Origin of the sequence: Candidatus Pelagibacter sp. HIMB1485, from assembly GCF_052048055.1 — a bacterium.
Taxonomy (GTDB): Bacteria; Pseudomonadota; Alphaproteobacteria; order Pelagibacterales; family Pelagibacteraceae; genus Pelagibacter.
Genome location: NZ_JBNAIN010000001.1, coordinates 228076 through 285252 on the forward strand (window position 1 = coordinate 228076; position 57177 = coordinate 285252).

Here is a 57177-nt window from a genome sequence, read left to right on the forward strand (position 1 = left end):
CCTTATTTTTTTTCTTTCCTAACTAAAAAAAATTTAAACAAACAAGTGTCATGTCGAATGACTTATACCAATGAGAAGGTTCATAAAATTATAGAAAAAAATTTATCTAAAAGTGCAATGTACTCAGGTAATATAAAAGGAGTAGGTCCAAGATATTGTCCATCTATAGAAGATAAGATAGTAAAATTTGCAGATAAAGTTCGTCATCAGATTTTTTTAGAGCCAGAAGGGCTTAATGATCACACAATTTACCCTAATGGGATCTCAACATCGCTCCCAGCTGATGTACAAGAAGAAATATGTAATAATATCAATGGTTTAGAAAATGTTAGAATTATAAGACCAGGATATGCTATAGAATATGACTATATAGATCCACGTGAACTATTCTTGACTCTTGAAACTAAGAAGATCAGCAATCTTTATCTTGCCGGGCAGATTAATGGAACAACAGGATATGAAGAAGCAGCTGCGCAAGGCCTCATAGCCGGTATAAATGCAGCTTTATCTGTTAAAAATTTTGAGCCTTTTATCCTTGATAGATCCGATGCCTATATTGGTGTAATGATAGATGATTTAGTTACCAAGGGAGTTGCGGAGCCATACCGTATGTTTACATCAAGAGCAGAATATCGATTAAGCTTGAGAGCAGATAATGCAGATCAAAGATTAACAGCTAAGGGAATAGAAATTGGGTTAATTGGAGAGGAAAGAAAAGCATTATATCTGGATAAATTTGATAAAATTGAAAAAATTAATTTAAAAATGAATAAATCTAGTATTTCACCATCTAAAGCAGAAAAATTTGGGATTAAAATAGCGAAAGATGGAATATTGAGGTCTTCAAATGAGGTTCTAACTCAAAAAGACGTAAATATGAGTAAAATTAGAGAAATATGGCCTGAAATACCCTATTTTAGTAAAGAAATTGATGAACAAGTAGAAATTAATGCTCATTACAGGGGGTATTTAAAGAAGCAAAAAGCAGATATTTTAGCATTTAAGAGGGATGAGAACTTAATTATTCCTGATAAAATTAATTATGATGGACTTTCAGGTTTGTCTAATGAGGTTAAAGCTAAATTTAAAGAAATAAAGCCTAAAACTATGGGTCAAGCTTTAAGAATTGATGGAATAACTCCAGCAGCTGTATATATTTTGTTGTCACACGTAAAAAGAAAGTCTATTAAGCATATAGCTTAATGGATCAAGAAATTTTAAATTCTTACTCTAGACTTAATGATCTAAATGTTTCACGTGAAACATTTTTAGACTTTGAAAACTATATATCTCTGATTTTGGAAAAAAATAAAAAAATTAACATAATTGGTCAAAATACAGCATCAAAAAATGCTATAATTGAGCGTCATATTATTGATTCAGCACAAATAATTGATTTTGTTGATTTAAATTGCAATACAACGACAGATTTAGGCTCTGGAGCTGGTTTACCAGGAATCATAGTAGCAATTATGCTAAAAAACATGAAAAATAAAATGAATGTGCATCTATATGAAAAAAGCTACCATAAAAGCCATTTTTTGAAAGAAGTTTCAGAAAAATTAAATTTAAATACTAAAGTTTTTCAAAAAAATATTTTTGAGATAAAAAATTTAGAGACAGGAACAATTATGTCAAGAGCGTTTAAACCTATGCCTGTAGTTTTAGATTTAGTTTATGAAAATTTTTCGAAATATAAAAATTTAATTTTTTTTATGGGTAAAAGTGGAAAAAAAGTTTTTGAAAAATCTAAAAAAAAATGGAATTTGGAATATATAGAAAAGAAAAGTTTAACAAGTGAAGATTCATTTTTGATAAATATAAAAACAATTAAAAAAAAAAATTAAAAAGAAATTGAAAAAAATAAAATGCAAATTATTTCAGTCATAAATCAAAAGGGTGGGGTAGGAAAAACCACAACAGTGATAAATCTTGCAGCTGGACTAGCACAACATAATAAAAAAATTTTAGTTTTAGACCTAGATCCTCAGGGAAATGCAACTACAGGTCTTGGATTATCTAATATGGAAAATTCAAGTGATACAATCTATGGGGTTTTGAATGGAACTAAAGAAATTTATCAAGTAATCAGGAAAACCCAGTTTGAAAATTTGGATTTGGTAACTTCCAATGTTGACTTATCAGGTCTAGAGGTTGAAACAGCTGATGATACAAATAGAGCCTTTATATTAAAGCGTAAATTAGCCGCTTATTTAAATGATTCTAGAGGATCCTATGATTATATACTGATAGACTGCCCGCCTTCACTCAGCCTATTGACTGTTATGGCCCTTGTATGTTCAGGGTCGCTTCTGGTTCCTTTACAGACAGAATTTTTTGCTCTTGAAGGTCTAACGCAGCTTATGAAGACAATTGAAAGAATAAAAGTAAGTTTAAACCCAGAATTAAAAATCAGAGGTATACTTTTAACGATGTATGACAAAAGAAATAAATTATCCTCACAAGTTGAAAAAGAAGCAAGAGATTATTTTAGTGAAAAAGTTTACTCAACAGTAATACCAAGGAACGTTAGATTATCTGAAGCACCCTCGCATGGAATGCCGGTTTTAATTTATGATAAATCATGTCCAGGTAGCAAGTCATATTTTAGTTTTACAGATGAATTTATAAATCAAGAGTCTACAATAGGAAGTGCTGCTTAATGGATAAAATTAAAAAGGGTCTAGGAAGAGGTTTATCATCATTGATAGGAGAAACAAAAGTAGAGCAAGAGAAAAACCAATTGCAAATTAGTGATCTTGTTCCAAACAAGTATCAGCCAAGGAAAATATTTGATGAAAATAATTTAATTGATCTAACAAATTCAATTAAAGAAAGGGGAATGATACAACCAATCATTGTTAGAAAGTCAAATGATAGTGAAGGAAAATTTGAAATAATAGCAGGAGAGAGAAGGTGGCTTGCAGCACAAAGGGCAGGTCTACATAATGTTCCTGTCGTTATTACCGAAGCTGACGATTTAAAGTCTTTAGAATTTGCAATTGTAGAAAATGTTCAAAGACATGATCTAAACCCCCTTGAGGAAGCCCAAGGTTATAAAAGATTAATTGATGAATTTTCTTATGATCAAGAAAAAGTATCAAAATTTATTGGTAAGAGTAGAAGTCACATTACTAATACTTTGAGACTTTTAAATTTGCCAGATGATGTAATAAAATTAATTGAAACTCAAAAATTGTCAGCTGGCCATGCTAAAATTTTAGTCGGGCTTGAAAATGCTGGTTTTGTTGCAAATAAAATTATTGAAAAAAAATTATCTGTAAGACAAGCAGAAAATTTTGTTAAGATTTTCAAAAATAGAAAAAAATCAAGTTTATCAAAAGATACAAATATTATCGCACTTGAATTATCAATATCCAACAAAATTGGATTAAATGTTGATATAAAAAATAATAAAAGAAACAAGGGAAAAATTTCTTTTGAGTATAAAGATCTAGATCAATTAAATAAAATAATAGACATTATAAAGTCTAATTATTAGTTTTAGAGTTTAATTGTTCTAATATAAAATCTCTTATTAAATTAATTGAATTCTGCATATTTTTCTTAATAAGAAGCTCAATTTTATGAATTTTATAGATCAATTTCTTTATATTTTCTGGTTTCCAATTTAATATTTGCTGTTTTACTATCTCTTTATCTTTCCAAAAAATTGGTGGTCTCGCACTTGATATTGTTAAATCAATATTATTATTATTTTTAAATTCACTAGAAAGTATAAGTATTTTTTTTAATTTAGTTAGAAAAATTCTTGTAATAAGTATGCAATCTTCGGTGACAAAGTTATTTTCATTTAAAATAGTCATTGTCTTTTTTTTATTTTTTGCAAGACAGTTGTCAATAAGTTCTGAAACATTATGATTCTCGGACAAATTTATTAGTTTAGAAATACTATGACTATCAAGTTTTTTGCCATTTAATGAGTAGTTTTCAATTTTATTTAATTCATTAAATAATTTTTCTCTGTCCCCGTTACATTTACTTACAATTAAATTGATATTTATTTGAGACATTTGTATTTTTCTACTACTTAAATAATTAGAAGTAATCTTTGAAAGTGTTTGATTATTGTCAGGATAAAAAGGTATGCAAAGATTTGTTTTACTTTTTTCAAAAAAAGTTCTCAGCTTTGATTTTTTTTCAAGATTACTTGCATTTATTAAAATTACATTTTCACCTATATTTTTTGCACATATTTCTTCAATTAATTTGTGCATTTTGTCTGTCGCTCTTTTAATTATAATAAATTTTTTTTCTCCGAACAAAGATTCATTATAAAGTGTTTCTAAAATTAAAGTTGAATTTTCAATTATTTCGTTTTGATCATAATTCAAAACATTTAAAAAATTTTTGCTTAAATTTTTTGTTTCTTGATATTTATGGCCCTCATTATTTCCATAGAAAAGAATGATATTATTTTTTTTTAAATCAATTTTATTTAATTCAAACGATTTAATAATCATTACAATAAGGATAATCTTGAAATCAATTCTTGAGTAATTATGTCAATTATGTTCGAAGTTAAATTTTCTTCATATTCCTGTTCTTCAATTTTGTCTGCTTTACTTTTCATAGTAAAACTTTCATTATACTCAAATGTATTTTTATAGTTTTCTGAATCCACTTTAAAAGCAACATCTATAATTATTTCAAATTCAGTAGCAGCTCCAGTCGCATCTTTTGCTATTATATTTTTTGTATATTTTGAATTAATTGAAATGTTAAAAACTTTTTCCGAAGCTTTGAATGTGTATCTATTTAAATTAGATTTAATTTTATTATTTAATTCTCTTACCCCATTTAAATTTGAAATATTTAATTTAAAATCTATTTTATTCAAATTTTCATAAACGGGAGTGTATCCACAGCTAATTAACAAAAATAAAAATAAAAATATTTTTAATTGTTTTAAATAAATCATCATTAGACAATTATATTTAAGATTCTATTTTTAACAAAAATTATTTTTTTAATTGTTTCTTGATTATTAATATATTTTTTAAAATTTTGATCTTCTTTTATGATGGATAATACTTCTTTTTCAGTTGTATCCTTTTGAAGTTTGAGTAGGCCTCTCTTTTTTCCATTAAACTGTACCACTATATTAACGTTGTCTTCTTTTAATATTTTTTCATCAAATTCAGGCCATATATCTTTAATATCAAAATTATTTTCTTTTAAACATTCCGATGCAAAATGTGGAATAATTGGAAGCATTGTAATTAGTATTTTATTATAATTTTCTTTTAATGTCTTACTAGAATAAATATTAATTAACTCTTTATTCAAATATGAATACATTTCATGGAGATTAGCGATAAGAACATTGTAACTAAAGTTATTTAAATTTTTGGTAATTTTTTTTAAATATTGATTAGTAAATTTAGATAAATTTAAACTCGAGTCCTCTTGATGATCTTTAGAAATTTCGTTCATAAATTTTTTGTTTAACATCCACAATTTATTTATGAATTTATAAGAAGAATTTATTCCCTCATCTGACCATTGAACATCTTTTTCTGGTGGACTGTCAGACAGGATAAATAGTCTTGCAGCATCTGCTCCATATTCATTTATAATTTTCTCAGGATCTATTGTATTTTTTTTAGATTTAGACATTGACTCAGATGGGCCCACTTTTACTTCTCTTGTTTTTTCTTTTTTTTCAAATTTTTTTCCATTTATTGTTACAATTTCATCTGGGCTTAGCCATTGATTTTCTTGATTTTTATAAGTCTCATGACAAACCATTCCTTGGGTGAATAGACCCTTAAAAGGTTCTTCTATATTTATTTTTTTATTTTCTTTTGAAATAGCCATCATAAAAAATCTAGAATACAGCAGATGTAAAATTGCATGTTCCACTCCACCTATATATTGGTCGACAGGCATCCAGTATTTAATTTCCTCCTCATCAAATCCATAATCAGTTTTTCTTGGAGAACAAAATCTCAAGAAGTACCAAGAAGAATCTACAAAAGTATCTAATGTATCTGTTTCTCTAATAAATTTTTTTCCATCTATTTCGATATTTTTCCATTCAATTATCGTATCCAATGGATTACCAGTCGAACTTAATTTAGTGATTTCTGGAAGTGTCACAGGCAACATCTCTTCTGGGATTTTATTGGCTTTACCATTTTCGTCATAAATTATTGGAATTGGGCAACCCCAATATCTTTGTCGTGATACACCCCAATCTTTAAGTCTAAAATTTATCTTTTTTTCTCCTATTTTTTTTTTTTCTAAATATTCGATAGTTTTAATAATAGATTCTTCTGGACATTTTAGATTATTTAAAAAAGATGAATTAAAAATGTATCCTGGACCTGTGTAGGCTTTATCTTTTACTTTAAAATCATCAATTTTAATTTCTGGTTTTACTACCGTTTTTACATTTAAGTTATATTTTAATGCAAAATCTAAATCTCTTTGATCATGAGCTGGACAACCAAACACTGCACCTAGTCCATAGTCCATCAAAACGAAGTTAGCAAAATAGACTGGCACTTTAATTTTATTATCTAACGGATTAACTGCTATGAGATCTGTTTTAAATCCAAGTTTATCAGCATTAGCTATGGCCTCTTCAGTTGTCCCAACAGCAGAACATTTATTTTTAAACTCTATAAATTCTTCATTACTTTCATAGTATTTTGAAATTGGGTGATCAACAGACAACGCAATAAAAGACATTCCAAATAGTGTATCAGGTCTTGTTGTAAAACATTTAATATTCTCTATTTTACTTGAATTTTCTATTTTAAAGTTAATTTCACATCCAAAGGATTTTCCAATCCAATTTTTTTGCATCACTTTAACTTTATTTGGCCATTCATTTAATAACTCTAAATTTTCTAAAAGGTTTTCAGAAAATTTATTAATATTAAAAAACCATTGATTTAATTTTTTTCTCTCTACTGTTGCTCCAGATCTCCAACCCTTGCCGTCAATGACTTGTTCGTTTGCTAAAACAGTTTGATCTATAGGGTCCCAATTTACATACTGTTCTTTTCGGTAAACCAATCCTTTGTCATATAATTCTAAAAAAAATTTTTGTTGATGTTTATAATATTCAGGAGAACAAGTTGATATCTCTCTTTCCCAATCTATTGATAAACCTAATTTTTTTAATTGAGTTTTCATATTTGAAATATTTTTTTCGGTCCATGATTTTGGATCTAAACCATTTTGTCTAGCAGCATTTTCTGCAGGCATCCCAAACGAATCCCACCCCATAGGATGTAAAACATTGAATCCTTGTAATGATTTAAATCTTGCTAGGACATCGCCTATTGTATAATTTCTAACATGGCCCATATGTATTTTACCTGAAGGGTATGGGAACATTTCAAGGCAATAAAATTTTTTTTTAGATTTATCTATTTTTGCAGAAAATGTTTTATCTTCTTCCCATTTTCTTTGCCATTTTTCTTCAATAATTTTAAAGTTATATCTATCCACAAATAAAATTATAAATTAGCTTTTAGAATCTCTGGTTCCACCAGAATTATAGGGTCTGAAATTTTTATCCTCAGTTTCTTTAGAGTAAACAGCGGCTTTTTTTAAAATTTCTTTTGTTAGTTCTGCTTTAAGTTTCCCTTTTTGCTCTGAAAGAGCGCAATTATTTACTGTTTCACATTTTCTATGAAATATTTTAATTGCTAAAGCATCTGATCTTACTTCATTAGATAAAAATCTTATTGTTATTTTTATAGCTTCGTTTTGATTTTGATCTTCGGAGTACCAGTCTGTTGATAAAATACCACCACTATAATTTGCAAGAGCAAGAGGCATAAAATCAATAGTATCTAATGATGCTCGCCAAAGGGGATTAGAACTTGCAAATTCAAAATTTCCACTTTTATTTCCTCCTCCAAAAGATTCATCTAGCCTAAAACCCTTTCCTTGTTCCAGATTTCTCTTAACTCTTTCTTTTGGGTCATATGGAATTTTACGCGCATCAGCACCAGGTAATTTTCCATTACATGAATACAAGAACATTGGAAAAATTAGTAAAATTAGTAAAATTTTGATTTTTTTCATAAATCTAATTCTGTATTAAAGAATAAATTAAAAATATAAATAAATTTTATTCAAAAAACTCCTAATTTGCTTGATAAATTATGGTGTTGTAAAAATATCACATAAAAAGAAAAATTAATTAAAAACTTTATTAAAGAACGTTTTTACATAGTGAAAATGTTAATAAATTTACGTTTATTATTAATAATAACATTAAAAATAAGGAGTAATTAATATGAACACATTTAAAAAAGTAGGTTTAACTGCTTTAGCTGGTTCTCTTATTGCTACATCAGCATTTGCTGGTTCAATGAGTGTTACTGGTTCTGCAGGTATAACTTTGAACAATCAATCAAACCATGATGCTGGTAACAGCTTCTCTTCTGGTGACTCTTTGAACTTCTCTGGTTCTGGAGAATTAGATAATGGTTTAGTTATTACCACAAAACAAGAAATTGATGGTGGTATTTTAGATGACAGAAGTGTTGTAATCGAAATACCAGATGCTGGAACTTTAACTTTCCATGCGCACGGCGGTGGAACTGCAATGTCATCTGTTGACGATGTAATGCCAACTGCGTACGGCGAGTCTTGGGATGTTATTGGTCACACTTCTACATCTAGTGCACTAGTTACAAACACTAGAACAGCTAAAGAAGGTGCAATCGGTGGATTTGGAACTGATAATTCATTCAAATACGCTGCACCAGAGATGGTTGATGGTTTAGGAGTTAATTTATCTTATGTACCATCAGGAACAGGTAGACCAGATGGAACTGTATCATATGCTTTAGAATATACAGGTGTTGAAGGTTTAACACTTGGTTATGCTGCAGACGACAATGGTAAATCAGGAACAAGTAAATTAGAAACTGAAACAATGTACGCTAAGTATGCTTTCGGTTCGTTTACAGTTGGTGCACAGGAATCTGAGCAAGATCAAAGTGGTGGAACTGCTTCTGATGATGAGTTCTCAGCAATTGGTATTACTTACCAAGTATCTGATGACTTAACAATTGGTTACCATGCATCTGAAAGACAATTCGGTGATAAGTCACAAGACCAAGAGTCTGCAAACTTATCTGCTTCATACACTTCTGGTGGTATGACGATTGCGGTTGCACATGTGTCTATGGATAACACAGGTGGTTCAACTTCAGCGCAAGATGATATCGACGGTTTTGAAATCGACGTATCATTCGCATTCTAATTTAGTTTAGAATAAGTTTTTAAAAGGCCCCTTTTTGAGGGGCCTTTTTTTTATTCAAAAAAAGATATACCAGCAAAACTAGAATGATTTAGAAGACCCAGTTTATTAATATTATTTTTAGAAATACCACCCAAAGTAACAACTTTTTTTTTAGTGAGTTTTGAAAGTAGTTTGAATTTATTTATCCCCAAATAATTTTTATTTTTTTTGAATAAAGAAGATAAAAAAATCTTATCAACTTTTTGTATTTCCTTCATTCTAATTTCTCGCAGGTTGTGAGCAGATCCAACTATCTTAAATTTTTTTTTTAATGAATATGATAAATGATTAAATTTTTTATTAAAAGATGGAATATATGCTCCATCTAGATTAAGTTTTAACGCAAGTTGAATATTGTTTGAAATATAAAATTTTACTCCCTTTTTCTTACAATAGTTTTTAATTCTTAAAATTAGTTTTTCATTTACTGTTTCTGACGAATAATTTCTATAAATTATAATTGTTTGTTTGTCTTGTTTATCAATATTGTTTGTTTCAAATTTATTTATGAAGTAATATTTTATTTTTTTATGCATAACTCTGTAAAAAATTTATTAAATATTGATACTAAAATTAAAGTTTATCTTAATAGATTAAACATTAATAGTAGACCTAAAATTATAGCAGTATCCAAAACTTTTAAAATTGATAAAATTTTACCGCTTATAGAATATGGACATACTGATTTTGGAGAAAATAAAGTTCAGGAAGCAGTTGAAAAATGGGCAGATATAAAAAATACAAATTTACAGATAAAGTTGCATATGATCGGTAAATTACAGACAAATAAAGTAAAGCACGCAGTTAGAATATTTGATTATATTCACTCAGTTGATAGCGCGAAACTTGCTAAAAAAATTGCTGATGAACAAAATAAAATAAATAAAAAAATTAAAGTTTTTTTACAGATAAATATAGGTGACGAAGATCAGAAATCAGGTATTAGTAAAACAGAGGTAAATCAGCTTGTTTCATATTGCAAAGAAATTGGATTAGATTTAATTGGTTTAATGTGTATTCCTCCAGCAAATGTTGATCCTAATAATTATTTTGATGATATGAACAAGCTCAATAAATCTTTTGGTTTTCAAGATTTAAGTATGGGCATGTCCTCAGATTACCTTGTTGCTACCAAACATTTTGCTACATTTGTTAGAGTTGGATCTAGTATTTTTGGACATAGAAACTAAGAAATTTTAATCTTAGAATTTTTTTTAATTAACTTAAGCATGATTAAAAAATCCTTTTTTTTTAAAGCAACACATCCATCAGTAGGTTTGAAATTTTTAGTTAAGTGAATAAAAATACAACTTCCTAGACCAGTAATAGGTTTTTCAAAATTATATCTAATTGGTATTAGAAAGTCATATTTATGATCTTTTCTTAATAATTTTTCATGGCCAACTTTTTTTTCAATTTTGATAAGCTTGTTATATTTTTTTGGAAAATGAATATCATCGCACCAACCCATATTTTTTTTTATTTCAATACATTTTAGTGAAGTTGATGGTTTTTTTAAACGGTCTTTCCTAAAATAAAGATTTTCAATTTTAAAGGTACCTATTGGAGTTTTTTTATCCCCCTCTTTTTTATTCTTCGTTGATCCCTTTTTTCCTATACAACACCTGAATGTAAATTCACCTACTTGAAGAGTATGTTTATTTTTTACCAAAATTGTCATATCTTACATTTGTGCTAACTCAGAATTTAATAATATATAAATTTTCAAAATTGTATCATATTCTTGAAGAAATTAAGTTAGATTTAAATTTTAACATTTTATTTGCAGATAATGAAAATATTTTAAATGATACAATTAAAAATTTTAATAACTATCTGATTATAACAGATAGAGAATATTTAAATATTAATCATCAATTTGTTTTAAATGAAACACCTGTGAACATTTCTAAACTTGTAGAAAAAATAAATATTGAATTTTTAAAAGTACAATTTAACAATCAATCCGAATTTAAAGTAAACAATTATATTATAGATTTAAATTCTAGAGAAATGTCAGCAAAAAATATCAAGCTCAAATTGACTGAAAAGGAAATTAATACAATTATTTTTTTATCTAAATCAAATAAACCAGTTAGCGTTGATGAGTTACAAGAAAAAGTATGGAGTTATCAATCTGGTATAGAAACTCATACTGTCGAGACTCACGTTTATAGATTAAGGAAAAAAATTTTAAAAACTTTTGACGATAATAAATTTATAATTAGTAAAAAAAATGGTTACCAAATTAACTAAAAAAAACCCTATTGCTAAAAATTTATTTTCTAAAAAGTATAAACCAAAAACTATCAAGCCTAAAAAAGGTAAGGGGAGTTTTAAAAGAAAGAAAAGTTAACTTAAAGTCTTGCTCCAATTTGTTGGATTATTTTTGATGACATTTCAGTACCTTTTTCTAGACATTCTTTTGTAGACAACCTGTTTATGTATCCATGTAAAAATCCAGCTGCAAAGAGATCTCCTGCGCCTGTAAGATCAACTATTTTTAGATTTTTTTGTATACCACTCTCAAAAACTTCATCTCCATCTATTGCAACCGCACCTTTTTCACCTCTAGTTACAACCACCAATCTATTAAGTTTTTTTGAAAAATTTACAACTTCCTCAAAATTTTTCGCATCAATTAATGAAGTAATTTCCTGTTCGTTAGCAAAAGTTATATCAAGTTTGTTTTTAACTAAGTTCAAAAAATGAGGTTTGTGCCTATCAACACAAAATACATCTGATAGTGACATAGCTACTTTGTTTGCAATATTTATAGCCTTATCAAATGCTTTTTTAGGTTCTCCTTCATCCCACAAATAACCTTCTAAAAATATTATTTCACTTTTTTTAATAGCATCAGAATCAACATCATTTTCATTAATTTTTCCCGCTGTACCTAAGAAGGTGCACATTGTTCTTTCTGAATCTGGAGTTACTAATATTAAGCAAGTCCCTGTTGGTAATTTTTCTTTCTTTTTTGAATAAAAATAGTCTACATTTTCTTTTTTTAATCCTTCTTCATAGTTACTACCAAATTCATCATCTGAAATTTTTCCTATAAAGCCAGCTTTATTACCAAGCTGAGATATACCAACGATTGAGTTTGCAACTGATCCCCCAGAAACTGTTTTTTCAATCTTTAGATTTGTTAATAGGTTTTTAAATTCATTTTCATCAAAAAATAATTTCATCGTGCTTTTAGTAAGGTTGTTTTGATCAATAAAACTGTCATTAACTTTACAAATGACATCCACAATAGCGTTTCCTATTCCTAAAATTTTCATATTAAGCTTTTTTGGTAATAACAGGTTTTCTTCTATTTGGGTAGCAAGTAGTGCATATTTTACAACTTAAACCATAACAATCTCTTGCTTTACAATACTCTCTACCATAAAAAATTATTTGTAAGTGAAGTTTAGACCAAATTTTTTTTGGAAAAATTCTTTTCAAGTCTTTTTCAGTTTGAACTACATTTTTCCCGTTTGTTAGACCCCAACGTTGTGCAAGTCTGTGAATATGAGTATCAACAGCAAAAGCTGGATACCCAAAACCTTGAGACATAACTACACTAGCTGTTTTATGGCCTACCCCAGGTAATTTTTCGAGTTCTTCAAATGTTTTTGGAACTTTACCTTTATGTTTTTCTAGCACCTGTTTTGACATCAAATAAATGCTTTTAGCTTTGACTCTAAAAATACCAATTTTTTTAATTAATTTTTCAATTTTTTTTCTTCCTAATTTTACAAAATGTTCTGGTCTATAGTATTTTGGATATATATCTTTAGTTACATTGTTGACATTTACATCAGTACATTGAGCAGACAGTAAAACTGAAATTAAAAGAGTGAAAGTATTTTTACTTTTCAAAGGAACTGGTGCTTTAGGATAAATTTTATTTAAAGTATTAATAATTACTTTTGCTTTTTGTTTTTCATTCATTATGAAAAGTTAAGCAAATCTCTCATCGAATATAATCCTGGTTTTTTTTTCATTAACCATTTAGAAGCGGTTAAGGCCCCATCTGAGTAAAGTGCTCTATCAAAAGCCTCATGGTTTAATGTAATTATTTCTTTTCCACTTGAGAATTTTACTTCATGTTCACCTATAATTTCACCTTTTCTAATTGAGTTAAAATTAATTTTTTTTCCATAAGGAAACGATTTTTTATTCAAGAATTTCCTACCAATCAAATTATATAAATTTTTATTTTTTCCATCAGCAATTCCTTTACCAAGCATTAAAGCAGTACCGGATGGATAGTCTTTTTTGTGTTTGTGATGTACTTCAAATATTTTACTTAAGTATTCATCATTAAGTGATTTTGAGGCAATTTCAGTTAAATACATTAGTAAATTTACACCTAAACTCATGTTACCAGCCTTTAAGATTGGTATTTTTTTTGAATATTTTTTAATTTGACTTTCTTGAGCTCTACTAAATCCAGTGGTACCAATTACTACTTTTTTTCTTAATTTTGATGCTATTTTTAATATTTCTAGGGTGCACTCAGGAACAGTAAAATCAATAATTACATCAGTTTTTTTAAAGGCTTTATTAGAATTTAATTCAGGTTTAATTCCATTAAATTTTTTATTTACTAATCTATTTTCTGTAAGTGTGACTAGTTTGAAATTTTTGTTTTTCTTAGAGGATTTGATGAGTTGTTGACCCATTCTTCCCATACATCCTGAAATAGCTAAATTAATTTTTTTCATTAAGTGATAAAATATAGAAGTATCATAAGAACAATTACAATAATACCCCAAATACTTAAATTTTTAACAAATACTTTTTTATTAAAGTTTGATTTTATAAAATTAGGTAAAATTAGAATTAGAATTAATATTAAAGCTATTGATGGAATTATTTCCTCTAATCCCATAATTTAATTTTTCCAAAAATCCTTTGCTTTTTGAAAAAACTTTTTAATACTTGGATTTGACTTATCGTTTTCTATTTCCCTAAATTGTTCAAGTAATTCTTTTTGTTTTTTGTTTAAATATACTGGCACTTCTGTTTTTACTTGAACATATAGATCACCAAAATCACCTCTTCTCATAAATGGCATTCCTTTGCCTTTCAATCTAAATTGTTTACCATTTTGGGTTCCATCTGGAATTTTTATTTTTGCTCTTCCACCATCAATTGTTGGTATTTCAATCGTAGTTCCAAGAGCCGCATCAGCAAGAGATAGCGGAAACTCAAAAAATAGGTTTTCATCCGATCTTTTAAATAGTTCATGAGAATGAACATTTATAAATAAATATAAATCACCTGTAGCACCACCTCTACTACCAGCTTCACCCTTTCCAGCAAGTCTTATTCTGGTACCATCATCTACTCCTTTAGGAATAGTTACAGATATTTTTTTGGATGTTTGTTTTTTACCCTGACCATTACAATCATTGCATGGATTAGTAATTTCTTCACCATTACCATTACATTGTGGACAAGTTTGTTGAACAGTAAAGAAACCCTGGTTAGATCTTATTCTTCCATTTCCTCCACAATAAGAACACCTATCTGGAGAATAACCTGGTTCTGAACCATTACCTTTGCAAGTTCCACACTGTTCAGTAGTTGCAAATTTTATATCTTGTTTTTTACCGTGATAAGCTTCTTCTAACGAAATTGATAAATCGTATCTTAAATCTGAACCTCTGTTATTTGATCTTCTGTTTCTTGATCTTCCCCCACCTCCAAAATCTCCGAAGAAATCTTCAAAAATATCTGAAAAATCAGCTCCACTAAAACCACCAAAACCACCACCCGGTCTACCACCACCATTTTCAAAAGCCGCATGTCCAAAGTTATCGTAGTTTTGTTTTTTTTCTTTGTCTGAAAGTATTCCGTAAGCCTCACTAGCTTCTTTAAATTTTTCTTCTGCTTTTGTGTCTCCAGGGTTTTTGTCTGGATGATATTTAACTGCTAGTTTTCTATACGCAGATTTTAGTTCATCAGGACTTGCGCTCTTGTTAACGCCTAGGACATCATAATAGTCTCTTTTAGCCATCAAATTACCCCAGACAATTAAATGTCAGTTTATGCGCTTTTTTCTTTATTCTCGTCTTTTACTTCTTCGAAATCAGCATCAACAACATTCTCGTCTTTTTTACCTGTATCATCTCCACCATCATCTTTTCCTGATTCTGGTTTAGCACTTTGTTGTGATTTATAGATTGCTTCTCCAAGTTTCATTGAAGCTTGAACTAAAGCTTCTGTTTTTTTCTTGATATCTTCAATATCTTCACCTTTTAGAGCTTCTTTTACAGCAGATGATGCATCTTCAATTGCTTTTTTCTCTGCATCTGAAATTTTTGATCCGTGCTCTTTTAAGTTCTTCTCTGTTGAATGAATTAAAGTGTCTGCTTGGTTTCTTACATCAACTGACTCTCTTTTCTTTTTGTCAGCTTCTTTGTTAGCTTCAGCATCTTTGACCATTTTTTCAATTTCTTCATCACTTAATCCACCAGAAGCTTGAATTTGTATCTTTTGTTCTTTACCAGTTCCTTTGTCTTTTGCTGAAACATTTACGATACCGTTAGCATCAATATCAAATGTAACTTCAATTTGAGGAACTCCTCTTGGAGCTGGAGCAATACCTACCAATTCAAAATTACCTAATAACTTGTTATCAGAAGCCATTTCTCTTTCACCTTGTAAAACTCTAATAGAAACAGCTGGCTGATTATCTTCAGCAGTTGAGAAGACTTGGCTTTTTTTAGTAGGAATTGTTGTATTTTTATCAATTAGTTTTGTTGAAACACCACCAAGTGTTTCAATACCTAATGATAACGGTGTAACGTCTAATAAAAGAACGTCTTTAACATCTCCTTGTAACACTCCTGCTTGAATAGCAGCACCCATTGCAACTACTTCATCAGGGTTTACACTTTTATTAGGGTCTTTTCCAAAAAAGTTTTTAACTTCTGCTATAACTTTTGGCATTCTAGTCATACCACCAACCATAACAACTTCATCTATCTCACTTGCGGTAATTCCTGCGTCTTTTAAAGCAGTCTGACATGGAGGCATTGTTCTAGCAATTAAGTCTTCAACTAAAGCCTCAAGTTTTGCTCTAGTCATCTTTAAATTAATGTGTTTTGGACCTGTTTTATCTGCAGTTATAAATGGCAAGTTTATATCTGTTTGTTCTGCAGATGATAATTCTATTTTTGCTTTTTCAGCAGCTTCTTTTAATCTTTGTAAAGCAAGTTTATCTGATTTAAGATCAATACCATTATCTTTCTTAAATTCAGAAATTAAATAATCAACGATAGCATTATCAAAATCTTCACCACCTAAAAAAGTATCGCCATTAGTTGATTTAACTTCAAATACACCATCACCTAACTCAAGTATTGAAACATCAAATGTTCCACCACCTAAATCGTATACAGCAATTTTTTTGTTTTGTTTTTTATCTAAACCATAAGCAAGCGATGCAGCAGTTGGTTCATTTATAATTCTTAAAACTTCAAGTCCTGCAATTTTACCTGCGTCTTTTGTAGCTTGTCTTTGTGCATCATTAAAATATGCTGGTACAGTAATTACAGCTTTTGTTACTTCTGATCCTAAATATTTTTCAGCTGTCTCTTTCATCTTTTGTAATATGAATGCAGAGATTTGTGAGGGAGAATACTTTTCTCCTTTAGCTTCAATCCAAGCGTCTCCTTTTTCAGAGTTAACTATCTTAAATGGTGCAGCTTCAACATCTTTTTTTACTGTAGGGTCATCAAAATTTCTTCCAATTAATCTTTTAACTGCAAAAATTGTGTTTTCAGGATTTGTTACTGCCTGTCTTTTAGCAGGTTGGCCTATTAATTTTTCATTTTCATCAGTAAATGCAACCACCGAAGGTGTTGTTCTTGCTCCTTCTGCATTTTCTAAAACCTTAGCTTGTGTTCCTTCCATTACCGCAACACAAGAGTTGGTTGTTCCTAAGTCTATTCCAATTATTTTGCTCATAATATTATTGTCTCTCTTTCGTCATATAGGGTTTAAATTTGAAACTACAAGTTGATCTCATTATTATTTATCTCCTGAATTTTCCTGATTTTGTTCAGTTTTTTCCTCTTTTTTAGTTACTTTTTTTGAGACCCCAACTAATGAAGGTCTTAAAAGTCTATCTTTAATTGTGAAGCCTTTTTGAATTTCTTGAACAATTGTCCCGGCTTCTTTAGTGTCATCTTCAATCTCCATCATTGCTTGATGAAAGTTAGGATCTAGTTTTTTGTTAATACAATCAATTGGTTTAATATTGTTTTTTTCAAAAATAGAAATTAAATCTTTTTTTATTATATCTAAATGCTCCAGTGTCTTCTTTAATGCGTCTGTTTCTTTTAAATTATCATCGCTTTCTAAAACATGTTTAGAACGATCTAAGTTATCAATTAAATTTAATGCTTCTTTAGCAAAGCTAGAGCCTCCATACTCAAAGGCATCCTCTTTTTCCTTTTCAAACCTTCTTCTTTGATTTTCCATTTCAGCAAAAGTTCGTGCCAGTTTATCTTCTAGTTCAGCAATTTTTTCTTCTGGAGTTTGTTCTTTAATCTCTTCTTTAGTTTCCTGAGGTGTTTCTTGTTCATTTTCACCTGCTGAGCTTTCCTCAGATTTTTCTGTTTCTTTTTCTAAATTCTGATTTTCGTCTTCTGGAGTATTTTTTTGGTTTTCTTCTTTTTCCATAGGCACATATATGGTAAGGAATTTAATTATTTCTAGATGTCTAAGCAAAAAATTAAACAATTACTCATAGGTACTAACAACAAGGGTAAATTGAGAGAAATTAGGAGTTTATTACCAAATTATATCAAAATTTACTCTACATCTAATTTTAAACTTAAAAGTCCTGCTGAAAATGGAAAAACTTTTGAGGAAAATTCCTTAATTAAATCAAAACATTTCTCTAAAAAGACCGGTCTGATATGTTTGGCTGATGACTCTGGTTTGGAGATAGATCATTTAGATAAAAGACCTGGAATTTATTCTGCACGATGGGGAGGAAAATCTGGGGATTTTAATAAAGCTATCAAAAAAGTATTTAGAGAGTTAGATAAAAAAGATAAGAATTGGAAAAATAAAAAAATTAAAGCAAGATTTGTTTGTGCTCTATCAATTTCATATTTAAATAAAAAAGTTGCCTGTGTAGTAGGCAAAGTTGAGGGTCGAATATCAAATGAGCCAAAGGGGAAAAAAGGATTTGGATATGATCCAATTTTTATCCCACTTAAAAAAACTAAAACATTTGGTGAAATGAAACCATCTCAAAAATACAAAATGGACCATCGCTATAAAGCTTTCAAAAAGCTTAAAACATTTCTGTAAATTTTTTATCTTCTATTTTATAAAAATTTAATCTGTGATTAATTTTGTTATCTTTAATATCAAAAATTCCTATTTTTCCTTTAAATGAATTTTTTTTCTTAAATAATTTATCCATTTTTGAAAGATCTGATTTCAATGAAAGGTAATATACTAAACCAACCAAATCATAACTTAATAGCGAGAGATGGGATGGGTTTTGATTAAAAGCATTAAAATATTTAATTTTATATTCATCAAAATTTTCTTTATTAATTGATGGATAATAAATTGGTTGAATATTTGTCTCTTCCATTAAACTTTCATCAAACCATTGGTTAAGTGTTATAAAGTATTTATTTTTTGGAGACACATCAGTGTAGAGTAAAGAGGTTGCAACACTTTTGAGACTTTCATCAAAGTCAGATATAACAACCGCATCAAAATTTACATTTCCAATCGTATATCTTTTTTCCAAGCTTTTTATTCTTCTTTCTTTATTTGGTTCATTTGATTCTTTAATTCTTTGAATTTCATCTGCTAGATTTTGTTTTCTGATTTTGTATTTAGTTATTTCCTCAATTTGTTTTGTAAGTTTTGTTGGTTCTGTATTATATTCAAAACTTTTAAAAACTTTTATTTTGGAATTTTTAACACCATCTTTGACTTCAAACTCGAAATTCTGAATTGGTGTTAAAAAAAGAGTTTTATTTATATTATTATTATCTAAAAATTTTTTTATAGTATTAAACTGTGAGGTGGAATTTATTCCAGCAGAAATTACATTTTCAGGTAAATCTAAAGTTTTATTTGTTAATGATAAAAAAGTTAAATCTTCCATCTCATCTAAATAAGTTAAACTTTCATGAAATATTGGTCCAATAACAATTTTTATTCCCATTTGTTTTAATTCAAAAGCAGACTTAAGAGTTTGGTTAGCTCTTGTTGCGGTATCTTTTGGATAAATTTCAATTAAATCATTATTAATATCTTTGACAGCCAAACTTACAGCTTTAATAATAGATGACCCTAGATCTTTATTTTCTCCAGTCATCGGAACTAACAGTCCAATTTTTATTTTTTCATTGGCATTAACTAAACTTAAGAAGTTTAAGGATAAGAGAGTTAAAGAAATAGAAATAATTTTGATAATCTTTTTCATTTTGATGTTATTATATAATTTTTTAAGCTGAATTATGATCACAAAACCACAATTTAAATCAAATGACTATAAATATGGGCTTTATTTAGTACCAACACCAATAGGTAATTTAAAAGATATATCATTTAGATCATTAGAGATTCTGGAAAAATCAGATTATATACTTTGTGAAGATACTCGTGTTTCTAAAAATTTATTAGATAAGTATGAAATTAAATCAAAATTGATTTCAAATCATAAATTTAATGAAAAAAAAAATACATTAAAGATAATTGAATATTTAAAATCAGGTAAATTAATTTCACTTATATCTGATGCAGGAACACCAGGTATCTCAGATCCAGGTTTAATTCTAGTTAATGAATGTATAAAAAATAATCTTAATATATTTTCAATTCCTGGACCATCAGCAGTTACAACTGCTGTTGCAGCAAGTGGATTTTCTGACAAATATTTTTTTTACGGTTTCTTACCAGAAAAAAAAAATCAAATAGAGGATGAATTTAAAAAACTATCAAACTTTAATCATAGTTTAGTTTTTTTTTCATCATCAAAAAAAGTAAATAAAATTATTCCAGGATTTAAAAGATTTTTTGCTGGGAGAAAAGTAGTGTTCTGTAGGGAGATATCCAAACTGTATGAAGAGTATATTAGAAAGAATATTGATGAATTAGAATTATTTAATAATGAATTAAAAGGCGAATTAACAATAGTAATTTCTGAAAAAAAAGAAGAAAATACTTCACAAAAGCTTAGTGAATCAGATATTAATTTGATTAAGAAAATGATCAACAAATTAAGTACGAAAGAAATTACAGATTTAATTACCAGTAATAAAAATATTTCAAAAAAAGAAGTTTATAATTTTTGCTTAAAATTAAAAAATGAGAATTAAAAATTTAATTATTATTCTTTTATCAATTGTTTTGACTGGTTGTGCTGCCGGAGTTGGTTCATCTGGTTTATTTGGAACTGGTGTATCAGTTGCGATGGATCCAAGAACAGTTGGAACTCAAATAGATGATTCTATTATGCAAAAAACTATTTCAACTAAAATACTTGCTTTGGACAAAAAACATTTCTTACAAGTTAAAACAAAAGTTTTAGATGGGAGAATTTTTATAACTGGAAAAGTAGATGAACCTGAAGATAAATTAAAAATTACAAAGATTGCTTGGGAAACTAAAGGAGCTAGATCTGTTAGAAATGACATTAAAATAAAAGAGAAATTTAATTTTAAGCAATCGGCAAAAGATCTACTTATCACTTCTCAATTAAGAACAGCCCTAATAGTAAACAAAAATATCAAAGCAACAAATTATCAAATAGATACATATAAAAAGAAAATTTATGTTTACGGAATAGCTTTAACTGATGAGGAAAAAGAGATGGTTGTTAGTGAGGCAAAAGAAATCTTAGATGTTGAAGATGTCGTTGCAAGTATTTTATTACTCGAAGATTTGAGAATTCAAAAAAATTAATCAATTTTATATTCTATAACTTCTGATGAATAAGCTGCGATCGAGGCTAAATTAATTATTTCAGATGTTGAAGATCTAAGCGGAGCAATCTCAATTGGTAATCCAAGACCAATTAGTAAAGGACCTATAACCTTTGTGTCACCTAAAGTTTTCATTAGTTTATAAGATATTGCTGCACTATGTTGTCCAGGCATAATTAAGATATTGGCTTTACCCACTATTTTTGCAAAAGGATAGAGTTCTTCGTAATCAGGATTTAGAGCAACATCAGGCTGCATATCACCGTCAAATTCAAAATTAACTTGTTTGTCTTTTAAAATATCTACTGCCGCACGAATATGTTTTGTTCTACTTGTCAAAGGTTGTCCGAATGTGGAGTGTGAAACAAATGCTATTTTTGGATCAATTCCAAAAAGTCTTACTACTCTTGCAGCTGAAATTGCAATCTCAGCCATTTCTTCTGATGTAGGGTATTCATGAACGCTTGTATCTGCAATGAAAATAGTTTTTCCCTTATTGACAACCATGTTTAGTCCAAACATTATTTCACCTTTTCTAACATCAACAACTTGTTTAATTTTTTCAAGAGATGCTCCAAAACGTCTAGTATTTCCTGTAACTGCACCATCCGCATCTCCACAAGCGACCATGCTAGTAGCCCAGACAACTCTGTCGTTTCTGACCATTCGATCACAATCTCTTTCTAATAAACCTTGTTCTCTTTGAAGTTTTTTAAATAGATGATTTACGTATTTTTTTCTTTTTTCTTCATCTTTTGAATTGGTAATTTCGATATCAAAATTTTCGCTGTAACCGATATTTTTAATTTGCTCTTTAATTTTACTTTCTTTACCAACTAAAATTGGAATACCAAGTTTTGAGTTTTTAAATGCTATTGCAGCTTTTAAAGTATTTTCATCTTCCCCATCTGCAAAAACAATTCTTTTTTGATTCTTTTTAATGAACGAGTTTATACCTTGCATAATTGTAACTGTTGGATCTAATCTTTGTTTAAGTTGCTCTTTATAGATTTCAAAATTATCAATTTTTTTTCTAGCAACCCCACTTTCAATAGCAGCCTTAGCTACAGCAGCTGGTATAACACTAATTAGTCTTGGATCAAAAGTTGATGGAATTATATAATCTTTCCCATAATGAGGTCTTTCTCCTCCCATAGCCGCCACAACTTCATCTGGGACATCTTCTCTAGCAAGTTTTGCTATAGCTTCAGCAGCAGCAACTTTCATTTCCTCATTAATTGTTTTCGATCTTACATCTAGTGCGCCTCTGAATATGTAAGGAAATCCAATTAAATTATTTACTTGATTGGGATAATCTGATCTTCCAGTCGCAATAATTGCATCATCTCTTACTTCATTTATTTCTTCTGGTGTAATTTCTGGATCAGGATTTGCACATGCAAATATTATAGGATTTTTAGACATGCTTTTAACCATTTCTTTTTTCAAAACACCTTTTGAGGATAATCCTAAGAAAACATCAGCCCCTTTAATTGCATCACTTAAAGTTCTTAAATCTGTATTAATTGCAAATCTTGATTTCCATTGATCTATACCTTCCGCTCTTCCTTTATAAATCACACCTTTTCGATCTAGCATTATTACATTTTCAGATTTAACACCCGAGTTAATAAATAACTCCGTACAAGCCTGAGCAGAAGCACCCGCACCATTAACCACAACTTTTATATCTTTGATTGATTTTCCACTTATGTCGAGTGCATTCAGTAAAGCTGCTGTTGTGATAATTGCTGTTCCATGTTGATCATCATGAAATACTGGAATATCTAATATTTCTTTAAGTTTTTGCTCTATGATAAAACAATCTGGTGCAGCTATATCCTCTAAATTTATTCCTCCAAAACTCGGAGCAAAGTTTTTAATTGAATTGATAATTTCATTAGCGTCTTTACAGTCTATTTCTAAATCTATCGAATCTATATCTGCAAACCTTTTAAATAGTACTGCCTTTCCTTCCATAACTGGTTTAGAGGCTAATGCACCTAAGTTGCCCAATCCTAAAATTGCAGAACCATTACTAATTACGGCTACTAAATTTCCTTTACTCGTATAATCATAAGCTGCTTCTGGATCCTCACTTATTTTTTTAACTGGGGCAGCAACCCCTGGAGAATAAGCAAGAGCAAGGTCTCTTTTAGTAGTCATGTTCTTTGAAGAAATTATTTCGATCTTGCCAGGTTTCTTATCTTTATGAAAATCTAAAGCTTCTTTATCTGTGTAATGATCAATCTTTGTTTTTTTCATTTTTATTAAACTGAATACAAACTTTATCTATTTTATATTTTTTATTATTTGGAATATTTGATCTATATATTCTGATAATAAGTATACAATTAGGGTAAAATTAAGACTAATATGATTTATGAACTTAATTAAGTCAACAGGCACATTTGGCTTTTATACCATCATTAGCAGATTGCTTGGATATATTAGAGATATATTAATTGCAATATTTCTTGGAACAGGTTTGTTGGCAGATGCTTTTTTTGTAGCATTTCGAATTCCAAATACATTTAGAAGATTATTCTCAGAAGGAACTTTCAATGCAGCCTTTGTACCTAGTTATACCTCTGAAATAAACAAAGGAAAAAAATTTGCGAACGATTTTGCAAATAATATTTTTAATCTTTTGTTTTTAGGCCTCTTAATTTTAACAATAGTTGCTCAGATTTTTATGCCTGGATTTGTATCAATTATTGCCCCAGGTTTTGTAGATGATTTAGAAAAAATGGATTTAGCTATCAGTTTAACAAGGATTACTTTTCCTTTTTTATTATTTATTAGTTTGGCATCTTTTTTTTCTGCAATATTAAATTCTCATAATAAATTTGCTGCAGCTTCAGCAGCACCAATTCTATTAAATATTATTTTAATTATTGTTTTATTATTTTCTAAAGCTTTAGGAGATGAGCTTGTTTACTATTTATCTTATGGTGTATCTTTGGCAGGATTTTTACAGTTAATTTTTTTATATTATTTTGTTAAAAGATTTTTTTCATTTAAATTTAATTTAAAGTTAGCAAGTGATAAAAAGGTAAAGTTTTTTTTTAGAAAACTACTACCGAGCATTTTTTCATCTGGCGTAACGCAAATTAATATTTTGGTTGGAACCATTATTGCTTCTTTTCAAGCTAGCGCAGTTTCTTATCTTTATTACGCAGACAGAATTTATCAGATCAATCTAGCGATAGCTGGTATTGCCATTGGAGTTGTGATTCTGCCACAACTTTCAAGGTTTATAGACTCTAAAAATGAAGAAAAAATTTCTCTTATTCAAAACAAAGCTTTAGAGCTTAGTTTATTTTTAAGTATTCCAGCAACGATAGCTTTAGTGATTGCTTCAGAGGAAATAATTTCAGCGTTGTTTGGTTATGGTAACTTTAATAAAGAATCTGTTGTTAACTCAAGTCTTGCTTTATTTTATTTTGCTTTAGGTTTACCTGCTTTTGCTTTGATAAAAGTTTTTTCAAGTTTTTTATTTGCTAATCATAATACAAAAATACCATTTTATATTTCGTTAATTTCGGTCCTTTTAAATATTTTGATTAGTATTTATTATTTTAACAAAATAGGTTTTATTATAATTCCAATCGCAACTTCAATTTCATCGTGGTTTAATGCAGCAATATTATTTATATACTTAAAAAATAATAATTTATTCTATTTTCAAAATAACTTTTTTTTAAATTTCTTTAAAATAATTTTTGCATCAATTTTAATGGGATTATTCTTTAATTTTCTATTAAACTTTTTTGAAAATCAACTTTCATTTTATTATAGCTTTAAATCAATTTATTTAATCTTAAGCGTATTATTTGCACTGTTCTTTTACATATTTATTTGTTATTTCATCAAAGCTTTTAAAATTAGTGATATTAAAATAAACTATTAAAAATATGGGTAAAAAAATATTTTCTGGTGTTCAGCCAACAGGTAATCTTCACCTCGGTAATTATTTGGGTGCAATCAAAAACTTTGTAGACCTTAATAATGACGTTGATAATGATTGTATATTTTGTGTGGTTGATCTGCACGCAATCACAGTTAAACAAGATCCAAAAGAGTTAAAAAACAATATTCGAGAGACCGTAGCTACTTTTATAGCAAGTGGAATTGATCCTAAAAAAAGTATTATTTTTAATCAATCTGGTGTAGCAGCTCATTCAGAGGGAGCTTGGATTTTGAGCTGTGTTGCTCGAATGGGTTGGTTAAATAGAATGACGCAATTCAAGGAAAAAGCAGGTAAAGATAAAGAAAAAGCAAGCGTTGGACTGTACTCATATCCTGTTTTAATGGCAGCAGATATTCTTTTGTACGATGCGACTCATGTCCCTGTTGGTGATGATCAAAAACAACATCTTGAGCTATGTAGAGATATTGCTCAAAAGTTTAATAACGATTTTGATCAAGATAACTTTTTGCAAGTACCAGAACCTTTAATTCAAAAAGAATTTTCTAGAATTATGAGTTTAAAAGATGGATCAAAAAAGATGAGTAAATCTGAATTATCAGATTTAAGCAGAATTAATTTAACAGATGACAGAGATGCAATTGTAAATAAAATAAAAAAAGCAAAAACTGATCCGTTACCAATGCCAAGTAGTGTCGAAGAATTAAATGAGAGGTTAGAGGCAAAAAACCTTCTTGGCATATATTCTAGTTTAAATAATTCAACTTTAGAAAATACAGTCGAAAATTTTTCAGGTAAAAATTTTTCTGAATTTAAAAATCAACTTTCTGATTTATTGGTTAAAAAGATTGAACCTATATCTTTAGAAATAAAAAAACTTTTAAATGATCAACCTTATTTAGATAAAATCCTTCTAGAAGGAGTTGAAAAAGCAAACTTAATTGCATCAAAAAAGATAGATAGAATTAAAGAAATACTTGGATTTTAATATAATTTAAATATCAAGTTTAAATTTTAGAAATAAGCTCTATATATATTTACAACATGTTCGTACAAACAGAAATAACGCCAAATCCTAATTCTTTGAAATTTCTTCCTGGGAAGAAAGTATCAAATAGTGGTCCTTACGAAATCACAAATAAAGATCAAATAAATAATGACTTGGTCAGAAATATCTTATCAGTCAATGGGGTTGAGGGTATTTTTTTAGGACAGGATTTTATTTCAGTAAATAAAAATGACCGAATTAAATGGGACGAAATTAAACATATTGTTATTTCATTAATAAATGACTTTTATTTAGATGGTAAAGAATATGTCATTGATGAAAATGAGGAAGAAAAAAATAACAATCTAAGTGAAATTGAGGAAAAAATTGTAAAAATTTTAGATCAAAAGATTAGACCTGCAGTTGCAAGAGATGGTGGTGATATAAAATTTAAAGAATTTAAAGACGGAATAGTAAAAGTGCAACTACAAGGAAGTTGTTCAGGCTGTCCAAGTTCAACAATGACTTTAAAGCAAGGGGTACAAAATCTTCTATGTCACTATCTTCCAGAGGTAAAAGAAGTTGTTGCGATATAAAAGTTTATGAAAAAAAATTTAATCAAATTTCAATTTAGTAAAAATAAAAGCATTAATTCTATTTCTAGATTTATGTTAAGTGGAATTTTTTTAATTTCATTTTTTTATGTAACACCGATGTTTATTAACTTTGCTGAAAAAAATTTTAATCATAAGGAATTTACCAATAACTCTAAAAATCTTTTATTAAAAAAACTTAATACAAATGGCTTAATTGAAGAAGATGTCTCAGGTGAAGTAGATGAGATGGATTTACTTTATGATATTTTAGAGGAAAATAATTCAGAAATTAATTTAGTTAGGTATACAACCTCAGAAATTAATTCATTATTTAAAGAAGTAAACTACAGCTTAAAAGATGTGAGGGAAAATAAACTTGTAAAACCTATCGATATAGGACTTCTTCCAAACGAAATAAATGACATCTCTAGTTCAAAGAAAAAAAAGGAGATGTTTATTAAAATAATCCTTCCATTGATTGTTAAAGAAAACACTAAAATTAGAATAGATAGAAAAAGACTCTTTACGATTTTAAATAAAAGTAGCAATACTGATATCGAAAAAAAATGGCTTGAGAAAAAATTTAAGCAATATGGTGTTAGGCAAAATGATTTTTCATCATTAAAGGTAAGAATGGATGAAATTCCAGTGTCTTTAGCAATTGCACAAGCAGCAAAAGAAACAGGTTGGGGAACTTCAAGATTTGCAAGAAAAGGAAATGCTTTATTTGGTCAATGGACGTGGTCTGGCGAAGGTTTAAAACCTAAAGAAGCTGAGAAAGGTGAGACTCATAAAGTCATGAAGTTTAATAGTTTACAACTATCTGTGAGAGCATATTTAAGAAATTTAAATACTCATAAATCTTACATAAATTTAAGAAAAGCTAGGAGTGAGTTGAGAAGCAATGATAAACCACTTGATAGTATAATTTTATCTAAACATTTAGATAAATATGCTGAAACAGGAAGTCAGTACATTGAAGTTCTCCAAAAAATAATTAATCAAAATAAATTGAAAGATTTTGATGAGGCAAGATTATTGCCATCTAGTAAGGATTTAGAAAGCCTAATTTAATTTTTTTTGATTGGAAATTGAACTCCAAACCATCTCCATTTGCCATTATCGTTTAAAGAACAATTGATCCTGCCTCTTCTAGGTTTAAAAGGTTCTCTAAATTCAATAGTTAAGATTTGATTAGATAAATTAGTTTTGGATTTATCCCACTTGTCTCCTTCGTTGGAATAACATGTAATGTTGCTTAAATTTTTTTGTTCTTTAAAAAATTCAACTTTAAAATTCGGTGGATTGTCATTTATTGTAAGCTGTTTTTCACTTGGAGATAAACTTTTATATTCTAAAGGATAATAATTAATTATAGATTTAAATCTTTTAAGCTCTCCATACTTTTCATTTATTGGAAATCTTGGCAATTCAAATTTATTTTTATTAAGATCTATAACCCCTGAATGTTGACCAAATGCGTATTTAAAGTTTTGAGAAATATAATCTCTCATAAATTTAGAATATTCACCAAATGGATAAGAGAATAGACCAGGAATATAATTAAGTTCCTGTTTAAAAATTTTGTTTGCAGTTTCAATATCTAAAATAAAATTTTCCTCAGTTTCTTCAATTAAGTATTCGTGGCTATGTGAATGATGTCCAATTAAAGAAAAATCCACTGCATCAATTTCTCTAATTTGATCCCAGGTCATATAACCCTTGTTTCCAACTGGTTCTGTTGAAACAAAAAGTATAAATGGAATTTTGTTATCCCTTAAATGTGGCCAAGCTTCATTGTAAAATGATTCAAATGCATCATCAATTGTTATCAAAACTTCTTTTTTTGATTTTGAAGTTTTAAATTTTGAATCAAATTCATTAGGATTAAGAAAATGGTATTTAGAATTTTTAACAATTTCTAAGTGCATCTTAAATACCTCCATATTAATATTAGTTGATGGGTATTTATGTTCATTAAAACGATGATACATTATAGATAAAATCCCATTATCTTCTGAATAAAATTTGATATTATTTTCATCTGATTTAGAACTAAAACTAAAAAACAAAGAAAAAATGAATAAACTTATAATTGATGTAGCTGGAGATAAAATTTTTTTAATGATCATAGCTAATTATCATATTTACAATATTACTCATGAGAATACTAAAATAAATTATGAAAAATTAACTTTGATAATAAAAGAATTTTTAGAATTAAATAAATTTGAATTGAAGGATATTAACAAAATATACATTAACAGAGGCCCAGGAAGTTTTGCAGGGATTAGAAATTCTATCTCTGTTGTAAAGGCTCTTAAATTAGCAAAAAATATTGATTATTATTGCTATAGTTTAGAAGATTTTAAAGGTGAAAAAGATGTAAAATATGAAAATGTCCCTTATTTGTGCGATAAATTTAAAATTAAAAAAAATTTGATTAACCCTATTTATATAAGTTAAAATTAAATTATGTCTGAAACAATTGAACAAAAATGTTTAGCAAAAGGTGTGAAATTGACAGATCAAAGAAAAATAATTGCTCAGGTCATGTCAGAGTCTACCGATCATCCTGATGTTGATGAACTTTACAATAGAGTTTCAAAGATTGATAATAAAATAAGTATTGCTACCGTCTACAGAACAGTAAAATTATTTGAAGAATCTGGAATACTTACCAAGCATGAGTTTAAAGGTGGAAAAGCAAGGTATGAAGAGCTTAATGAAGGACATCATGATCATCTAATAGACGTTAAGTCAGGTGAAATAATAGAATTTGTTGATGAAGAAATCGAAAAACTTCAAAAAAAGGTAGCAGATAAATACGGTTACACTTTAGTTGATCATAAGCTTGAACTTTATGGGATAAAAAAAAAATCCTAAATTAAAATGCAAAAAATTTTCATTAAAACATTTGGTTGTCAAATGAATGAATATGATTCAAATAGAATTTTTGATTCAGTAAAGAAAATTGGTTATCAAAAAAGTGAAAACCTAGAAGAAGCTGACTGTTATTTATTGAACACTTGTCACATTAGAGATAAAGCAAAAGAAAAAGTTTATTCTGAAATAGGAAGAGTTAAAAAAAGTTTTAGAGCCAAAAAAAAACCATTAGTAATAATTGCAGGGTGTGTTGCTCAAGCAGAAAACCAAGAGATGCTTAAACGTGAGCCTTATATAGATTTAGTAATTGGCCCTCAAGCCTATCATAAGATTAACGAAACAATTCTGGATCATATTGAAAAAAGAAAAAAAATTGAACAAACAGATTTTGATGCTGTTTCAAAATTTAAATATTTTAGTAAAATAAAGAATGAGGCAGGTAAGGTTTCGTCTTTTTTAACTATTCAAGAAGGATGTGATAAGTTTTGTCATTTTTGTGTGGTTCCATATACTCGTGGACCAGAATATTCTAGACCATTCAATCAAATAATTGAGGAGGCAAATTATTTGTCAGATAATGGAGCAAAAGAAATCATACTTTTGGGACAAAATGTAAATGCTTACAATGATAATAGTAAAAGACTATCTGATTTGATTTTAGAAATTGAAAAGATTAAAGATGTAAAAAGAATTAGATACACAACTTCGCATCCAAAAGATATGACTGATGATTTAATTGAAGTATATAAAGTCTCTAAAAAGTTAATGACTTTAGTCCATCTTCCAGTTCAGAGTGGATCCGATAGGATTTTAAAGTTGATGAATAGAAAACATAAAATAGATCATTATTTAAAAGTTTATGAAGAATTAAAAAAAATTAATCAATCAATTGAATTTTCTAGTGATTTTATTATTGGTTATCCTGGTGAAACTGAAGAAGATTTCCAAAGTACAGTCGATTTAGTTAAAAAAGTTAATTTTATAAATTCTTACTCATTTATTTTTAGTCCAAGGCCTGGGACAAAAGCAGAAGGTTTAGATTTAATTGATAAAAAAATTTTAATGAAAAGGTTAGAATTTATTCAAAATTTATTATCTGAAAATCAAACTCAAATGAACAAAAAATTAGAAAATAGAACAATCGATGTTTTGGTTGAAAATTTAACTGAAGATAAATCTAAAGCTTTTGGCAGAACTGAATATATGACATCAGTAATTTTTAATGGTAAAAGAGAACATATTGGAAAAATTGTGAAAGTAAAAATTACAAATAGTAATAGAACTACATTGTTTGGAGAATTGTTAAGCAACCCAGATCAAAAGGTGGCATAATCTTTGAATAATACAATTAAAAAAAAAATCGATACCACTCTAAAATTTGTTTACTCAGAAAATAATTCATTAAGTGTAATATTTCAAAACAATGAATTACTTATGGGTGTTGCTGGAGAATTTAATAAAAATTTAAAAGAATTAGAAAAGATGACTAACTCTAGTTTATATTCTAGGGGAAATTCAATAATGATAAAATCAGATCCACAAAAAAATGAATTAATAAAAAATGCAATTCAATTTTTAACTAATCAATTTATAAATAATGGTTCAATCGAAAATAAAGATCTTATATCATCAGTTGATCAATTTATGATTAAAGAGAAGGTTAAAAATAATAATGTAACTGACATTATAAAAACACCAAAAAAATCAATTATTCCTAGATCCGAAAAACAAAAAAGCTATGTCAGAGCTCTAAGACAAAGTGATATTGTAATCTCAGCAGGTCCAGCTGGAACAGGAAAAACTTTTTTAGCTGTAGCAGTTGGTTTGACTATGTTGTTAGAAAAAAAAATAGAAAGAATTATTCTATCTAGACCCGCTGTTGAAGCAGGAGAGAGACTTGGCTTTTTACCCGGAGATATGAAAGAAAAAGTAGATCCGTATTTAAGACCTTTATATGACTCGTTGTACGACTTATTCGATTTTGAAAAAATACAAAGAATGATCGAAATTGGTGATATCGAAATCGCTCCTTTGGCATTTATGAGAGGTAGAACACTAAAAAATTCTTTTGCTATATTAGATGAAGCGCAAAATGCAACAGATACACAAATAAAAATGTTTCTAACAAGGATTGGTGAAAATTCAAAAATTGTAGTCAATGGAGATCCTACTCAGATAGATCTTCCTAACAAAAGTATGTCAGGATTAGTTAGATCAAAAGAATTATTGGGGCATCTAAATGAAATTTCAGTTGTAGACTTTGATCATTCAGATGTAGTTAGACATCCATTGGTTTCTAAAATTGTAAAAGCCTACTCTAAAAATGATTAACTTAAACGTCTTCTCAGAAGAGAAGGCTTGGTCTAAAAAACTTAAAAAAAAAGATTTTTTTTTTAAAAGTATTTGTGATGCTTTTCCAAAAAAGTATAAATTTTTAAATAAAAAAATAAGTTTATCTTTACTACTTTCAAATAATAAAAAAATTAAAATTTTAAATAAAAAATTTAGAAATAAAAATAAATCTACTGATATTTTATCATTCCCTTCTAGTAAAAAATTAAAAATATTAAAGCAAACTTACCTAGGAGATATAATTATTAGTTTTAATTTTATGAATAAACCAAAATCACAAACTAATAGAGAATTTAAAGAAAAAATAATTAAAACATTTATTCATGGTTTTTTACACTTGCTAGGATTTGATCATGTAAAAAATCAAGATTATTTAAAAATGTTAAATGAAGAAGAAAAAATCTATAAATCAGTTATCTCAAAAATTAAGTAAATTGAAAAAAAATTTATATATTGATGTAGTTTATTTATTGTTTCTTGGAGCGATAACTTCCCTAAGTTTACCGCCTTTCAATCTATTAATAATTAATTTTCTGTCATTTAGCTTATTCTTTATTTTTTTGATTAAAAAAAAAGAGAATAAACATAAATTATTTTTTTTCTATGGCTGGTTATTTGGATTTGGATATTTTTTAACAAATTTATATTGGATCTCTGTTTCATTAACATTTGATGAAAATTTTAAATTTTTAATTCCATTTTCTCTAATTTTAGTTCCTTCTTTTATTGCGTTATTTTACGGTTTTGTTTGTTATTTGTTTATTTTCTTTAAACCAAATAAAACTTTGAGTTCAATTTTATTATTTTCTGTAATCTTTAGTTTTCTAGAATTCATTAGAGGTTCAATTTTATCAGGTTTTCCTTGGAACTTAATTGCATATAGTTTTTCAAATCATTTAGAAATTCTAAGCATAATATCTTTAATAGGCACATATTCTTTCAACTTATTTTGTATAACTTTATTTTTAAGTCCTGCACTCTTCATTTTACGGAATGACAAAAAAGATTTAATTTTTTGTTTAATTTTACCTTTAATATTTTTATTATTTTATTTCTTTGGATATGCAAATAAGCAGGATTTTTACAATAGTGATGTTGAAAAACTTGATTATAAAATAAGATTAGTTGGTACTGATATTTCTTTAGATAGGTTTTATTCAGGAGAAGGGCCTTTATCAACTATAGAAGATCTTATAAATATTAGTTCACCAAATAAGAAAGAGAAAACAATTTTCATTTGGCCAGAGGGTATATTGCCTGGAATTTCTCAGAATCAAATACAAAGTTATGATTCTTTATTTAATGAAAGTTTTAACGAAAATCACTTACTCATTTTAGGCATCAACAACAAATCAAAAGTTAATGATCAAGTTAAGTATTATAATTCTTTATCTGTTTATGATCATGATCTTAATTTATTAAATTATTATAATAAAATAAATCTTGTACCGTTTGGCGAATTTTTACCCATAGAAAATTTATTAAAAAAAGTAGGTCTCAAATCTTTAACTAACAATTATCAATCCTACTCAAAAGGTCAAAAAAGAGAAGTTATAGAGTTAAATCAAAAAAATTTTTCTATAAAATTTTTACCATTAATTTGTTATGAGATAATTTATTCTGGAAAATTATATAAAAATCATGACTTTGATATAATAGTAAATATTTCAGAGGATGGATGGTTTGGTCAATCAATAGGACCAGAACAACACTTTGTTCACAGTATATTTCGAGCTATCGAAAGTGGAAAATATGTAATTAGATCAGCTAATAACGGAATAGCTGCTATAGTAAATCCTCTCGGTATTGTTGAGGAAAAAATTAAATTTAATGAAGTTGGATATATTGATTTTACGAAAATGAGAAAAATTCAACCAACAGTCTTTTCTAAATATGGGAATAAAATTTTTGGTTTAATAATTTTATTGTATATTTTTTTAATATTTTCATTTAATAGAATAAAAAATGAGTAATTTAAAAAATTTCCTATTTACAAGCGAGTCAGTTTCAGAGGGACATCCAGATAAAGTATCAGATAGAATTTCTGATATGGTTGTTGATAGTTATATTTCTGGAGATCCTTATTCAAGAGTTGCCTGTGAAACTTTAACGACAACAAATAAAGTTGTGCTTGCAGGTGAAGTAAGAGGACCTGAGATTAAAAAAGATGATTTAATCGAAAAAGTAAGGAATTGCATAAAAGATATTGGATACGATCAGGAAGGATTTACCTGGAAAGAAGCAACAAAAATAGAGAGTCATTTGCATTCTCAATCTGCTGATATTGCAATGGGTGTAGACTCATCTGGAAATAAAGATGAGGGTGCTGGAGACCAAGGTATAATGTTTGGTTATGCATGTAATGAAACAGATGTATTTATGCCTGCACCAATTCATTATTCGCATAAAATTTTAAGACTTATGGCCGAGGATAGAAAATCTGGTAAATTAAAAAATATTGAACCTGACTCAAAAAGCCAAGTTACATTCGAATATGTTGATGGTAAACCGACTAAAGTAAAATCTGTTGTTATATCATCTCAACATTCTTCTGATGTTAATCAAGCCCAGGTAAGAGAATTATTAAGACCGTATATGTTAAAATCAATTCCAGAAAAATTTCTTAAAGACTTTAATGAGGAAGAGTTTTATGTAAACCCAACTGGTAATTTTGTAATAGGTGGTCCAGATGGCGATTGTGGTTTAACAGGAAGAAAAATTATTGTGGATACCTATGGTGGAGCAGCACCCCATGGAGGAGGAGCATTTTCAGGAAAGGATCCTACAAAAGTAGATAGATCTGCTGCTTATGCGGCAAGATATATTGCTAAAAATGTTGTTGCTTCAAAAATAGCAGATAAATGTTTAATACAGTTAGCTTATGCAATAGGAGTTTCAAAACCTTTATCAATTTATGTTGATTTATTTGATAATGATTTAGATAAAAACAAATTTGTTGTTGAAAAGATTAATGAAAATTTTGATCTCAGTCCTAGAGGAATTAGAGAGATGTTAAACCTTAATAGACCTATATATGAAAAAACAGCAGCGTATGGTCACTTTGGTAGAACACCAGGAGATGATGGATCATTTTCGTGGGAAAAAACTGATAAAATCAACGTTTTTTCTAAATAGTTTCAGTTGAATTAAAAAAAAACTTTACTATATTGCCTTTACATTGTTGAATTATCAAAATGGGCTCTGGCCCATTTTTTTTTGGAGCAGATAAAAAATGTTAAATAAAAGAGCAGATAAATTAGAATTATTAAGAATTGCTGAAGCAGTAGCTTTGGAAAAATCGATAGATAAAGAACTTATAATTAGTTCTATGGAAACAGGAATAGCTAAAGCAGCCAAATCTAAGTTTGGTCAAGAAAATGAAATTAAAGTTTCAATCAATAGAGATAATGGAGACATAGAATTGTTCAGAAAACTTGTTATTTCTGAAAATCCTGAAAATGCAAATACAGAAATAAAATTAGAAGACGCGATAAGTCTTAATGAAAATAATAAAAATAAATCAATTGGTGATGAAGTTCTTCAGCCATTACCATCTTTTGATTTTGGTAGAATAGCTGCTCAAACTGCAAAACAGGTAATAAGCTTTAATGTTAGAGAAGCAGAGAGAGAAAGACAATTTAACGACTTTATTGATAAAAAAGATACAATTTTAAGTGGTATTGTTAAGAGATTAGAATTTGGAAGTGTTATTGTCGATCTAGGAAGAACAGAAGCAATCATTCAAAAAAATGAATTAATTCCTAGAGAAAATATTAAAGCTGGTGATAGAGTAAAAGCTTATTGCTATGATGTAAGAAGAGAGCCAAGAGGTCAACAAATCTTCTTGTCTAGAGCTCATCCAAAATTTATGGAGAAACTTTTTGTTCAAGAAGTGCCAGAAATATATGATGGATTAATCGAAATTAAATCTTCTTCAAGAGACCCTGGAAGTAGAGCAAAGATTTGTGTTAAAGCAGTTGATACATCATTAGATCCTGTTGGAGCTTGTGTTGGTATGAGAGGTTCTAGAGTTCAGGCAGTTGTAAATGAACTTCAAGGAGAAAAAATTGATATTGTGAATTGGTCAGAAGATGCTGCAATATTAGTATCAAATGCTTTGTCGCCTGCAGAAGTTCAAAGAGTTAATGTTGATGCAGAAAGAAAAAAACTTGATGTGATTTTAACCGAAGAAAATTTGAGTAAAGCGATTGGGCGAAGGGGTCAAAATGTAAGATTGGCAACTAAATTGTTAAATTATGAAATTAACATTATGACTGATGCAGAAGACTCCGAGAGAAGACAATTAGAATTTAAAGAAAAGACAGATAACTTTGTTAAAAACTTAGAATTAGATGAAACTTTAGGTCAGTTATTAGTTGCCGAAGGTTTTTCAACAATAGATGATATTAAAGATAGCTTGCCAGAAAACTTAACTAAAATAGAGGGAATTGAGGAAGAAACAGCTATTGCGTTAATTGATAGAGCAAAAGAGTTCCACCAAAAAGATCAAGAAGATATATCGGAAAGGATTAAAGAGCTTGGTCTACAAGATGCTCTTATCAACCTTAAAGGTCTAACTCCAGGAATGTTAGTTACACTGGGTGAACAAAAAATATTAACATTAGAAGATTTTGCAGATCTAGCATCTGATGAACTTACTGGTGGATACGATGTAGTTAAAGGAGAGAGAGTTAAAATTCAGGGGTATCTAGAGGATTTTGCTTTATCTAAAGAAGAGGCAGATGAATTAATTATGTCTGCTAGAAATATAATTTACAAAGATTGAGAGATGAGCAATGGAGAAAAAAACAAAATTAACAATATCCGGCTCTGCGAAGAAATCTATAAGAAATATTGAGATAGCTAAAACTCAAGGAAAAAACTCTAGAGTAATTGAAAAGCAAGGCGGAAAATTCACTAATAGAGGTGGATCGTTTAGACCTGGTGCAGGAAAACCAAAATCTACCACTTCATTTAATAGAGGTGCACCATTAAAACCGTCTTTTGCACCAAAATCTCCTCCAATTACAAGCGATTTTGAAAGAAGAAAACTGGCAGAGCAAAGAGCCACCAAAAGACTTAAGGGAGATAGTGAAAAAGATAAAAAAACATTAAAAGCTGGAACAAAAAAAAGAGAATTAAAATTAACTGTTTCAAGAGCATTAAGTGACGAAATAGAAGCAAGAGAAAGAAGTTTAGCATCAGTTAAAAGAGCTCGACAAAAAGAGATGAAAAACTCTTCCAAAGAAGAGGCACAAGAAAATTCAAAACCAGTAAAAAGAGACATCAATATTCCAGAAGCAATAACTGTTAGAGAGTTAGCAAATAGAATGGCGGAACAGTCTAGCAATGTAATTAAATATTTATTTGGAATGGGTGTGACTGTAACAATTAATCAAACTTTAGCCGCTGATACAGCTGAATTTCTAGTTAAGGAATTTGGACATAATCCAATAAGAGAAGAAAAAGCAGAAGAAATTATTCAAAAAATAAAAGCTACTAGAGTAGAAAATTTAAAAAATAGACCACCTATTGTTACTGTTATGGGCCATGTTGATCATGGTAAAACTTCTGTTTTAGATGTTTTAAGAAGCGCTAATGTTGTTTCAGGAGAGTTTGGTGGAATTACTCAACATATCGGAGCATATCAAATTGAAAGCCAAAATAATAAATTAACTTTTATAGATACCCCAGGTCATGCAGCTTTTACAGAAATGAGAGCTAGAGGCTCTAAATTAACAGATGTAGTTGTTTTGGTTGTTGCAGCTGATGATGGAGTGAAGCCACAAACAGTTGAGTCTATTAAACACGCAAAAGCAGCAAATGTTCCAATAGTAGTTGCAATAAATAAGTGTGATCTTCCAGAAGCTGATCCGCAGAAAATTAAAAACCAACTACTTGAACACGAGTTAATCGCAGAAGATTTATCTGGAGACACTTTAATGGTTGAGGTTTCTACAAAAACCAAACAAAATTTAGATAAGTTAGTTGAGTCTATAATTTTACAAGCTGAAATTTTAGATCTTAAAACAGATTATGAATCTAAAGCTACAGGAATCGTATTAGAGTCAAAAATAGATATTGGAAGAGGACCGGTTGCAAATATTATTGTAACGACAGGCACTCTTAAAAAAGGTGATTTTTTTGTAAGCGGTTTAAAATGGGGAAAGGTTAGAGCAATTATTAATGATAAAGGTCAAAATATTAGCGAGGCTCCACCTTCAACACCTGTAGAAGTTTTGGGTATAAATGGTGCTGCTAAAGCTGGAGATGATTTTATTGTTTTAGATACTGAAAAAGAAGCTAAAACTTTGAGTGAAAATAGAGCCCAAGAGAGCAAAGATGGAAAAAACCCATTAACGTTTGCGACACAAGATTCTGCTTTTTCAGATAAATCTTCAGAGGAATTAAATTTAATAATTAAATCTGATGTACAAGGATCATCAGAAGCTATCAAAAATGCAATTGCTCAAATTAAACATGAAGAAGTTAAGCCAAAAATAATATTAGCAGATATAGGAATGGTAACAGAAACTGATGTTACATTGGCCAAAGCATCTAATGCTGTTCTTATAGCCTTTAATGTAAAACCGAGCAAAGAGGCTAAAAAACTTGCTGAAAATGAAAAAATAAAAATCTCTTCATACAATATCATTTATGAGGTCCTGGATTATGTTAAACAAAAAATGTCTGGGCTATTGTCTCCTGATGTTCAAGAAACAATTACCGGAACAGCACAAATTCTTGAGATATTCAAAGTTTCAGGTGCTGGAAAAGTAGCAGGTTCAAAAATTACTGAAGGTGAAATAAATAGTAATTCTGATGTAAGAATTATAAGAGACGGCGCAATAATTTACACAGGAAAAGTTTCAACAATTTTCAGAGAAAAAAACCAAGTAAAACAGGTTAGTGATGGTCAAGAATGTGGAATTACTGTTAAAGATTATATGGATTTCCAAAAAAACGACACAATAGAGGCATTTAGTGTTACATCTACAGAGAGATCGATTTAATGGCTGATAGAATAGGAAAACCAGTATCGCAAAGACAGCTTAGAGTTGGAGAGATGATTAAGCAGTCTTTAAGCATGATTTTTATAAGAAATGAGGCTAAGGTGCCCAACTTAGAAACAAATACTATAACAGTTACAGAGGTTAGAATGAGTCCTGATTTAAAAATTGCTAAAGCATATGTTCTTCCATTGGGAGGAAAAGATGCAGAGGAAACAATTAATGTTTTGAAAGAATACTCATTTTTAATAAGAAAAATTTTATCACAAAAAGTGGTTATGAAATTTTTACCAAAATTACTTTTTAGAAAAGATGAGTCTTTTGAGTATGCGGAAAAAATAGAAAACTTAATAAAACAAACAAATAAATAGGAAGAAAGAGGCATGAATAAAAAGGCACAAGAATTAGCAATGCATGATAAAGATACCGGATCTTCAGAAATCCAAATCGCTTTGCTAACAGAGAAAATTGAAACTCTCTCTAAGCATATTAAGCAATTCAAGAAGGATAAACATTCATCTGTTGGATTGTTGAGAGCGGTAAATAGAAGAAAGAAATTGTTAGAATACCTAAAGAAAAACAAAATAGATTCTTACAAAAATGTACTGTCGAAATTGAATTTAAGAAAATAGAAATCAAGATAGATAGAACGGAATGGAACGAAACGAACGAAACGAACGAAACGATTGGAAATGAAATGTTTAAAGTATACAAGAAGGAAATTGAAGTAGCAGGAAAGAAGATAAGTTTAGAAACAGGCAAGGTAGCAAGACAGGCAGACGGTGCAATAATTGCAACATGTGGAGAGACAGTCGTACTAGCGACAGTAGTGGGAGCAAAAAAAGTAAATCCTGATATGGATTACTTTCCATTATCTGTAAATTACCAAGAGAAATATTATGCAGCTGGAAAAATTCCAGGAGGATATTTTAAAAGAGAAGCAAGACCAACTGAGAGTGAAACATTAATCTCTAGATTAATTGATAGACCAATCAGACCTTTGTTTCCTGATGAATTTAAAAATGAAGTACAATTATTACCAACTGTAATTTCATACGACAAAGAAAACGAACCAGATATTTTATCAATCACTGCTTCATCAGCAGCATTAGCTATATCAGGAATGCCATTTATGGGACCTGTGGGAGCCTCAAGGGTTGGATTTATTGATGGAAAATATGTTTTAAACCCATCTAAAGCAGAGTTAGAAAAATCGAAATTAGATTTAGTTGTAGCTGGTACAAAAGATGCTGTGCTTATGGTTGAGTCAGAAGCAAGCGGTTTAACTGAAGAAGAAATGTTAAACGCAGTTAAATTTGGTCATGAAGGCTTTGTTCCAGTGATTGAAATGATTGAGGAGCTTGCAAAAGAATGTAGAAAACCTGAATGGAGAGTTGAGAAAAAAGATTTATCTGAGGTTAAGAAAAAACTTGAGGAAACTTTTACTGAAGATCTTAAAAAAGCTTTTGCTACAAGAGATAAACAAGATAGATCAAATCAAATTTCCGAAATTACTGATAAAGCTAAAAAACTTTATGAGGAAGATGAAAACTATACAGACCTTGATGTTAACAGTCAGCTAAAAAGCCTAGAAAAATCAATTGTTAGAACTGATATTCTAAAAAATAAAAATAGAATTGATGGAAGAGGTTTATCTGATGTAAGACCTATCGAGTGTGAAGTGGGTATTTTACCTAGAGCTCATGGTTCTGCATTATTTACTAGAGGAGAAACCCAAGCAATTGTTGTAGCAACTTTAGGAACATCTGATGACGAACAAAGAATCGAGAGTTTAGACGGATTGCAAAGAGAGCGATTTATGCTTCACTATAACTTTCCACCTTTTTCAGTTGGAGAAACTGGAAGAATTGGAACTGGTAGAAGAGAAATCGGACATGGTAAATTAGCTTGGAGAGCGATTAACTCTTCATTACCAACGAAAGAGGCATTTCCATATACTTTTAGAGTAGTTTCAGAAATAACCGAGTCTAATGGCTCTTCTTCAATGGCTACTGTTTGCGGAACATCTTTAGCATTAATGGATGCTGGAGTGCCAATTAAAGAGCCAGTTGCAGGTATTGCAATGGGATTAATTAAAGAAGGTGATGATTTTAGTGTCTTATCAGACATTTTAGGTGATGAAGATCACCTAGGTGATATGGACTTTAAAGTTGCTGGAACCAAAGATGGAATTACTTCTCTTCAAATGGATATCAAAATTACAGGTATTACTTTTGAAATAATGGAGCAAGCGTTAAGTCAAGCTAAAGATGGAAGAGTTCATATCTTAGGAGAAATGAATAAAGCATTATCAGCTTCGAGATCTGATGTTGGAAAACATACACCAAAAATGGAACAAGTTAATGTTGATAAAAAAGACATTGCGGCTGTGATTGGAAAAGGTGGTGCAACGATCAGAGAGATTGTTGAAAAATCAGGTGCAAAAGTTGATGTAAATGATGAAGGTGTAGTAACAGTTGCTGCCCCAGATGAAGAGTCTAGAAACATCGCGATGCAAATGATCAAAGACATCACTGCAAAAGCTGAACTGAATAAAATTTATTCAGGCAAAGTGATGAAGATTATGGAGTTTGGTGCATTTGTTAATTTTTTAGGAAAACAAGATGGACTTGTTCATATCTCAGAACTTGCAGATAAGAGAGTTGCTAAAGTTACTGATGTTGTCAAAGAAGGCGATGAGGTAAAAGTTAAAGTAATTGGTTTCGATAGAGGTAAAGTTAAACTTTCTATGAAACAAGCTACTGAATAATTAATAGCTTAAATTTAAATTTTAAACCCCCTGAATGAGAGTTCTGGGGGTTTTTTTTAACTAAAATTAACTAAATTTAGCTAATATTCTTTGGGTCAGGCATTCCAACTTTGTTATATCCTGCATCTACATAGTGGATTTCACCTGTAACTCCGTTTGCAAGATCACTTAATAGATATAATGCTGAATTTCCAACATCATGGATATCTACGTTTCTTTTGAGAAAAGAATGGTCTTCATTCCATTTATATAGGAATTTTGCATCTCCAATCGCAGAAGCTGCTAATGTTTTAATAGGGCCTGCACTTATTGCATTTACTCTCATGCCCTTAGCACCCAAATCTCGAGCTAGATACTTAACACTCGCTTCTAAAGCTGATTTACAAACACCCATTACGTTATAATTTGGAATTGCTTTAGTGGACTCGTAAGTTAAAGTTAATAAACTTCCGCCTTGTTTCATTACCTTTGAGGCTTCTTTTGCTACTTCAGTAAATGAAAAGCATGAGATTAACATACTTCTTAAAAAGTTTTCTCTGGTGGTATTTAAATATTCACCTGATAACTCTGATTTATCAGAGAAAGCAACTGCATGAACTACAAAGTCAATTTCACCCCATTGGGATTTGATATCTTCAAATAATTTTACAACCTCTTCTTTTTTTTCAACATCACAACTAAATGTAACGTTTGAATTTAATTTTTCTGCTAAAGGAACTACTCTTTTTTTCAAAGCATCGCCTAAATATGTAAATGCTAGTTCTGCTCCTGCTTCAGCAAGTTTTTGAGATATACCCCAGGCAATAGATCTTTCATTTGCAACACCCATGATTAATCCCTTTTTGCCTTTCATTAAACTCATAAATTAAACCTTTTCAAAAATTAAAGCTGCATTAGTTCCACCAAAACCAAAGCTATTTGACATTACTGTATTTAAAGTTGTTCCCGTTTCAGTTTTTGAAACTATAGGAAATTTCTTAGCTTCTTCATCCATCTCACTTATGTTTGCAGAGCCAGCTATGAAATTATTCTTCATCATTATCAAACAGTAAATTGCTTCATGAACTGAAGCCGCACCAAGTGGATGTCCCGATAAAGATTTTGTCGAACTAATCTTTGGGATATTGTCTCCAAAAGTATTTTTAACTGCATTTAGCTCCGTGATATCTCCAACTGGAGTAGAAGTTCCATGAGTATTGATATAATCAATTTTATTTTTAGCAGTAGACATTGCCATTTGCATACATCTGACAGCACCTTCTCCTGATGGAGCTACCATATCGTATCCATCTGAAGTTGCTCCATAACCAGTTAATTCTGCGTATATTTTAGCACCTCTTGCTTTAGCGTGTTCATATTCCTCTAGCACTAACACACCTGCACCACCTGCAATTACAAAACCATCTCTTGTTTTGTCATATGCTCTTGATGCTGTTTCGGGAGCATCATTATATTTTGATGATAAAGCAGTCATCGCATCAAACATTGCCGTCATAGCCCAATGTACTTCTTCACTTCCACCTGCAAAAACAACATCTTGTTTGCCCATTTGAATTAATTCCATTGAATTACCAATACAGTGGCCACTTGTTGCGCAAGCAGAACTCATTGTGTAGTTGGTTCCTTTAATTTTAAATGGAACAGCAAGTGTTGCAGAAGCTGTACTTGCCATTGTTCTTGGAACAATGAACGGTCCCATTAATTTTGGAGTTTTAGCCCTCGTTTTATCTGCAGCCAAAATAACATTTTCAATTGATGGACCACCAGAACCCATAACTATTCCAGTTTTAAAATTGCTAACTTCAGTTTCTTCCAATCCAGAATCCTCAATAGCTTCTTTCATTGCAATATAATTATAAGCTGAACCTGAACCCATAAATCTAATTGTTTTTCGATCGATATGATCTTCTAATTTTATATTTGGTTTGCCATGAACATGACTTTTAAGATTATGTTCTTTATATTCCTCAGCATAAGAAATTCCTGATTTTGAATTAATTAATGATTGATGAACTTCCTCTTGGTTGTTTCCCAAACAAGAGACAATTCCTAATCCTGTAATTACTACTCTTCTCATTATTTAAATAATCCTACTTTCAAACTTTCTGCTGAATATATTTTTTTGTCATCAGCAAGTACAATTCCATTGGCAAGACCAACAGTTGTTCCACCTGGCGACATAATTTTTTTCATATCTATTTCGTACCTTACATTTTTAACATTTTGTAAAACTTCACCAGTAAATTTTACAGTACCAACTCCTAGAGCTCTACCTTTGCCAGGATTTCCTAACCAGCCCAGAAAAAATCCAACTAGTTGCCACATAGCATCTAAACCTAGACACCCAGGCATGACTGGATCCTCTTTAAAATGACAGTCAAAAAACCATAGATCGTTTTTTATATCTAATTCAGCCTTTAAAGAGCCTTTATTGAAAGCTCCATTATTCTCGTTGATTTCAGTTATTCTATCAAACATCAACATTGGAGGAAGTGGTAATTTTGCATTACCTGGTCCAAAAAGATCACCATTTCCACAACTTATTAGATCGTCATATGAGTAGGAATTTTTTTTCATATTTTTTGAGAAACCTTATTACTTGATTTAATGCCAATATAATATAATAAAACTGTATATTTTTATTCATACATTAGAATAATTATAAAATACAATGGTAAAAAACTGTAATTTTGTTGAAAAATTAAGAGATTTAGGACTTAGACCCACTAAACAAAGGGTTAAAATGTGTGAAGTTCTATTTAATAGAGAAAAAACTTTTCATTTTACAATCAATGATCTCGTAAAGATGATTTCTGAGGAGATGAATGAAAAAATTTCTTTAGCAACAGTTTACAACACTGTTCATGCATTTCAGAAAAAAGGTTATTTAAAAGAAATTTCGATTAACAGCGATAAAAGTTATTTTGATACAAACACATCTGTTCATCATCATTTTTATGATGAAGATACTCATCAGCTAATAGATTGTGATGAAAATGATATAGACCCAGTAAATATTAAAAAAAATATTACAGGAAAAAAAATAAATTCAGTTGAAGTTTTGGTTAAAGTTGCGAGTGATAATCAAACTCAAAAATAATTCAATTAAATCAATTATATAAAATCTAGATTATAATAATTCTAAACTATTGACATTAAAGTTTTAGACACTATATGGTCTATAAAGTTAAATTAAGGAGAAAAAAATGTCTTTAAAAGGAAGTAAAACAGAGGAGAACTTAAAAGCAGCATTCGCTGGTGAGAGTCAAGCAAATAGAAGGTATCTTTATTTTGCACAAAAAGCTGACATTGAAGGTTATAATGATGTAGCTACAGTATTTAGATCAACAGCAGAAGGTGAAACTGGTCACGCACATGGTCACTTAGAATACCTTGAACAAGTTGGAGATCCAGCTACTGGGAAACCAATTGGTGAAACTAAAGCAAATTTAGCTTCAGCAATTGAGGGAGAAACGCATGAATATACTGACATGTACCCAGGTATGGCTAAAACTGCAAGAGAAGAAGGTTTTGAGGAAATTGCAGATTGGTTTGAGACTTTAGCAAAAGCTGAAAAATCTCATGCTGGTAAATTTCAAAAAACTTTAGAGTCAATTGCCTAAATAATTTTCATTAGTGGGCGTTTACCGCCCACTAAATTTAACAAAATTTCTAAAATCAAAAAAAATGAAAGAGCAACTTTTACAATTAATAAAAGATTGGTTTAATGAACCAGTGGTATTAGTTTCTTTATCATTAATTATAATTTCTAATATAATCGTATGAGCAAAGAAGGAAGTCTAGACGCCCCAATTCGTCACCCTATTGATTTTGAGCATCCAGATTTTTTAAATACTGAAAAATTAGATGCAGAAATGCGAAGAGTGTTTGATATTTGCCATGGATGTCGAAGATGTTTTAATCTTTGTGATTCCTTTCCAAAATTGTTCGATATGATTGATGAGTCTGAAAATGAAGACGTAGAAAGTTTAAAAAGTGAGCAATTTGCTCCGGTTGTTGATGCCTGTACTCTTTGCGACATGTGTTTTATGACCAAATGTCCTTATGTACCTCCTCATGATTTTGATCTTGATTTCCCTCATTTAATGTTGAGGTACAGAACGGCACAGAAAAAATTAGGTAAATTACCAAGTGTTCCAATGCAATTAGCCCAAATAGATAGAAACGCAAAAATTGGGGTTTTATTTTCCAAAATAATTAATTGGGCATCAGATATAAAAAATAAGTTGTTCAGAAAAATATTAGAGGTAGTTGCTGGTATCGATAAAAGGGTTCAACTTCCAAAATACAATTCAGAAACTTTTTCTAACTTTTTTAATAAAAATAATGACAAAATAAACTACGAGACAAAAACTAATGATAGAAAAGTTGTAATTTATTCTACCTGTTTTGTTAACTTTAATAAAAAAAATACGGGTGTTGCAGCTTTAAAAGTTCTAAAGAAAAATGGTGTAGAAGTTCAAGAAGCCTATCCTGGATGTTGTGGAATGCCATTCTTAGAGCAAGCTGATCTTCCTAAAGTTGTGGAACAGGCTAAAAAAGTTTCTAAAGATTTAGTTGAATGGATTAACAAAGGTTACAAAGTTGTTACATTAACCGCTAGTTGTGGTTTAATGTTAAAATTTGAATGGCCATTGCTTTTACCTAATGATGATAAAATAAAAAAATTATCTGCAAACGTTATGGATATTGATGAGTATGTTGTTGATATTGCAAACAATGAGGGATTAGCAGATGGTTTACAAGAAATAGATGGTGGAGTGACAGTGCACCATGCGTGTCACGCAAGAGCACAAAACATGGGTATCAAAGCCAGAGATATGCTTAAACTTATCCCGAATGTTAAAATTGATGTTGTAGAGAAATGTGCTGGGCATGGTGGAACTTTTGGTGTGATGAAAGAAACACATGATCTGGCCAATAAAGTAGGAAGACCGACTGCAAGACAAATTAAAACAAAAAATAACAAGTACATGGCTTCTGATTGTCCTTTAGCAGGTAAGCACTTGAAGCAGCTTGAAGTGGATACTAACATCTCCAATGATGAGGCACTACATCCTATCGAATTGATAGCTAAAAGTTATAAATTATGATTATGCCAAGAGAAAAAAGGGAGATACAAAAAGAAGACATCATGCCATTGGATGTCTACACAAAAAATAGAAGAGAACTGAGAAAAAATATTGTTGATTTTAAAAAAAATAGAAGAATTGCATTAGGTCCTTATGCAACTTTTTATTTTGAAAGTTACGAGACAATGTTAGCTCAAGTTCAAGAAATGTTATATATTGAAAAAGGCGGAGATGAACAACTTAAAGATGAGTTGTCAGCATACAATCCTCTAATACCAAATGGTAAAGAATTAACAGCTACTTTGATGTTTGAAATAGACAATCCTATATCACGTGCAGCTTTCCTAGGAAAAGTGGGTGGAATAGAAGAAACAGTGTTTATGAAAATTAATGGAGAAAAAATAAAAGCTATACCAGAGGAAGATGTTGATAGAACATCAGCTGAAGGAAAAGCTTCTTCAGTTCAATTTATTCATTTTAATTTTTCAGATGACCAAATAGCTAAATTTAAATCTGAAGAAATTGAAGTTGAAATAGGAATAGACCATAAAGAATATTCCCATACTACCAAGCTGTCTTTAGAGAACAAAAAGTCACTTGCTGCTGATTTTAGTTAATTAAATCCCCAGATATTATCTGTTTTAACCCAACCTTGAAATTTTCCAGATGTTATCTGACACCATTCTTGTTCACACTTTTCTAATATTAATAACCTACCTTCCTTAATAAGAGCAATTGGTTTTGCAAAAGATGTAGGGTTTTTAAACAAAATTTTATCTTTTGTTGCTATTGCAGAATTATTTTTTTTTAATTGAGATATATGTATCCACCCACCATTATTTTTAAGGTCTATAATTCTTCTAAAGTTTTCTTTTTTATCTATTTGTTTTAAAGGAAGGTTAATTTTTTTGTAAACATATTTTACATCTGAATCAAAACTTGGACCGTACCTAACGTTTACTTTATTTTTTTTTAAAGAAACAAATATTTCATCAGCTGAACTTATTGAAATTGATAAGATAAAAATTAAAATTATTCTTATAATTAATTGCATAGACAGTTTTTTCTTTTTTTAATTTTTGCTTTTCTAAAATTTAAATTTAATAAATCAATAATTAAAATATAATTATTTAAACTTTGGCCTATATTTAAAATATTTTTTAAAATTTCATTAGCTTGCATCGTGCCAACTATTCCCGCTACAGTTCCCAGGATTCCTTCATATTCACAATTGAGTATTTCATCTGATATTTTTTCCTCTTGATAAAAACATCGAAGGCATGGTTCTTTTTTATTTTTGAAATTAAATGTAAAGATATGACCATCAAATTTACTTATAGCACCAGTTACCAAAAACTTTTTATACTTTAAACTTAAATCATTAATTAGAAATTTACTTTCAAAATTATCAGTTCCATCAACAATATAATCGTAATCCTTAATAATTTTTTGAAAATTAGATTTATTTAATTTGTAATTAAAAATTTTTATATTTGTTAAAGAATTAATGTTGTTTAATTTTTTTTTAGCTATTTTGACTTTTAGTTGATTTAAATCTTTCTGATTGAATAAACTCTGCCTATGAATATTTGAAAGGTTTATTCGATCATGATCCACAATTCCTAATGAGCCAACCCCTGACCTAGTCAAGAATTCTGCTACTGGGCACCCGAGACCACCCATGCCTATTATTAATACTTTTGCATTTGTAATTTTATTTTGACCTAAAATACCAATATTTTTTAATATGATCTGTCTTGAAAAACGTTCGATTTGTTTTTTGTTTAGTTTTTTGCTCATTTTCCTGTTGAGCCAAATCCGCCTTCGCCTCTAATTGTTTCTGGAAGCTCATCTGTTTCTTCAAAATTCATTTTTATCACAGGTGCAAGAACCATTTGAGCTATTCTGTCTTTATTGTTTATTAAAAAATCTTCTTTTCCGTGATTGTAAAGTATTACTTTTATCTCGCCCCTGTAATCACTATCTATTGTTCCTGGTGTATTTAAAACACTAATACTGTTTTTTGCTGCTAAACCTGATCTAGGTCGTATTTGAATTTCAAATTCATTTGAAAAAGCAACGGCAATTCCAGTTGGAACTAAACAAGAATTTTGGGATTTAAGTATAATAGGTTCTTTTATAAATGCCATAAGATCCATTCCCGAAGCCCCTTCTGTTTTGTAGGCAGGTAGCTCTATTGAAGGATCTAATTTTTTAACAAGGATTTTTGCCATTAATTTAATTGATCAATTATTCTATCAACTATTTCTTTAGAAATTTCAGATTTTCTTTTGTATGGTAGGACTTCACTTTTTAAAGATTTATTTTTGTAGTGGATTACAACTTCATTATAATCAGAGTTAAATCCAATATTTTTTTTAGAAACATCATTAGCAATTATCCAATCACAATTCTTTTTATTTAATTTTTCTTCTGCATTTTTTAAAACTTCGTTTGTTTCTGCTGCAAAACCAATCACAATTTCAGGCCTCATAGAATTATGATTTGATATGTAATTTAAAATATCAATATTTTTTTCTAAATTTAAATTTAATGCTTCCTCTTTTTTTATTTTTGTTTGAGATTTATTTTTTACTTTAAAGTCTGATACTGCTGCTGAAAAAATTGCTACATCTACAGGTAAATTCTCTTGCGTAGCAGCAAACATTTCATCCGCTGTTTCAACTTTAATGAGTTTAATATCTTTTTCTATTTCTAGATTAGTTGGTCCTGAAATCAGTGTTGTATCAAAACCTTTTTTCGATAGACATTTAGCTAGTTCATATCCTTGTTTGCCACTTGATTTATTTGTTATAAAACGCACAGGGTCGATATACTCATTTGTTGGACCCGCAGTAACTAAAGCTTTAAATTTTTTATTTTGACTTTGGTTTAAAAAAAATTGGTTTAACTCATCCGCAATTTTTAATGGTTCTGACATCTTACCTTCTCCGTATTCCCCGCATGCCATATCTCCCATTTCTGGACCAATAAACTTATAACCAAAATCTTTTAATTTTTTTAAATTAGTTTTTGTAGATTTATGTTCCCACATTCTAACATTCATCGCTGGTGCTAAATAAATTTGTTTATTTGAAGCAAGTATTACAGTAGAAGCCAAATCATCTGTAGTACCTTGTGCTAATTTTGAAATTGTATTTGCTGTAGTTGGTGCAACGATAACTACGTCTGCCCATCTAGAAAGTGAAATGTGATCCATTTCAGTTTCGTTTTCTAAGCTAAACAAATCACTATAAACTTTACCTTGAGATAATGATGCTACTGATAATGGAGTTACAAATTCTTTAGCACTAGAAGTAAGTATAGTTTTTATTTCTGCACCATTTTTTTTTAATAATCTAATCGTTTCAAGACTTTTATAAGCTGAAATACCACCACAAATAATAAAAAGAATTTTTTTGTTATTAAGATTTTTCATTTGCAGAATTAAAATACTATAAGACCAAAAATTACAAGAAGTAATAAACCAATAATAGATTGGTTTCTAAATGCTATCATTTCAGATTTTTTATCCTTTAAAGCTGTATAAGAATTGGAGTTTTGAGGAATTTGTCCGCTAGCTAAAAATGTTAGAGCTTGATTTGCTTTGTCCATGATTTCAGGTAACTCAGGTAATCTTTTAATTACTTCAGTACTATTTTTAAGTGTTTCGTTAAAATTATTTATAGGATCTTTTGTTTCTCTTAACCAATTTTCAAGAACTGGTTTAGAGGTTGTCCAAATATTAGTGTTAGGATTTAATTTTCTTGCAACACCCTCAACTACAACCATTGTTTTTTGTAACATCAACAATTGAGGTTGAGTTTGCATATTGAATTTTTCTGTAACATCAAAAAGCTGTTTTAATAATTTTCCACCTGAAATATCTTTAACCTCTTGACCAAATATTGGCTCTCCTATTGACCTTAATGCTTGTGCAAGATCATCTATTGGCACATTTTTAGGGACTAATCCTGCTACCAAGTGAACCTCAGCAACTTTTTTATAATCTCTTTGTATAAATCCAAATAAAATTTCAGCTAAAAAACGTTTACTCATTTTGTCTAATCTACCCATTATGCCAAAATCTATTGGAGCTATTTGACCATTCTCATCAATAAATATATTTCCTTGGTGCATATCAGCATGAAAAAAACCATCCCTTACTGCATGTCTTAAAAAATGTTGGATAATATCTTCAGCAATTTTATTAGTATTTAAATTTCTTTTTTTCAGCTCCTCTGTTTCACGAATAGATACTCCATCTATCCAATCTAATGTCATTACATTCTCACTAGTAAAGTTCCAATATATTTCAGGAACTTTGAATCCAGCATCATTTTTTGTATTTTCTGCATATTCATTTGCGGCTGCTGCCTCAAACCTTAAATCCATTTCTAGGTTAGTTATTTCTTTCAACAAAAAAACAACTTCCACAAGTTTTAATCTTTTAGTTTTTTTTAAAAATGACTCAATGATAAATGCAAATAGCATCATCGCATCAATTTCTTCATTAAATATTTTTTTTATGTCTGGTCTTATAATTTTTATTGCTACATCTTTAATAGTACCATTGTCATTTATTTTAGCTTTATGAACTTGTGCTATTGATGCAGCAGCAACTGGCTCACTTAAATCAATAATAGAATTGTAAGCATCATTGCCTAAATCATTTTTAATTATTTCTTTTGCTTGATTAATAGAAAATGGTGGTACACGATCTTGTAATTTTTCCAGCTTTGTAGAAAGTTCTTCTCCTATAATATCAGGTCTAGTAGCTAAAAATTGACCTAATTTTATAAAAGTCGTACCCATCGACTCTAATGATTTTGAAAGTCTATCACCATCATCTAGCGCATGATGACTCAATTCTTTTTTTTCAAAAGATATTGCTAATAGCTGAAATAAAATTGTGATTGCGACCGGCGGTTTTTTAAATTTAGAGGCAATATCTAAAATATCAGATTTTGCAATCTTTCTTCCTAATTTAAATAAAGTAATTAATTTTCTTAGCATTATATTTTCCAACCACTATGGATAGAAACTATACCACCTGAAAAGTTCCTATAATTACATTTCGTAAAATTATACTTTTTCATTAAGTCAATTAATTCTTCCTGATTAATAAATTCTTCAATACTTTTTACTAAATATTCATATGGTTTTTTATCGCCAACAATAAATTGACCAATATGAGGAATTATTTTTGAATAGTTTTTATAAACAAAATCTAAGTTAGAGTTTTGAATTTTTGAAAATTCTAAACATAAAAATCTTCCACCTGGTTTTAATACCCTATAAGCTTCGGATAGAGCCTTATCTAAATTCTTTGTATTTCTAAGACCAAAACTTATTGTGTAATAATCAAATTCGTTATCTTGAAGTGGAAGCTTCTCAGCAGCTGCATTGATCCATTTTATATTTTTATAATTAGATAATTTTTGTTTGCCTTGATTAATCATACCTTTATTTGGATCTATACAAGTGACTTCTGACATTTGATTTGTACTATTCAAAAATAATTTACCAATATCTCCAGTTCCACAAGCAACATCTATTAACTTTCTATTTGGAGATGGTTTCATTATATTAATGAGACTTTTTTTCCAAAATCTATGAATGCCCAGTGACATGAAATCATTCATCAAGTCGTATTTACTATAAACTTGATCAAAAACTCCTTCCACAAGGCCTTTTTTATTTTGAAGATATTGTTGCATAAAAAAATATATATTGAATATAGTGAGAAATGCCAGAATTACCAGAAGTAGAAATTGTTAGACAATCTTTAGACAAAAAAATTAAACAAAAAAGTATTAAAAAAGTAATTATTAGAAATAAAAATCTTAGGTTTCCACTTCCAAAAAATTTTAGTTCTTTTTTAATGAATAAAAAAATTATTAAAGTAGATAGATTTTCCAAGTATTTAATATTGAATTTTAAAAGTGGAGAGTTTTGTTTGATACATTTGGGTATGTCTGGAACCATACACATCATTGATAGTAAAAAAAAATTAAAATTTACTAATGCTAGTTTTTATCATTCTCCTATATTACCAAAAAAACATAATCATATTGAATTAATATTTAATTCTTTGAAAGTAATTTATAATGACCCAAGAAGATTTGGTTTTTTTGAGTTAGTAGAAAATAGTGAAAAATTAAAAAGTAGATTTAAAAATTTGGGACCAGAACCATTCAATTTAAATTTTAATATGAATTACGTTTTTAATTACTTCAAAGGAAAGAATAAAAATATTAAAACATTTTTATTAGATCAAAAATTTGTTTCTGGAATTGGGAATATTTATGCAAGTGAAATTTTATTTCTAAGTAAGATTTATCCATTTAAAAAAGCAAGTTTGTTAACTAGAGAAGATTGCAAAAAAATTATTTACTATTCAAAAAAAATTTTATTAAGAGCAATTAAAAAAGGTGGTTCAAGTATTAGAGATTTTAAGGATACGTTGGGATCTTTTGGAAACTATCAAAAAGAGTTTAAAGTATATCAGCAAGAAGGATTAAGATGTAAAACTATAGGATGTACCGATACTATACAGAAAAAAATTGTATCAAATAGATCTACTTTTTTTTGTAATTCCTGCCAAAATTAGCCAAATATTTAGTTGACCGTTTTCAGTTCTCAAGCTATACCCCTGCGCATGGCAAATACAAAATCAGCTATTAAACGTATAAGACGTATTTCTAAACAAACAGCAGTTAATAAAGCTAGAAAAAGTAGATTTAGAAATGCATTAAAGAAAATGAACGCTTTAATTGATACCAAAAAGAAAGATGAAGCGTTAAAATTCTTACCTAAATTAAACTCTGAGTTGATGAAAATTGCAAAGACTGGTGTAATTAAAAAACAAAATGCATCAAGAAACGTTTCAAGAATAACTAAAAAGATTGCAGCAATTTAAAAACCTTAAGTTGTTTCGAAGATAAATTTTACACACACATTATATAAGATCTAAATATTTTCAAATTACTATATTTAGATTTAGTAAATCTTTGACCTTACACAATACAATCAATGTTTGATTCAATCTGTATTTGATTCAATCAAAAATTTTATTTTTAAGAAAATTTAAAACTAATTTAAAAATTTGTGTCCATAAAAAAAAATGATTGTGACAATAAATTCTACAATTGCAGATTTAATTTTTTTTTAATTTTAAATTTAATACTTGTTGCAAAATTTTTTAAATCGTTCTAACTGAGATCTTCCCTTAAGTTATGAATAAATCTTTTACAAATAAAAATATTAATAATTTTGCTTCAGAAGAGATCGATTGGCAACAAATTCAATCTGAAATGAAGAATAAATTAGGTTTGGAAATTTATGAAAGTTGGTTAAAAAAAATATCATTTCTTGAGGAGCATAATAATTATTTACTTTTATCTGTTCCAACTAGATTTATCAGAGACTGGATTACTTCGAGGTATTTAGACCAAATTCTGAAAATAATTAAATTGTATAAAAAAGATATAATTAGAATTGAATTTAAAATTATTGATCAAAAAGTTGATAAGGATTTAAAAGAAACAACAAATATTGAAAATACCCAAAATGAAAATGTTTCATTTATAAAAGACTCGTACCTTCAGTACAACCGAATAGATCCAAACAAACGATTTGATAACTTTATAACTGGATCAAGCAATAAACTTGCATATGAAGCTTCTATAAAGGTTACAGAAACTATCTCTCATTATAATCCACTCTATATTTATGGTGGTGTAGGAATGGGGAAAACTCACTTATTAAATTCTATTGGTTTTGAGATGAAGAAAAAAAATAAAGTGATGTTCATTTCAGCTGAACGTTTCATGTATCAGTTTGTAAAATCAATTAAATCAAATGATATGGTTAAGTTTAAAGAATATTTTAGAAACACTGATATTTTATTAATAGATGACATCCAGTTTATTAGCGGCAAAGAAGCAATGCAGGAAGAATTTTTTCATACATTCAATGCTTTGTTAGATAAAGGATCGCAAATTATAGTATCTGCTGATAGAGCACCTAATAAATTAATGCGTATTCAAGAGAGAATTAAATCTAGATTTTCAGGTGGATTGGTTGTTGACATTCAAAAACCTGATTTAGAATTACGAAAAAAAATAGTTCAAAAAAAAACAGAAGAATTAAACAATTTATATTCAGATCAGCTTCAAGTATCAAAAGATATACAAGATTTTATCAGTAATGAGATCTCAGGAAGTGTTAGAGAATTAGTTGGAGCAGTTAATCGAATAGTATCCTTTTCAAGAATTTATAACAAAGTTCCAAATTTACCTGAAACTAAAGTGGTATTAAAAGATCTTTTAAATATCTCAGAAAACAAAGTAACAATTGACTTAATACAGACTATTGTGTGTAAGTTTTTTAAGATAAGCAAAAATGAAATGCTTTCTTCAAGAAGATCAAGATATCTTGTAAGACCTCGACAGACAGCAATTTATTTAACTAAAATTTTAACTTCAAAATCATTACCAGAAATAGGTAGAGAATTCTCGAATAGAGATCACACAACAATTATCCATTCTGTTAAAACAATTGAGAAAATCAAAGAAAAAGATCCAGAAATGGTAGATAATATCAATAAACTTAAAAATCAGATATTATACAATAACAAAGAAAATGAAATTTAACGTCAACCAACAAGACCTTCAGCAAGCACTAAATTATTGTCAGGGTGTAATCGAAAAGAGAAGCACGTTACCAATTTTATCTAATATTTTATTAGATGCTAGTAATTCTAAATTAACAATTACTGCTACAGATCTTGATTTAATTTTTATACACCAGCTAAATAATGTTGAAATTCTTGAAGAAGGAAAAACAACAACAACCTCGTCAATTATGTATGACATAATCAGAAAATTAACATCAGGAAAAAAAATTAACCTTACTCTTACCGATGTAAGTAAATTACAAGTAGAATCGGAAAAATCTATTTTTAATTTGAATTGTATTAGTGCTACCGAGTTTCCATTGACTGATGAAAATTTTAATGAAAATGAATTTATTATAAAATCAAAACAATTATTGAAGCTTCTAAATAAATGTAAGTTTTCTGTTTCAAATGATGAAACTCGACATTATTTAAGTGGTATTTATTTTCACCAAACCGAAGTTGAAGATAAAAATTATTTAACAGCTGTAGCTACTGACAGTCATAGAATGTCGATTTCAAAAATCAGGCTAGATGAAAAAATTGAATTTGACCCTATTATACTACCCAAAAAAACAATTTTTCAACTTTGTTCACTGTTAGATAGTTATGATGGTGATGTAAAAGTATCAAATCTAAAGTCAAAAATTAAGTTTGAACTGGATAATAGTATTTTAATTTCAAAACTTATCGATGGAAAATTCCCGAATTACATTCAGGTAATACCTAAAAATAATCAAAAAAAATTAGAAATTGATTTAAAACTTTTCTTAAACTCAGTTGATAGAGTGGCCTCTGTATCTCTGGATAAAAAAGATGGTGTAAAATTTAATTTATCAAATGATACTCTTAACCTTTCGGTAAATAATACTAATAGCGGAGACGGAAAAGAAACATTAAATGTTAAATTTGATCACGACTTAGAAATAAGTTTTAATTCCAGATATTTGATTGATGTAGCTTCACAATTAGATGGTGATAGAGTCGAAATCTTCTTTAATGATACGGGTTCACCAGCTTTAATAAAAGATCCAGGCGATTTTGACAGTATTTATGTTGTGATGCCAATGAAGGGTTAATTAATTAAATCTAATTCTTGATAGATATTTTTTTCTAGAGTTTTTAAAAATTCATTTTTTTCTAGCCCAGCTGAAATAGGTTTTAATATTGATATAGTAATTGTTCTATTGCTTTTTTTTCCACCTTTTTTTGGCCATACGTAACCAGAGTTTATGGCTACTGGTAAACAATTTATTTTTAATTCTTCATATATCCTTGAGGCTCCTTTTTTAAATGGAGTTCTATCATCAGGTAATACCCTGGTACCTTGAGGAAAAATAATTAATGGACGATTTGATTGTGATATTGTTTTTGAAATATCATTAAAAAAACCCAAATTATCTTTAGTTGTTTTATTTCTATTTATTGAAATTGATCCTATTTTTTTTAAATACCAACCAAATATTGGAATTTGGAGAAGCTCTTTTTTTAAAATAAAAACTGGTGAATTAAAAATAGTTTGCAAATAAAAAGTTTCAAACATTGATTGATGAGATGCGGCAATAAAAAATTTATCCTCTTTGATTATATTTTCTTCACCTTTGATAAGG

The 57177-nt window shown here is 29.0% G+C and carries 59 protein-coding genes (2 of these 59 cut by a window edge); 34 read left to right on the forward strand and 25 right to left on the reverse strand.

Annotated elements, in window-relative coordinates; all coding sequences use genetic code 11:
* The 4 genes in view from mnmG to ACTTA4_RS01255 are tightly spaced (at most 21 nt apart) and all read left to right on the forward strand, a layout consistent with a single transcriptional unit that may run on beyond the window.
* Positions 1-1203, forward strand: the 3' portion of a protein-coding gene (mnmG, locus tag ACTTA4_RS01240) for a tRNA uridine-5-carboxymethylaminomethyl(34) synthesis enzyme MnmG (protein WP_440633190.1). It extends 669 nt beyond the left edge of the window; 1203 of the gene's 1872 nt are visible here — the last part of the coding sequence; the start codon falls outside the window, past its left edge; the stop codon is at positions 1201-1203.
* The gene (locus tag ACTTA4_RS01245) at positions 1203-1847 is read left to right on the forward strand and encodes a 16S rRNA (guanine(527)-N(7))-methyltransferase RsmG (protein WP_440633191.1); all 645 of its coding nucleotides are present in this window, start codon (positions 1203-1205) and stop codon (positions 1845-1847) included. The genes mnmG and ACTTA4_RS01245 overlap by 1 nt, the downstream gene beginning before the upstream one ends.
* Positions 1848-1868: 21 nt before the next feature.
* Positions 1869-2663 (forward strand): ParA family protein, encoded by a 795-nt coding sequence (locus ACTTA4_RS01250; RefSeq protein ID WP_440633192.1) that lies wholly within the window; start codon positions 1869-1871, stop codon positions 2661-2663.
* The gene (locus ACTTA4_RS01255; protein ID WP_440633193.1) at positions 2663-3502 is read left to right on the forward strand and encodes a ParB/RepB/Spo0J family partition protein; all 840 of its coding nucleotides are present in this window, start codon (positions 2663-2665) and stop codon (positions 3500-3502) included. Before ACTTA4_RS01250 ends, ACTTA4_RS01255 begins: the two co-directional genes overlap by 1 nt.
* Here the strand turns inward: ACTTA4_RS01255 and holA are convergent.
* From holA to ACTTA4_RS01275, 4 genes are read right to left on the reverse strand one after another with little or no spacing between them, the layout of a single operon-like run.
* Positions 3492-4484, reverse strand: coding sequence for a DNA polymerase III subunit delta (gene holA / locus ACTTA4_RS01260; RefSeq protein WP_440633194.1), 993 nt, complete (start codon positions 4482-4484; stop codon positions 3492-3494). The genes ACTTA4_RS01255 and holA overlap by 11 nt on opposite strands.
* The gene (gene lptE / locus ACTTA4_RS01265) at positions 4484-4945 is read right to left on the reverse strand and encodes an LPS assembly lipoprotein LptE (protein WP_440633195.1); all 462 of its coding nucleotides are present in this window, start codon (positions 4943-4945) and stop codon (positions 4484-4486) included. Before lptE ends, holA begins: the two co-directional genes overlap by 1 nt.
* On the reverse strand, positions 4945-7485 hold the full coding sequence (gene leuS, locus ACTTA4_RS01270; RefSeq protein ID WP_440633196.1) for a leucine--tRNA ligase: 2541 nt from the start codon (positions 7483-7485) through the stop codon (positions 4945-4947). Before leuS ends, lptE begins: the two co-directional genes overlap by 1 nt.
* A gap of 15 nt (positions 7486-7500) precedes the next feature.
* Positions 7501-8067, reverse strand: coding sequence for a DUF3576 domain-containing protein (locus ACTTA4_RS01275; protein WP_440633197.1), 567 nt, complete (start codon positions 8065-8067; stop codon positions 7501-7503).
* 214 nt (positions 8068-8281) lie between these two features.
* On the opposite strand from ACTTA4_RS01275, the gene ACTTA4_RS01280 reads away from it, so the two are divergent.
* Positions 8282-9256, forward strand: a complete 975-nt coding sequence (locus ACTTA4_RS01280) for a porin (RefSeq protein ID WP_440633198.1) — start codon at positions 8282-8284, stop codon at positions 9254-9256.
* Positions 9257-9306: 50 nt separating this feature from the next.
* On the opposite strand, the gene ACTTA4_RS01285 is transcribed toward ACTTA4_RS01280, so the two are convergent.
* On the reverse strand, positions 9307-9831 hold the full coding sequence (locus ACTTA4_RS01285; protein ID WP_440633199.1) for a thiamine phosphate synthase: 525 nt from the start codon (positions 9829-9831) through the stop codon (positions 9307-9309).
* On the opposite strand from ACTTA4_RS01285, the gene ACTTA4_RS01290 reads away from it, so the two are divergent.
* The gene (locus ACTTA4_RS01290; RefSeq protein ID WP_440633200.1) at positions 9826-10485 is read left to right on the forward strand and encodes a YggS family pyridoxal phosphate-dependent enzyme; all 660 of its coding nucleotides are present in this window, start codon (positions 9826-9828) and stop codon (positions 10483-10485) included. The two genes, ACTTA4_RS01285 and ACTTA4_RS01290, sit on opposite strands and share 6 nt — an antisense overlap.
* Here the strand turns inward: ACTTA4_RS01290 and ACTTA4_RS01295 are convergent.
* Positions 10482-10976 (reverse strand): L,D-transpeptidase family protein, encoded by a 495-nt coding sequence (locus ACTTA4_RS01295; protein ID WP_440633201.1) that lies wholly within the window; start codon positions 10974-10976, stop codon positions 10482-10484. The genes ACTTA4_RS01290 and ACTTA4_RS01295 overlap by 4 nt on opposite strands.
* A 50-nt stretch (positions 10977-11026) precedes the next feature.
* On the opposite strand from ACTTA4_RS01295, the gene ACTTA4_RS01300 reads away from it, so the two are divergent.
* Complete coding sequence (locus ACTTA4_RS01300; protein WP_440633202.1) at positions 11027-11551, forward strand: winged helix-turn-helix domain-containing protein; 525 nt, start codon at positions 11027-11029, stop codon at positions 11549-11551.
* Between the two features lie 101 nt (positions 11552-11652).
* On the opposite strand, the gene ACTTA4_RS01305 is transcribed toward ACTTA4_RS01300, so the two are convergent.
* The 6 genes from ACTTA4_RS01305 to grpE form a co-directional block, all read right to left on the reverse strand.
* Positions 11653-12582, reverse strand: coding sequence for an adenosine kinase (locus ACTTA4_RS01305; RefSeq protein ID WP_440633203.1), 930 nt, complete (start codon positions 12580-12582; stop codon positions 11653-11655).
* A gap of 1 nt (position 12583) precedes the next feature.
* Positions 12584-13237 (reverse strand): endonuclease III, encoded by a 654-nt coding sequence (gene nth / locus ACTTA4_RS01310; protein WP_440633204.1) that lies wholly within the window; start codon positions 13235-13237, stop codon positions 12584-12586.
* The gene (dapB, locus tag ACTTA4_RS01315; protein ID WP_440633205.1) at positions 13237-14013 is read right to left on the reverse strand and encodes a 4-hydroxy-tetrahydrodipicolinate reductase; all 777 of its coding nucleotides are present in this window, start codon (positions 14011-14013) and stop codon (positions 13237-13239) included. The genes nth and dapB overlap by 1 nt, the downstream gene beginning before the upstream one ends.
* A 170-nt stretch (positions 14014-14183) precedes the next feature.
* On the reverse strand, positions 14184-15311 hold the full coding sequence (gene dnaJ, locus ACTTA4_RS01320) for a molecular chaperone DnaJ (RefSeq protein ID WP_440633206.1): 1128 nt from the start codon (positions 15309-15311) through the stop codon (positions 14184-14186).
* A 29-nt stretch (positions 15312-15340) separates the two neighbouring features.
* Complete coding sequence (dnaK, locus tag ACTTA4_RS01325; protein ID WP_440633207.1) at positions 15341-17266, reverse strand: molecular chaperone DnaK; 1926 nt, start codon at positions 17264-17266, stop codon at positions 15341-15343.
* Positions 17267-17329: 63 nt separating this feature from the next.
* On the reverse strand, positions 17330-17983 hold the full coding sequence (gene grpE, locus ACTTA4_RS01330) for a nucleotide exchange factor GrpE (protein WP_440633208.1): 654 nt from the start codon (positions 17981-17983) through the stop codon (positions 17330-17332).
* 36 nt (positions 17984-18019) lie between these two features.
* On the opposite strand from grpE, the gene rdgB reads away from it, so the two are divergent.
* Complete coding sequence (rdgB, locus tag ACTTA4_RS01335; protein ID WP_440633209.1) at positions 18020-18622, forward strand: RdgB/HAM1 family non-canonical purine NTP pyrophosphatase; 603 nt, start codon at positions 18020-18022, stop codon at positions 18620-18622.
* On the opposite strand, the gene ACTTA4_RS01340 is transcribed toward rdgB, so the two are convergent.
* Positions 18606-19760: an ABC transporter substrate-binding protein gene (locus tag ACTTA4_RS01340; protein WP_440633210.1), complete on the reverse strand. Its 1155-nt coding sequence runs from the start codon at positions 19758-19760 to the stop codon at positions 18606-18608. The genes rdgB and ACTTA4_RS01340 overlap by 17 nt on opposite strands.
* A gap of 34 nt (positions 19761-19794) precedes the next feature.
* On the opposite strand from ACTTA4_RS01340, the gene rsmI reads away from it, so the two are divergent.
* Together rsmI and ACTTA4_RS01350 are read left to right on the forward strand one after the other, a co-directional pair.
* Positions 19795-20655 (forward strand): 16S rRNA (cytidine(1402)-2'-O)-methyltransferase, encoded by an 861-nt coding sequence (gene rsmI, locus ACTTA4_RS01345; RefSeq protein ID WP_440633211.1) that lies wholly within the window; start codon positions 19795-19797, stop codon positions 20653-20655.
* Complete coding sequence (locus ACTTA4_RS01350) at positions 20645-21241, forward strand: BON domain-containing protein (RefSeq protein WP_440633212.1); 597 nt, start codon at positions 20645-20647, stop codon at positions 21239-21241. The genes rsmI and ACTTA4_RS01350 overlap by 11 nt, the downstream gene beginning before the upstream one ends.
* Here ACTTA4_RS01350 and ACTTA4_RS01355 read toward each other — a convergent pair.
* A complete protein-coding gene (locus tag ACTTA4_RS01355) occupies positions 21238-23526 on the reverse strand; it encodes an NADP-dependent malic enzyme (protein WP_440633213.1) in 2289 nt (762 codons plus the stop codon). The genes ACTTA4_RS01350 and ACTTA4_RS01355 overlap by 4 nt on opposite strands.
* Before the next feature lie 118 nt (positions 23527-23644).
* On the opposite strand from ACTTA4_RS01355, the gene murJ reads away from it, so the two are divergent.
* The 4 genes from murJ to ACTTA4_RS01375 are packed head-to-tail and all read left to right on the forward strand — an operon-like array spanning position 23645 to position 27850.
* Complete coding sequence (gene murJ / locus ACTTA4_RS01360; protein WP_440633214.1) at positions 23645-25174, forward strand: murein biosynthesis integral membrane protein MurJ; 1530 nt, start codon at positions 23645-23647, stop codon at positions 25172-25174.
* 4 nt (positions 25175-25178) lie between these two features.
* Positions 25179-26180: a tryptophan--tRNA ligase gene (gene trpS / locus ACTTA4_RS01365; protein ID WP_440633215.1), complete on the forward strand. Its 1002-nt coding sequence runs from the start codon at positions 25179-25181 to the stop codon at positions 26178-26180.
* 56 nt (positions 26181-26236) lie between these two features.
* Positions 26237-26776, forward strand: a complete 540-nt coding sequence (locus ACTTA4_RS01370) for a NifU family protein (protein WP_440633216.1) — start codon at positions 26237-26239, stop codon at positions 26774-26776.
* A gap of 6 nt (positions 26777-26782) precedes the next feature.
* Positions 26783-27850 carry a glucosaminidase domain-containing protein gene (locus ACTTA4_RS01375; RefSeq protein ID WP_440633217.1) on the forward strand — a complete coding sequence of 356 codons (1068 nt, stop codon included), beginning with the start codon at positions 26783-26785 and terminating at the stop codon, positions 27848-27850.
* Here ACTTA4_RS01375 and ACTTA4_RS01380 read toward each other — a convergent pair.
* Positions 27847-28848: a polysaccharide deacetylase family protein gene (locus tag ACTTA4_RS01380; protein WP_440633218.1), complete on the reverse strand. Its 1002-nt coding sequence runs from the start codon at positions 28846-28848 to the stop codon at positions 27847-27849. The two genes, ACTTA4_RS01375 and ACTTA4_RS01380, sit on opposite strands and share 4 nt — an antisense overlap.
* A gap of 7 nt (positions 28849-28855) precedes the next feature.
* Here ACTTA4_RS01380 and ACTTA4_RS01385 point away from each other — a divergent pair, with 7 nt between their 5' ends.
* The 12 genes from ACTTA4_RS01385 (at position 28856) to pnp (ending at position 41794) form a co-directional block, all read left to right on the forward strand.
* Entirely contained in the window at positions 28856-29242 is a 387-nt protein-coding gene (locus tag ACTTA4_RS01385) for a peptidase M22 (protein WP_440633219.1), read from the forward strand.
* 9 nt (positions 29243-29251) lie between these two features.
* On the forward strand, positions 29252-29662 hold the full coding sequence (locus ACTTA4_RS01390) for a Fur family transcriptional regulator (RefSeq protein WP_262590055.1): 411 nt from the start codon (positions 29252-29254) through the stop codon (positions 29660-29662).
* A 6-nt stretch (positions 29663-29668) separates the two neighbouring features.
* On the forward strand, positions 29669-30994 hold the full coding sequence (miaB, locus tag ACTTA4_RS01395; RefSeq protein ID WP_440633220.1) for a tRNA (N6-isopentenyl adenosine(37)-C2)-methylthiotransferase MiaB: 1326 nt from the start codon (positions 29669-29671) through the stop codon (positions 30992-30994).
* A gap of 3 nt (positions 30995-30997) precedes the next feature.
* Positions 30998-31993, forward strand: coding sequence for a PhoH family protein (locus ACTTA4_RS01400; RefSeq protein ID WP_440633221.1), 996 nt, complete (start codon positions 30998-31000; stop codon positions 31991-31993).
* Positions 31986-32447 (forward strand): rRNA maturation RNase YbeY, encoded by a 462-nt coding sequence (gene ybeY, locus ACTTA4_RS01405; protein WP_440633222.1) that lies wholly within the window; start codon positions 31986-31988, stop codon positions 32445-32447. Before ACTTA4_RS01400 ends, ybeY begins: the two co-directional genes overlap by 8 nt.
* On the forward strand, positions 32401-33987 hold the full coding sequence (lnt, locus tag ACTTA4_RS01410) for an apolipoprotein N-acyltransferase (protein WP_440633223.1): 1587 nt from the start codon (positions 32401-32403) through the stop codon (positions 33985-33987). Before ybeY ends, lnt begins: the two co-directional genes overlap by 47 nt.
* A complete protein-coding gene (gene metK / locus ACTTA4_RS01415) occupies positions 33980-35149 on the forward strand; it encodes a methionine adenosyltransferase (protein ID WP_440633224.1) in 1170 nt (389 codons plus the stop codon). Before lnt ends, metK begins: the two co-directional genes overlap by 8 nt.
* 97 nt (positions 35150-35246) lie before the next feature.
* Positions 35247-36800, forward strand: coding sequence for a transcription termination factor NusA (gene nusA, locus ACTTA4_RS01420; protein ID WP_440633225.1), 1554 nt, complete (start codon positions 35247-35249; stop codon positions 36798-36800).
* Positions 36801-36810: 10 nt separating this feature from the next.
* The gene (infB, locus tag ACTTA4_RS01425; RefSeq protein ID WP_440633226.1) at positions 36811-39027 is read left to right on the forward strand and encodes a translation initiation factor IF-2; all 2217 of its coding nucleotides are present in this window, start codon (positions 36811-36813) and stop codon (positions 39025-39027) included.
* On the forward strand, positions 39027-39395 hold the full coding sequence (rbfA, locus tag ACTTA4_RS01430; RefSeq protein WP_075485631.1) for a 30S ribosome-binding factor RbfA: 369 nt from the start codon (positions 39027-39029) through the stop codon (positions 39393-39395). The genes infB and rbfA overlap by 1 nt, the downstream gene beginning before the upstream one ends.
* A 12-nt stretch (positions 39396-39407) precedes the next feature.
* Complete coding sequence (gene rpsO, locus ACTTA4_RS01435; protein WP_440633227.1) at positions 39408-39656, forward strand: 30S ribosomal protein S15; 249 nt, start codon at positions 39408-39410, stop codon at positions 39654-39656.
* Between the two features lie 65 nt (positions 39657-39721).
* Positions 39722-41794 (forward strand): polyribonucleotide nucleotidyltransferase, encoded by a 2073-nt coding sequence (gene pnp / locus ACTTA4_RS01440; RefSeq protein WP_440633228.1) that lies wholly within the window; start codon positions 39722-39724, stop codon positions 41792-41794.
* Between the two features lie 76 nt (positions 41795-41870).
* Here pnp and ACTTA4_RS01445 read toward each other — a convergent pair whose 3' ends face one another.
* Genes ACTTA4_RS01445 through fabA form a run of 3 tightly spaced genes read right to left on the reverse strand, consistent with a single transcriptional unit; the run spans position 41871 to position 44371 of the window.
* A complete protein-coding gene (locus ACTTA4_RS01445) occupies positions 41871-42656 on the reverse strand; it encodes an enoyl-ACP reductase FabI (protein ID WP_262590066.1) in 786 nt (261 codons plus the stop codon).
* Positions 42657-42659: 3 nt separating this feature from the next.
* Positions 42660-43871 (reverse strand): beta-ketoacyl-ACP synthase I, encoded by a 1212-nt coding sequence (gene fabB, locus ACTTA4_RS01450; RefSeq protein ID WP_440633229.1) that lies wholly within the window; start codon positions 43869-43871, stop codon positions 42660-42662.
* Complete coding sequence (fabA, locus tag ACTTA4_RS01455; protein WP_428079165.1) at positions 43871-44371, reverse strand: bifunctional 3-hydroxydecanoyl-ACP dehydratase/trans-2-decenoyl-ACP isomerase; 501 nt, start codon at positions 44369-44371, stop codon at positions 43871-43873. The genes fabB and fabA overlap by 1 nt, the downstream gene beginning before the upstream one ends.
* Positions 44372-44465: 94 nt before the next feature.
* On the opposite strand from fabA, the gene ACTTA4_RS01460 reads away from it, so the two are divergent.
* The 4 genes from ACTTA4_RS01460 (at position 44466) to ACTTA4_RS01475 (ending at position 47504) form a co-directional block, all read left to right on the forward strand.
* Positions 44466-44894, forward strand: a complete 429-nt coding sequence (locus ACTTA4_RS01460; protein ID WP_262590069.1) for a Fur family transcriptional regulator — start codon at positions 44466-44468, stop codon at positions 44892-44894.
* 106 nt (positions 44895-45000) lie between these two features.
* A complete protein-coding gene (locus ACTTA4_RS01465; protein ID WP_262590070.1) occupies positions 45001-45417 on the forward strand; it encodes a rubrerythrin family protein in 417 nt (138 codons plus the stop codon).
* A gap of 159 nt (positions 45418-45576) precedes the next feature.
* Positions 45577-46908, forward strand: coding sequence for a (Fe-S)-binding protein (locus ACTTA4_RS01470; RefSeq protein ID WP_440633230.1), 1332 nt, complete (start codon positions 45577-45579; stop codon positions 46906-46908).
* 2 nt (positions 46909-46910) lie between these two features.
* Positions 46911-47504: a DUF3501 family protein gene (locus ACTTA4_RS01475; protein WP_440613544.1), complete on the forward strand. Its 594-nt coding sequence runs from the start codon at positions 46911-46913 to the stop codon at positions 47502-47504.
* Here the strand turns inward: ACTTA4_RS01475 and ACTTA4_RS01480 are convergent.
* From ACTTA4_RS01480 to ubiE, 6 genes are read right to left on the reverse strand one after another with little or no spacing between them, the layout of a single operon-like run.
* Complete coding sequence (locus tag ACTTA4_RS01480; protein WP_440613543.1) at positions 47501-47941, reverse strand: SH3 domain-containing protein; 441 nt, start codon at positions 47939-47941, stop codon at positions 47501-47503. The two genes, ACTTA4_RS01475 and ACTTA4_RS01480, sit on opposite strands and share 4 nt — an antisense overlap.
* Entirely contained in the window at positions 47932-48687 is a 756-nt protein-coding gene (locus ACTTA4_RS01485) for a HesA/MoeB/ThiF family protein (protein WP_440633231.1), read from the reverse strand. The genes ACTTA4_RS01480 and ACTTA4_RS01485 overlap by 10 nt, the downstream gene beginning before the upstream one ends.
* Positions 48684-49121, reverse strand: coding sequence for a dUTP diphosphatase (dut, locus tag ACTTA4_RS01490; protein ID WP_440613541.1), 438 nt, complete (start codon positions 49119-49121; stop codon positions 48684-48686). Before dut ends, ACTTA4_RS01485 begins: the two co-directional genes overlap by 4 nt.
* Positions 49121-50326, reverse strand: coding sequence for a bifunctional phosphopantothenoylcysteine decarboxylase/phosphopantothenate--cysteine ligase CoaBC (gene coaBC, locus ACTTA4_RS01495; protein WP_440633232.1), 1206 nt, complete (start codon positions 50324-50326; stop codon positions 49121-49123). The genes dut and coaBC overlap by 1 nt, the downstream gene beginning before the upstream one ends.
* 8 nt (positions 50327-50334) lie before the next feature.
* On the reverse strand, positions 50335-51903 hold the full coding sequence (gene ubiB / locus ACTTA4_RS01500; RefSeq protein ID WP_440633233.1) for a 2-polyprenylphenol 6-hydroxylase: 1569 nt from the start codon (positions 51901-51903) through the stop codon (positions 50335-50337).
* Positions 51903-52607: a bifunctional demethylmenaquinone methyltransferase/2-methoxy-6-polyprenyl-1,4-benzoquinol methylase UbiE gene (gene ubiE, locus ACTTA4_RS01505; protein WP_440633234.1), complete on the reverse strand. Its 705-nt coding sequence runs from the start codon at positions 52605-52607 to the stop codon at positions 51903-51905. The genes ubiB and ubiE overlap by 1 nt, the downstream gene beginning before the upstream one ends.
* A gap of 29 nt (positions 52608-52636) precedes the next feature.
* On the opposite strand from ubiE, the gene mutM reads away from it, so the two are divergent.
* The 4 genes from mutM to dnaN all read left to right on the forward strand — a co-directional run bounded on the left by mutM (position 52637) and on the right by dnaN (position 56646).
* The gene (gene mutM, locus ACTTA4_RS01510; protein WP_440633235.1) at positions 52637-53500 is read left to right on the forward strand and encodes a bifunctional DNA-formamidopyrimidine glycosylase/DNA-(apurinic or apyrimidinic site) lyase; all 864 of its coding nucleotides are present in this window, start codon (positions 52637-52639) and stop codon (positions 53498-53500) included.
* A gap of 48 nt (positions 53501-53548) precedes the next feature.
* The gene (gene rpsT, locus ACTTA4_RS01515) at positions 53549-53809 is read left to right on the forward strand and encodes a 30S ribosomal protein S20 (RefSeq protein WP_262590084.1); all 261 of its coding nucleotides are present in this window, start codon (positions 53549-53551) and stop codon (positions 53807-53809) included.
* Between the two features lie 316 nt (positions 53810-54125).
* Positions 54126-55544 (forward strand): chromosomal replication initiator protein DnaA, encoded by a 1419-nt coding sequence (gene dnaA, locus ACTTA4_RS01520; protein ID WP_440633236.1) that lies wholly within the window; start codon positions 54126-54128, stop codon positions 55542-55544.
* Positions 55534-56646: a DNA polymerase III subunit beta gene (gene dnaN, locus ACTTA4_RS01525; protein WP_440633237.1), complete on the forward strand. Its 1113-nt coding sequence runs from the start codon at positions 55534-55536 to the stop codon at positions 56644-56646. The genes dnaA and dnaN overlap by 11 nt, the downstream gene beginning before the upstream one ends.
* On the opposite strand, the gene ACTTA4_RS01530 is transcribed toward dnaN, so the two are convergent.
* Positions 56643-57177, reverse strand: the 3' portion of a protein-coding gene (locus tag ACTTA4_RS01530; protein WP_440633238.1) for a lysophospholipid acyltransferase family protein. The gene runs 167 nt beyond the window's last position; the window shows 535 of its 702 coding nt (coding positions 168-702); its start codon lies beyond the right edge, outside the window — the gene reads right to left on this strand; it ends in the stop codon at positions 56643-56645. The two genes, dnaN and ACTTA4_RS01530, sit on opposite strands and share 4 nt — an antisense overlap.

Excerpts from the sequence above, each read along its gene's own strand:
- ACTTA4_RS01245 (WP_440633191.1), top strand. The coding sequence starts at position 1,203 with ATGGATCAAGAAATTTTAAATTCTTACTCTAGACTTAATGATCTAAAT.
- ACTTA4_RS01250 (WP_440633192.1), top strand. The coding sequence starts at position 1,869 with ATGCAAATTATTTCAGTCATAAATCAAAAGGGTGGGGTAGGAAAAACC.
- ACTTA4_RS01255 (WP_440633193.1), top strand. The coding sequence starts at position 2,663 with ATGGATAAAATTAAAAAGGGTCTAGGAAGAGGTTTATCATCATTGATA.
- holA (WP_440633194.1), bottom strand. The coding sequence starts at position 4,484 with ATGATTATTAAATCGTTTGAATTAAATAAAATTGATTTAAAAAAAAAT.
- lptE (WP_440633195.1), bottom strand. The coding sequence starts at position 4,945 with ATGATGATTTATTTAAAACAATTAAAAATATTTTTATTTTTATTTTTG.
- ACTTA4_RS01275 (WP_440633197.1), bottom strand. The coding sequence starts at position 8,067 with ATGAAAAAAATCAAAATTTTACTAATTTTACTAATTTTTCCAATGTTC.
- ACTTA4_RS01280 (WP_440633198.1), top strand. The coding sequence starts at position 8,282 with ATGAACACATTTAAAAAAGTAGGTTTAACTGCTTTAGCTGGTTCTCTT.
- ACTTA4_RS01290 (WP_440633200.1), top strand. The coding sequence starts at position 9,826 with ATGCATAACTCTGTAAAAAATTTATTAAATATTGATACTAAAATTAAA.
- ACTTA4_RS01285 (WP_440633199.1), bottom strand. The coding sequence starts at position 9,831 with ATGCATAAAAAAATAAAATATTACTTCATAAATAAATTTGAAACAAAC.
- ACTTA4_RS01295 (WP_440633201.1), bottom strand. The coding sequence starts at position 10,976 with ATGACAATTTTGGTAAAAAATAAACATACTCTTCAAGTAGGTGAATTT.
- ACTTA4_RS01305 (WP_440633203.1), bottom strand. The coding sequence starts at position 12,582 with ATGAAAATTTTAGGAATAGGAAACGCTATTGTGGATGTCATTTGTAAA.
- nth (WP_440633204.1), bottom strand. The coding sequence starts at position 13,237 with ATGAATGAAAAACAAAAAGCAAAAGTAATTATTAATACTTTAAATAAA.
- dapB (WP_440633205.1), bottom strand. The coding sequence starts at position 14,013 with ATGAAAAAAATTAATTTAGCTATTTCAGGATGTATGGGAAGAATGGGT.
- dnaJ (WP_440633206.1), bottom strand. The coding sequence starts at position 15,311 with ATGGCTAAAAGAGACTATTATGATGTCCTAGGCGTTAACAAGAGCGCA.
- dnaK (WP_440633207.1), bottom strand. The coding sequence starts at position 17,266 with ATGAGCAAAATAATTGGAATAGACTTAGGAACAACCAACTCTTGTGTT.
- grpE (WP_440633208.1), bottom strand. The coding sequence starts at position 17,983 with ATGGAAAAAGAAGAAAACCAAAAAAATACTCCAGAAGACGAAAATCAG.
- rdgB (WP_440633209.1), top strand. The coding sequence starts at position 18,020 with ATGTCTAAGCAAAAAATTAAACAATTACTCATAGGTACTAACAACAAG.
- ACTTA4_RS01340 (WP_440633210.1), bottom strand. The coding sequence starts at position 19,760 with ATGAAAAAGATTATCAAAATTATTTCTATTTCTTTAACTCTCTTATCC.
- rsmI (WP_440633211.1), top strand. The coding sequence starts at position 19,795 with ATGATCACAAAACCACAATTTAAATCAAATGACTATAAATATGGGCTT.
- ACTTA4_RS01350 (WP_440633212.1), top strand. The coding sequence starts at position 20,645 with ATGAGAATTAAAAATTTAATTATTATTCTTTTATCAATTGTTTTGACT.
- ACTTA4_RS01355 (WP_440633213.1), bottom strand. The coding sequence starts at position 23,526 with ATGAAAAAAACAAAGATTGATCATTACACAGATAAAGAAGCTTTAGAT.
- murJ (WP_440633214.1), top strand. The coding sequence starts at position 23,645 with ATGAACTTAATTAAGTCAACAGGCACATTTGGCTTTTATACCATCATT.
- trpS (WP_440633215.1), top strand. The coding sequence starts at position 25,179 with ATGGGTAAAAAAATATTTTCTGGTGTTCAGCCAACAGGTAATCTTCAC.
- ACTTA4_RS01370 (WP_440633216.1), top strand. The coding sequence starts at position 26,237 with ATGTTCGTACAAACAGAAATAACGCCAAATCCTAATTCTTTGAAATTT.
- ACTTA4_RS01375 (WP_440633217.1), top strand. The coding sequence starts at position 26,783 with ATGAAAAAAAATTTAATCAAATTTCAATTTAGTAAAAATAAAAGCATT.
- ACTTA4_RS01385 (WP_440633219.1), top strand. The coding sequence starts at position 28,856 with ATGAATAAACTTATAATTGATGTAGCTGGAGATAAAATTTTTTTAATG.
- ACTTA4_RS01390 (WP_262590055.1), top strand. The coding sequence starts at position 29,252 with ATGTCTGAAACAATTGAACAAAAATGTTTAGCAAAAGGTGTGAAATTG.
- miaB (WP_440633220.1), top strand. The coding sequence starts at position 29,669 with ATGCAAAAAATTTTCATTAAAACATTTGGTTGTCAAATGAATGAATAT.
- ybeY (WP_440633222.1), top strand. The coding sequence starts at position 31,986 with ATGATTAACTTAAACGTCTTCTCAGAAGAGAAGGCTTGGTCTAAAAAA.
- lnt (WP_440633223.1), top strand. The coding sequence starts at position 32,401 with ATGAAGAAGAAAAAATCTATAAATCAGTTATCTCAAAAATTAAGTAAA.
- metK (WP_440633224.1), top strand. The coding sequence starts at position 33,980 with ATGAGTAATTTAAAAAATTTCCTATTTACAAGCGAGTCAGTTTCAGAG.
- nusA (WP_440633225.1), top strand. The coding sequence starts at position 35,247 with ATGTTAAATAAAAGAGCAGATAAATTAGAATTATTAAGAATTGCTGAA.
- infB (WP_440633226.1), top strand. The coding sequence starts at position 36,811 with ATGGAGAAAAAAACAAAATTAACAATATCCGGCTCTGCGAAGAAATCT.
- rbfA (WP_075485631.1), top strand. The coding sequence starts at position 39,027 with ATGGCTGATAGAATAGGAAAACCAGTATCGCAAAGACAGCTTAGAGTT.
- rpsO (WP_440633227.1), top strand. The coding sequence starts at position 39,408 with ATGAATAAAAAGGCACAAGAATTAGCAATGCATGATAAAGATACCGGA.
- pnp (WP_440633228.1), top strand. The coding sequence starts at position 39,722 with ATGTTTAAAGTATACAAGAAGGAAATTGAAGTAGCAGGAAAGAAGATA.
- ACTTA4_RS01445 (WP_262590066.1), bottom strand. The coding sequence starts at position 42,656 with ATGAGTTTAATGAAAGGCAAAAAGGGATTAATCATGGGTGTTGCAAAT.
- fabB (WP_440633229.1), bottom strand. The coding sequence starts at position 43,871 with ATGAGAAGAGTAGTAATTACAGGATTAGGAATTGTCTCTTGTTTGGGA.
- fabA (WP_428079165.1), bottom strand. The coding sequence starts at position 44,371 with ATGAAAAAAAATTCCTACTCATATGACGATCTAATAAGTTGTGGAAAT.
- ACTTA4_RS01460 (WP_262590069.1), top strand. The coding sequence starts at position 44,466 with ATGGTAAAAAACTGTAATTTTGTTGAAAAATTAAGAGATTTAGGACTT.
- ACTTA4_RS01465 (WP_262590070.1), top strand. The coding sequence starts at position 45,001 with ATGTCTTTAAAAGGAAGTAAAACAGAGGAGAACTTAAAAGCAGCATTC.
- ACTTA4_RS01470 (WP_440633230.1), top strand. The coding sequence starts at position 45,577 with ATGAGCAAAGAAGGAAGTCTAGACGCCCCAATTCGTCACCCTATTGAT.
- ACTTA4_RS01475 (WP_440613544.1), top strand. The coding sequence starts at position 46,911 with ATGCCAAGAGAAAAAAGGGAGATACAAAAAGAAGACATCATGCCATTG.
- ACTTA4_RS01480 (WP_440613543.1), bottom strand. The coding sequence starts at position 47,941 with ATGCAATTAATTATAAGAATAATTTTAATTTTTATCTTATCAATTTCA.
- ACTTA4_RS01485 (WP_440633231.1), bottom strand. The coding sequence starts at position 48,687 with ATGAGCAAAAAACTAAACAAAAAACAAATCGAACGTTTTTCAAGACAG.
- dut (WP_440613541.1), bottom strand. The coding sequence starts at position 49,121 with ATGGCAAAAATCCTTGTTAAAAAATTAGATCCTTCAATAGAGCTACCT.
- coaBC (WP_440633232.1), bottom strand. The coding sequence starts at position 50,326 with ATGAAAAATCTTAATAACAAAAAAATTCTTTTTATTATTTGTGGTGGT.
- ubiB (WP_440633233.1), bottom strand. The coding sequence starts at position 51,903 with ATGCTAAGAAAATTAATTACTTTATTTAAATTAGGAAGAAAGATTGCA.
- ubiE (WP_440633234.1), bottom strand. The coding sequence starts at position 52,607 with ATGCAACAATATCTTCAAAATAAAAAAGGCCTTGTGGAAGGAGTTTTT.
- mutM (WP_440633235.1), top strand. The coding sequence starts at position 52,637 with ATGCCAGAATTACCAGAAGTAGAAATTGTTAGACAATCTTTAGACAAA.
- rpsT (WP_262590084.1), top strand. The coding sequence starts at position 53,549 with ATGGCAAATACAAAATCAGCTATTAAACGTATAAGACGTATTTCTAAA.
- dnaA (WP_440633236.1), top strand. The coding sequence starts at position 54,126 with ATGAATAAATCTTTTACAAATAAAAATATTAATAATTTTGCTTCAGAA.
- dnaN (WP_440633237.1), top strand. The coding sequence starts at position 55,534 with ATGAAATTTAACGTCAACCAACAAGACCTTCAGCAAGCACTAAATTAT.